We start from the raw sequence: 55,829 nt of genomic DNA on the forward strand, positions 1-55,829 counted from the left end.
TGAACTGGAAATCGTCATCGAGAGAAGATCCATCCTCGCCCCGGGAGGGCTACTTGCTCTGAACCGCTGGTCTCACCCAACCCTGACACCCAGGGCCCTCCCGGCCCGGCCCTCCGCGTCTGGCCCTGTTGCTGTCACCGTTGCTGTCGACAGCAACAGGGCCACTGGCATCCCGGGGCGGACTGTCAGCTTGGGAATCGCGTTGATCCGCGTCGGCAGTAACCATGGTTCGGGGTGAAGAGTCGCCGAGCGGCCGACTCTCAGCCATCGGCGTATCGCTGGTCGCCCGTGTTGACCGCTGTATCGGGCACGCAGCGGGCACGCTGTCTCTGTAGGACCGAAGAGGTTGCCTGGATCGATAAGCTGAGGTCATGTCAGGGGCAGAGGGCAAGAGGGACGAGACTGCGAGCCTTGAAGCCAGCGATGGCAAGATTCAGATATCCGGGAGCATCCACCAGTCGGGCCACGTCTACGGCGTTCAGAACGGCGGTCTTGGCGAAGTGGCCTTTTTGCTCGCAACGGTGGCAGCGTCTGGTGTTGTGGGGAACGCCGCCTACGACGCGGTCAAGCTGGGTCTCCGCTCTCTGCGACTGCGTCTGAGCTGGGGAAACGAGGGCGACCATCGGGCTTATGTGGCACACATCGCTCAGTTATCCGTGGCAGCGAAGCTCGACAAGCCCTGCTCTGTCGAAGTGGCGAGTTGCACCCGCGAACGTGAGCATTGGTCAGCAGTGGTCCTAGCCGGTGGACGGACATATCGCGTTCAAGTCCCGCTACAAGATCCTCGCCCGACCACCATCAGCGTGGACTTGGACTGAAGAATCGGACTCACCGCCGAACCTCGGCCATCCGGGATGCGCCGATACCTGCTCCCACACATTGTGCGCCGCTCCCAGCCATCCCGTCTGCCGTCGACCCGCACTCCTGTGGAGCGGGCCTCCGCCCGGCCCGCCACGTCAAGACGGCCTTGACGCCCGTACGGACGCTGGCGGGTCGGGCGGTGGTCTGCTCGGCTCGCCCGGGTCGACGGCGGGCGGGATGGCTCCCCACCGCAACCACCCACGGACCGCGACCCGCCGACGGACCCCGGCCATCCTGGAGCCGGAGCGCCCCCGCCGGAGGCGCAGTAACCGCCACCCCGCTACCGACCCGGCAGCCGCCGACGGACCCGGCGTGCGCTCTCCTACGCCGCGCGGTGCTCGCCGCGCGGCCCGGCCGGCTGCCGGCCCACCACCCCACCGGGAAACGGCCTGTCGTCATCCGGCGGCCCACCGGGCTACCCGCCCTCCGCGCCAGCCGCCGGGCGTCCTGCGTGGCCGGAGTCGGAGCGCCAGCGGAGCGACGGGCGCGCGCCCTGGCGGCGGCGCGTGCGGCCCGTCAAGGGCCGCCTTGAAGACGTACAGAAACTTTGAACCACTTCGCCGGCAGCCGGCCGGCCTCGGCTCCTCGGGCAACGGCCACGGGATGGCGCCGACCCGGTCTGCTTCGTACGCTGGCGGCATGGCCGCCCTCGTCGAGACCGCCCGGGACATCGCACGAACTCTGCTGGAGAGTCCGTTGCCTCGGCGGTGGAGTCACGTCCAGGCGGTCGCTGCCAGAGCTGACCGGATCAGTGCAGCGGTGCCGGCCGAAGACCGTGACGTGTTGGTGGCGTCGGCGTGGCTGCATGACGTCGGCTACAGCCCCGATCTGGTCGACACCGGCTTCCACTCTCTCGACGGTGGCCGCTGGCTCCGCCATGAGCGGTTCGATGAGCGGATTGCCGCCCTGGTCGCTCACCACTCGTGCGCCTGGTTGGAAGCCGAGGAACGCGGGCTGGGTGAGGTTCTAGCCGCCGAGTTCCCTCGGGAGCAGACTGCGGTAACCGATGCGCTCTGCTGTTCGGATATGACCACTGGCCCGGATGGGCAGGAGTTCGAAGTTCTCGACCGGCTGGCAGAGATCCGATCGCGGTACGGGCCGGAACACCTCGTCACCCGGTTCATCGATCGGGCCGAACCGGAGATCGTCGCCGCTGTTCAGCGGACCGAACGCCGGCTTGCCGGCGGCGTCGTTCAGCCGATGTAGGGCTTGCTTCGTCCCTCATAGCCGTGGTCGATCCGGAGCCGCATCGACCTATGGATCCGGAGGTTGTCAAGCTCGGACTGCGGCACCCATCGGACTTCTGCTGACTCGTCGCTCGTCCTGGGCGCTCCATCGACGTATCGGGCGCGGAAGCAGATCGAGAACTGTTGCCGTACCTCTCCGTCGCTGTACTCCACCAGGTGCTTCGGGTCGGTGTAGATACCCACCACGTCGATTACCTCGACGTCGATCCCGGTTTCCTCCCGGGTTTCCCGGACGGCGGTTTCGGCGATGTACTCGCCGAAGTCCTGAGCACCGCCCGGCAGCGCCCACAGGCCGTTGTCGGTCCGTCGGATCAGCAGCACCCTGCCGTGCTCGTCCTGAACGAAGACGGTCACCGCAGCAACGATGCTGTTCGGCTTCGGCGCGCTGGGGTTGTTGTAGTGCTCGGTCCTCGCCATGTCCCCTAGGCTGCCACAGCCGCAGGCCAGATCGGACGACCGCTCGACCACACCCGGTCGAAGCTGTCCGCGTACGTGTCGAACAGCTCACCGGCCGACAGCCGTCGAAGGTGCAGGACCGGGGCGTGCGCGGCTGGGAAGCCGTAGGCGTGCGTGTTGACCAAGAGTTCGTCGTCGAAGCGGTACATCGAGTTGTACAGCGTCGTCCCGTGGTAGCGGGCAAACACACCGGGCACCCCGCGAAGCTGGTTGTAGAACGCCAGCACGTTACGAACCTTGCCGGCCATCGCGTCCCCGATCCCCTCCTCAGCGCCCCGGGCCGCGACTGCCTCGGACTCTGGGTCGCCCAGCAGGATCCGTACGCTTGTCCCCGCCTGGGCCTTCGCTCTCAAGTCCTTAATCAGGGTCGGCACCTGTTCAGGCAGGAACAACCCGGCGTACACCAGGATTCCAATTTCCTCGGTGCTCTGTTGGATCAACCGGGTCCAGACATCGAACGGGATCGCGGCGCGTCGCGGATAGACGTGGACAAGCTCCGACTCGGCGACCCGGACAGCTCGTTCGGGGGTGACGGCGTTCGGCCACAGGTACGCCTCTCGTTCTTGCAGAACGGCAGCGAGCGCGTGTCGGTGGCGGGGGTAGGGAACCCGGTCCAAGGTGATCCACCGCTCGACCGTCTTCGCGTTCACGTCGAGCTTGTCGGCCAGCTCGTACGTGGACAGGCCGACCTTCAGCATCGCTTCGCGTAGCCGCTCATTCGCCATCGTCTTCTCCTCGGACGCGGGGGACGACTTGAGTATAGCGAAGACGTCCCAAGACGTACAGAGTGCGTGGTGATGGCGTTACGGCTGGTCAGGCCAGAGTGGACACATCGAACGAGCACTCGTCCACAAGGGACGCGCTCAAGACACAGGAGGCTTGAAAGTGAAGCTGTACGTGGACACCAAGGCGAAGCAGGTGACGGTGTCGAGGGACCCCGAGCCGAAGAACGACCAGAACGGCAACCAGCGGTCCGAGAAGGGAACGGGCCGGCTCATGTGGTCCACCCAGGTCTTCGTTCTCGACGAGACCGGCGGTGAGGTCATCTCCATCACCACGGCGGGTGAGAAGCCGAGCGTGATGGTGGGACAGCTCATCGACGTCGAGCAGCTGGAGGCCATCCCGTGGGCGACCAACGGGCGTAACGGCGTCGCGTTCCGTGCGATCTCGCTGAAGCCGAAGGCTGGTTCGGCGGCAAAGTAGTCCTTCGCACATCGTGCTGTGTGAAGCCTGCGGTGTCTCCTGAAGCGGTCTACGGTCCGCTCTCCTGATCCACCTTGAGTCCGGGAGCGTTACTGGCTCCTACTCTCCCGGCCTCGGCAATCCATCGGGTTGCCGCCAACCATTGCACGGGGCCGGTCTGGCCTTTCGTGCCCGCCGGCCCCCTGCCGGTTCTTCCCTCTATCCCATGCAGCCGCCGGCTGCACTCACGAGGAGGAACACATGTTCCGTTACTACGTCACCTTTTTCCACACCACGGCTGATGGTGTGCAGGTTGAGTACTTCGAGTACCAGCCGGCCAGCCCGATTCGGGGCTATGACGACATCGTCAAACTGACTGACCTCATTCGCGGCTGGGGCCGCAAGCAGGTCACCGTGCTGGGCTTCTCGCCCATGGCGGACGAGGAGTAAATCACCCTCGAACGCTGACTGATCTGAAATTCGAGCTCGGGGCCGGTACTGGCTCCTACACCTGCCGGCCCCGGGCTCTCCAACCCATCCAGCCCAATCGCTTGGGAGGACGTGTCATGTCCAAGTCTAGCCCTCGCCGCTCGTTCGGGCGGAAGTCAACCGGAACCGTGACAGTCATCGAGGCCAAGGTCCACCGGTCCTCGGCCCGGAACGCCCGGATGGCGTTCATCCTCGCTGCGGTCATCATCGGCATCTTGACGGCCGTGGTGGCCGCTTCCTACGTACACCCGATCATCGGGCTGTTCATCGGCGTGGCCGTCGGCGTCCCGTGCGGCTTCCTGGCCTGGCTCCTGGTTCGCGTCTGGCCGGTGCTGCGGCTGCTGTGGTGGTGGACTCCCGAAATCGTCCTGACCACTCTGCTGCTCGCGGGCTGGGTGCAGCTCGCCACCCACACCTCGACCCTGGTCACCTTGGCCGTCGTCGCCGTCGTCCTCGGCGTTCCGGCCGCTGTCCCCGTTACCCGCCGCCAGGTCGTCGCCTGGGTGTGGTGCCTGATCGTGCGCCACCGGCTGCGGGTGTGCTTCGCACAGTTCATTGTCGCCAACCAGTCCGGTTCCCTCCCGCTGATCTTGTGGGCTCGTCCGACGCCGGTCGGTGAGCGGGTCTGGGTCTACCTGCGGCCCGGTCTGTCCCTGGCGGACCTGGAAGGCCGCCTCGACAAGATCGCCGTCACCTGCCACGCCTCGTCCGTCCTGGTCGAGCGGGCCGCCGACGGCAACGCCGCCTATCTGCGGTTCGACATCAAGCGCCGTGAGGTGCTCACGGCAACCGTCACGTCCCCGCTGGCCGACGTCATCACCTCCGACGCCCCGGCCACCGACCGGCCGACGCCGGTCGTCCCCACCGCCCTGGACCTGTCCGACGTCCAGGCCCCCACCATCGCGCTGCCCGTTCAGCAGCCCAGGAAGCCGGCCGCCACGTCGGCCAACGGCAGCAAGCCGGCCGCCACGCCGTCGCCCGAGGGCGGCGACGACCTCTCCGACTGGATCTGACCCCACCCAACCCCGGCCGCGGGGAGCCCGACGGGCTCCTTCGTGTGGCTTCCCGCGCCCACCAACGCCCAAGGAGGGCACCAATGACCACGGCAACCGCCCCGACCGCCGGCATTCCGGTGGGGCCCGGCCTGTCGATGTTCGACCCGATCTTTCTCGGCATCGACGAGTTCGGCCAGCCCGTCTACGTCACCCTCGCCTACCGCAACCTCCTCGCCGGTGGCGAGCCCGGCGGAGGCAAGTCCGGCCTGCTCAACGCCATCGCCGCCCACGCGGCGCTGTCGGCGGACTCCCGGCTCGTGCTGCTGGACGGCAAGCTCGTCGAGCTGGGCCAGTGGGAAGACTGCGCCGACGCCTTCATCGGCCCCGACATCACCGCCGCTCTCGACGTCCTGCGACGCCTTCAGCAGGTGATGAACAACCGGTACGCCTGGCTGCGTGCCCACGGGCGGCGCAAGGTCACCGCCGCCGACGGCCTGTCCGTCATCACCGTCCTGGTCGACGAGATCGCCTTCTACTCCGCCACGATCGGCGGCAAGCAGGAACAGGAAGAGTTCGTCGCCCTGCTGCGGGACCTGGTCGCCCGGGGTCGGGCCGCCGGCATTCCCGTCGTCGCCGCCACCCAGCGGCCGTCCTTCGACATCATCCCCACCAGCCTGCGGGACCTGTTCGGCTACCGCGCCGCGTTCCGCTGCACCACCCCGAACAGCTCCAACATCGTCCTCGGCCACGGCTGGGCCGAGCAGGGCTACTCCGCCACCGACATCGCCCCGACCAACCAGGGTGCGGCCTACCTCATCGCCGAGGGCGGCGTTCCCCGCCGCATCAAGGTCGCGTACCTGTCCGACGCCCAGATCGCCGGCATTGCCGACTACGCGGCCTGGGTCCGGCGTCCCAGCGGCATCAGCACCCCGACCGGCTCTTCTTCTGACTGGGGGATCGCGGCATGACCACCCGGGAGCGCGCCGTCATTCGCATCAACAACCAGCGGGCCGCCCAGTACACCGAACTGTGGGTCATCGGCACCCCGCAGGACCTGGCCCTCATGTTCGAGGCCGCCAACCGCACCGGGCGGCTCGTCTTCGTCTCCGCGCCCATCCCGATGGGCGGCGACGACATCCGTTTCCGCCGCTACGTGCGGCTCCGCAACCAGTAGCAGTCGACAGGACCGGACCACGCCTGGCAGCAACGCCGGTCCTGCCGACCTCCACCAACGCCCTCGAAAGGACGTGGTTGCCATGAAGGCTACCCAAATCCCACCCCACGCCGGAACGGTCACTCCCGCTGACCTGCTCCGGATGGCTGCCCTCTACCTGCGCCGGCACGGCTGGCACCAGGGCGCCTACTACGCCGACCCCGACCACCTGACCCCGCCGGCCTGCGCCGCCGGGGCGATCGGCATGGCCAGCACCGGGCACCAGGTCGACAACTTCTTGCAGCTCGACCAGCTCGACGACGACCAGCACGCCGACACCCTGGCCACCCTCGCCGCTTTCGTCGACTACCTCGACACGCACGAGCCGGTCTTCTACGTCGATGAAGACGGCTTCCTCGTCGACGAGCACGGCTGGCCCTTCTCGTGGAACGACGACCCGGCTCGCACCGCCGAGCAGGTCGTCACCGCCCTTGAGGCCGCCGCCGACGAGTGGGACTCCCTCCACACCACCGGAGGCGAGAACCGATGAGCACCGTCAAGAAGTCCTTGACGCCCCACCTGCCCCGGCCCAAGCGCCGGGAGGTCGTCGAGAACGACGAGTTCGCCGCCTTCGCCCGGCGCATCATCCGCGCCCACGGCCGCCGCGTCGCCACCGGAGACGTCGAAGCCCTCCGCGACCTGCTCGCCCTGTCCGACGCCATCGATCAGGCCGTCGCCGAAGCCGTCATCGGCCTGCGGGCCTTCGGCTACTCCTGGGCCGAGATCGGCTCCCGCCTCGGCATCTCCCGCCAGGCCGCCCAGCAGCGCTGGGGAGACCGGTGATGACCACCTACTACGACCCGACCGGCACCCGCTTCGGGTTCCCCACCTTCCCGTACCGGATGGCACCCGACGGCCTGGCCACCCTGCGGCAGCTCCGCGCCGCCGGCCTGCGCCCCGGCGGACACGACCCCGTCGCCCAGATCCTCTGGCGTCGCGGTAAGCGCGTCGCCTACCTCTACCGCCTCGACCACGCCAAGCCCAAGCGGACCGCCACCCCCGCCCAGCGGGAGGCCATCGGCAAGGCGCTGCGTGCCCGGCGTACCTGCGCCGTCTGCGGGCTGCTCCAGCCCTACTACATCCCCCGCCGCTACGGCTGCTGCCTCGACTGCCACGGAGGCCACTGACCATGACTATCAAGACTCCGGCCAGCGCCGGCCCTCGCCTGGAGGGCGTCGTCCTGGTCCTCATCCTCATCGCCGTCGCCGGCTTCGCCGGGGCCGCCTCGTTCACCCACGTCAAAGACTGGACCCTCGCCAACTCCCCCACCGGCACGGGGCAGTGGTTCGGCTGGGCCAACGCCGTCATCTCCGAACTCGTCCCCATCGCCTGCCTACTCACCATCCGCCGACGTCGCCGGGTCGGCGCTCCCATCGGCTACCCGCTGTTCCTGCTCATCGCCGCCGCCGGCCTCTCCCTCGCCGCGCAGCTCGCGGTCGCCAAGCCCGGCATCTCCGGGTGGCTCCTGTCCGCCGTGCCCGCGCTGGCGTTCATGGCCCTGGTGAAACTCGTCCTCGCCCCCGCCGGAGGCGACAACCACACCCCGCCGGCCGCCAAGCCGGCCGAACCCATTCACGCCCAGGTGGCCGAGCCGGTCACCACCGAACCGGCCCCGCCGGCCGCCATCACCCCGACTCCCGCCCCGGTTCCCGAGCCGACCCCGGCCGCCACCCCGGAACCCGTCACCGCACCGGCACCGGAGCCGGTCGACGTCCCCACCCACCTGCTGCCCATGGCCCGCTTCGCCGCCGTGCAGCACGAGCAGAACACCGGGTCACCGATCACCCCGGCCGAACTCGCCGACCGGCTCGACGTCACCCCGGCCGTCGCCGGGCAGCTCCTCACCACCCTGACCGGTGGTGGTGCCCGATGACCTTCGTCATCGTCGACGTCGAACACGTCATCCACACCTGCCCCGTCCACCCCGACGGACACCCGTACGACATCCGGCGCACCGTCGTCGACGTCATCCCCGGCGGTCCCTGCCGGGCACCGGTCACCGTCCGCTGCGGCGGGCAGACCGTCCAGATCCCCTGTCACCGGCACGAGCCGGCCAAGCGCCAGTGTGGTGCCTGCCGGGTCATCGTCACCGAACGCTCCATCACCACCCGCACCCCGAACGGGGCTGCGGCCTGATGGCCTCGACGCTGGACCTCACCCCCCGCGCTTCGGCCCGGGGGGTGGGCTCGAACGCCGACACCATCCCGCCCGTCCACGACTACACCGCCGCCGGGGCCGCGTTCAACCGCGCCACCCGCCCCGACTACTTCGGCTGGATCGAACACGTCCGCGCCGCCGCCGGCTGCACCCGCCCCATCCGCCTCGCCGGGCAGCTCCTCACCGTCGACACCGCCACCGGCCGCGTCGTCGACCAGCGGCACACCGACGGCATGCCCGACGCGGTCATCTACACCCCCTGCGGCAACCGCCGGGCCACCGTCTGCCCCGCCTGCGCCCACACCTACCAACGCGACGCGTACCAGCTCCTGCGCGCCGGCCTCGTCGGCGGCAAGGGCGTCCCCGACACGGTCGCCCGGCACCCCGCCGTGTTCCCCACCTTCACCGCACCCTCCTTCGGGCCGGTCCACGTCCGGGCCGTCCGGAAGCACACCTGCGCCGACCGCAAGCGCTGCGACTGTCGACCCGACCCCTGCCACGCCCGACGCGCCACCGACCCGGCCGCCGGCCGCTGCCCCCACGGCCGCCCCGCCGCCTGCTGGGCCCGCCACGAACCCGCAGACGCCGTCCTCGGCCAACCGCTGTGCCTCGACTGCTACGACCACGATCACCAGGTCGTCTGGAACCTCTACTCCGGCGAACTGTGGCACCGCACCAAGCAGGCCGCGGAACGGCACCTCGCCAAGCTCGCCCGCCGCCGCGGCATCCCCCGCGTCCAGATCGTCACCGCCTCCGGCAACACCCGCACCGTCCCACCGGTCCGGCTCTCTCATGGCAAGGCCGCCGAGTTCCAGGCACGCGGCGCGGTCCACTTCCACGCCCTCGTACGCCTCGACGGCGTCGACCCCGACGACCCCGCCGCCGTCGTCCCACCACCGGCCGCGTTCACCGTCGCCGACCTCGTTGACGCGCTCCGGCACGCCGCCGCACAGGTCGCGTTCGCCACCCCCGGCCACCCCGACCGGCCCGACGGCTGGCCGATCGCCTGGGGCGAGCAGCTCGATATCCGACCCATCACGCTGACCGGGCGCGGCGAGATCACCGACAGCATGGTTGCCGGCTACCTTGCCAAGTACGCCACCAAGAGCACCGAGGTAACCGGGCACCGCTCCGTCAGGCTCACCGCCGACACCATCGGCGAACACGCCGACCCCGACGGCGACCACGCCGCCCGCCTCATCGACGCCTGCTGGCGACTCGGCCGACCCACCGGCACCCCGGCCCTCCTCTCCCAGCGACCCCGCGACACCCGACCCCGACCCGGCTTCGTCGACCGCTGGGAGTGCCCCGACTGCGGCACCCACACCCGGTACGCCGCCTGCCCCGTCTGCGTCGCCCACCGTCAAGCCGCCCTTGACACCGAACCGACGCAACCGGCCAACCCCAACCCGTACGCCCGACTGCGCCGCTGGGCGCACATGCTCGGCTTCGGCGGCCACTTCCTCACCAAGGCCCGCCGCTACTCGGTCACCTTCCAACTCCTGCGCGACGCCCGCCGCGACCACCGCCAACGCGAGGACCAGGACCACGCGCACCCGGCCACCGGCAGCCCGCTCGTCGACGAGCACGACGACACCACCCTGATCGTCGGCACCCTCACCTTCGCCGGGGTCGGCTGGCACACCACCGGAGACGCCCTCCTCGCCAACACCGCCGCCGCCATGGCCCGGGAGCGACACGCCGCCGGCCGCGAGGAACTGGCCCACGAACTCGGCACCACCCCGGCCGGCACGACACCTGCCGCCGCATGAGCCCCTCTCAGACGCACGAGAAAGGCAGACGTTGGACACCCCCACCCCGATCACTCCCCGCGTGCTGCGCGTCGAGGAAGCTGCTCGGGCGCTCGGTATCGGGCGCTCGCTGGTCTACGAACTGATCCGCTCCGGCCGGCTCCGCTCGTTCAAGGTCGGAAGTCGCCGGCTCATCCCCGCCTCGGCGATCGACGAGGCGATCACGACTCTCCTGGAGGAAGCAGCCTGATGCCCCGGCAACCCAAGAAGCGCCAAGCCACCGGCGGTCGCAACCCGAACGGCGAGGGTTCGATCTACCAGCGATCCAGTGACGGCCGCTGGGTCGGGCAGGCTTACGTCCTCACCACGGAGGGCACCCGGAAGCGGAAGTTCGTCTACGGGGCCACCTGGGATGAGGCACACACCAAGCTCGTCGAGCTGAAGTCGCGCTCCCAGCGGGGCATTCCCACCCCCGACCGGGCCTGGAAGATCGCCGACTATCTGCCGTACTGGCTGTCCGCGTACGTGACCGATCTCAAGCCCACCACGGCCCGTGGGTACGAGAGCGCTGTCCGGCTGCACCTGGTGCCCGCCCTCGGCACCAAGCGGCTCGACACCATGCAGGTTCAGCACGTGAAGACGTTCATGAACGACTTCCGCGTCAAGTGCCTCTGCTGCACCGCCGGACTCGACAGGACCCGTCGGCCGGCCCGGCAGTGCTGCTCGGCCGGTCGTTGCTGCAAGCGTTACCCGAGTTCCCGACAGATCCAGTTCGTTCACGCGGTGCTGCGCAACGCCCTGCAACACGCCATGCGGGAGGAACTGGTGGCGCGCAACGTCGCCAAGCTGGTCCGTGTCCCCGCACCGCGATACCGGGTCGGCAAGGGCCTGACCGTCGAGCAGGTCCGCAAGCTGCTCGCCGCGACCGAGGGCCACCGGTTGCACCCGCTCTACGTCGTGGCGGCCACGCTCGGGCTTCGGCGCGGGGAACTGCTCGGGCTGCGCTGGTCGGACCTGGACCTCGACGCCGGCACCGCCGCGATCGGTCAGACCGTCCAGCGGACTGCCACCGGGCTGCACCTGCAAGACACCAAGACCGAGGAGTCGGAGAGCATCCTTCCCCTGCCCGAATGGACCTGGCTGGTGCTGCTCGACCACCAGGAGCGTCAGCGCCGGGAACGCGCCCGGCTGGCCGAGGTGTGGCAGGAACACGGCCTCGTCTTCCCCTCCGAGGTCGGCACCCCGATGGAGCCCCGCAACCTGAACCGCCACTTCGCGGCGCTGCGGGAGCGGGCCGGTTGTCCGGACGTCCGGCTACACGACCTACGGCACACCGTCGTGTCCCTGCTGATGGAGCTGGGCGTCCCGCCGCACGTCGTCCAGGCCATCGCCCGGCACGCCGATGTGAAGCTGACCCTCAAGGTGTACTCACACGCCAACCTCGACGCCATGCGCCAGGCGCTCGGCAAGCTCGACGGGCGGCTGTCGTGACCGGCGTTGCTGTCACCGTTGCTGTCAGCGGCCGAATTATCGATCTTCGGAAGCGCTCCCGCGCTGGTGGTGATGGGTGGGCGCGGCAGGTTTCGAACCTGCGACCCCTCGCTTGTAAGGCGAGTGCTCTCCCACTGAGCTACGCGCCCCGAACGCCCGCACGGCGGGCCGGAGTCCGGCAAGCTTACCCTGCCGACTCCGGCCCGACGCGCCGGTGTGCCCGTGGTGGGCTCAGGCGGCGACGGCGTCCGCCAGCGCCTTGCGCCAGCCCTGCTGGTCGCGCGCCTCGCCCGGCATGTTCATCTCGGCGAACCGGACGACGCCGGCCTTGTCGATCACGAACGTGCCCCGGTTGGCGATGCCCGCGACGTCGTTGAAGACGCCGTACGCCTGGGCGACCGCGCCGTGCGGCCAGAAGTCGGCCAGCAGCGGGAACTGGTAGCCCTCCTTCTCGGCCCAGATCTTGTGGGCGTAGACCGAGTCCACGCTCGTGGTGAGCACCTGCACGTCGTCGTTGACGTACTCGTTGAGGTTGTCCCGCACCTCGCAGAGCTCGCCCTGGCAGATGCCGGTGAAGGCGAGCGGGTAGAAGACCAGCAGCACGGTGCGCTTGCCACGGAAGTCCGACAACCGGACCTCCTGGTTGTTCTGGTCCTTGAGCACGAAGTCCGGCGCCTCGGCGCCAACCTCGATCGGCATGCGAGCTCCTTGGGTCGATTCTGGAGGTGGCATCAGCCTGCCACACCGGGAGGCGCGGGCCACCGGGTGTGGCCGGCCCCACGCGGGGGACCGGACGGCCTACTTCTCGGCCTGGCTGGCCTACTTCTTGGCCTTGGCACCCCGGCGCAGCACGAGGCGGGCGCCGCTCCAGTCCCGGCCTGCGTTGACCGTGGACGTCTGTTGCAGGCCAGCGGTGGGCGCGGACTCCGCGACCTCGCTCGGCTCGACGTGGCCCTCCCGCCCGGCCTTGGGGGTCAGCAGCCACACGACGCCGTTGTCGGCCAGCGGGCCGAGGGCGTCGACGAGCAGCTCGAAGAGGTCACCGTCGCCGTCTCGGTACCAGACCAGCACCGCGTCGACCACCTCGTCGGTGTCCTCGTCGACCAGCTCTCCACAGCGGTCGGTCAGGGCGTCCCGGAGATCCTGGTCGACGTCCTCGTCGTACCCCATCTCCATGACGACCATCCCCGGCTCGATACCGAACCGGTCCGCCAGGAGACGTACCCCGTCGGCGGCCTGACCAGCGGTCGCGCTCACTGTCGCGTGCCTCCTCATCTCGTCCCTGCTCGCGGCGTCGCGGTGACGCCGTCAGGCAAAGTCCACACACTCGCGGCCCCCCGCGCAAGTGGCGCACCGGGTGGAACGGAATTTACCGTGCCAGCAGCGTACGGGCACCCTGGGTGATGGCATCTTCGGTGACCAGCACCTGACGTGCTGCCGGACCTAATGGTACAAAAGAGTCAACTGCGGCCACCCGCCGCGCCGCACCGACGTACCCGCCGTCGACCAGCGCCGCGAGCACCCCCTCGCCGACCCCTCCGGAGCGGCGGGTCTCGTCCACGACCAGCACCCGGCCGGTCGCCGAGGCCTCCCGGACGATGTCCGCGACCGGCAGCGGCGCGATCCAGCGCAGGTCGACCACGCGACTGCCGACCCCCTCGTCGGCCAGGGTGGCGGCGGCGCGCAGCGACATCGACACCCCGTTACCGAAAGTGACGATCGTGACGTCCTCGGCGGAGCCGACGCCGTACACCCGGGCCCGGCCGATCGGCGCGTGGCCGGCGGCCCACGCGCCCGGCTCGGCATAGTCGGCCAGCCACTCGCCGTCGCCCTCGGCGTACAGGCCGCGGGTGTGGTAGAGCGCGATCGGCTCCACCAGGACGCAGACGCTGCCGTCGACCGCCGAGCTCGCCAGGCAGGTACGCACCATCGCGGCGGCGTCGTCCGGCCGCGCCGGCACCGCGATCACCAGCCCGGGCACGTCCCGCAGCACGGCCAGCGAGTTGTCGTTGTGGAAGTGCCCGCCGAAACCCTCCTGGTACGCCAGCCCCGGCACCCGCACCACCATCGGGTTGCGGAACGCCCCCGAGGAGAGGAACCGCATCGTCGCCGCCTCGCCACGCAGCTGGTCCTCGGCGTTGTGCAGGTACGCCAGATACTGGATCTCCGGCACCGGCAGCAACCCGGCCAGCCCGGCGCCCAGCCCGAGCCCGAGGATCGACGTCTCGTCGAGCAGCGTGTCGAAGACCCGCGCCGCGCCGTACCGGTCGCGCAGCCCCTTCGTCACCCCGTACACCCCGCCCCTGGCGGCGACGTCCTCGCCGAAGACGACCATCCCCGGGTGATCGAGCATGCCGTCGGCGAGGGCGGCGTTGATGCTCTGCGCCAGGGTGAGCGGGCCGGCCGCCTCGGGCAGCCGGCCGCCGAACACGTCCGCGCGGGCCGCCGCGCCGGGCCCGCCGGCCCGGGCCGCCGCGTCGGCGACCGCGCGGGCCACCCGGGCCGGGCGGCGGGGCGCGATCTCGGCGACCACCTCGGCCGCGGAGGCGAGTTTCGGTTCGCCGAGCACCTCCTCGGCGATCCGGCGTACCTGCCAGCCGCGCTCGTCGTAGCGGGCCAGCAACTCCCCGGCCGTGGCGACGCCCGCCTCCACCAGAAGCCGGGCGGTGGCCAGCACCGGATCCCGGTCCAGGTCCGCGGCGATCTCGCCGGAGCTGCGGTACGCGGTCTCGGCGTCCGCCCCGGCGTGCCCCATCAGCCGCACGGTGGTCAGATGCAGCACGGCTGGCCGCCGGTGCCGGCGCACCCAGCCGGCCGCCTCCACCGCCGCCTCGTACGCCCGCACCGGGTCCGTGCCGTCGGCGGAGAAGTAGCGGATGCCCGGCTTGGCCCGCAGGGTCGCCTCCACCCAGCCCTTCGGGGACCGGACGCTGCTGCCGAGCCCGTTGTCCTCGCAGACGAAGAGCACCGGGATGCGCAGGCCGGTGTGGTCGTACCAGCCGGCGGTGTTGAACGCGGCGGCGGCGCTGGCATGGTTGACCGAGGCCTCGCCGAACGAGCAGACCACGATCGCGTCCGGCGGCCACGGCGAGCGGGGCGGCTGCCCGACGTCGCCGAGCGGGTCCGCCCCGGCGCGCCGCCCGACCGCGTCGCGGCGGCGCAGCCGCTCCAGGGCCAGCCCCGCGCCGACCGCCCGGGGCAGGTGCGAGGCGATGGTGGAAGTGGTCGGGACGATCGCGAGGTCGGCCCGGCCGAAGACCTTGTGCCGGCCCCCGGCGATCGGCTCCCGGGCCGAGGCGACCATCCCGCGCAGCACGTCCCGGGCCGCCCCGGCGTACGCGTCCTCCCGGCCGGCCGCACCGTCGCGGCCCACCGCCGCACCGTCGGCCGCACCGTCCGCGGCCTGCGCCTCGGTCGCGGTCGCGGCCTCGGCCGGAGGCTCCGCCCCGGAGACGGTGGCCTCCCCATCGGGTGCCGGGACGGCGGTCTCCCCCTCCGGCCCCGGGAAGGCGACCTCCCCGGCGGCCTGAGCGGCGCGCAGGCAGTAGAACGCGCCCGAGCGGTAGTGCAACAGGGCCGGGTCGCCGGGGCGCAGCGCGGCGGCGACCGCGGCGTTGCCCTCGTGGCCGGCGGAACCGATGGTGTAGAAGCCCTCGCCGAAGCTGCGTAGCCACCGCCCGGCGAGGTCCAACTGCCGGCTGGTGGCCTGGGCGTCGAAGAGGTCCAGCAGTTGCGCCCCGGTCAGCGGTGCGTCGTCGCGGACCCGCTCGGCCGGGTCACGTCGCCCGGGCGCGGCGGCGAGCCCGGCGAGGGCCTCCCGGAACCGGTCGTCGAGATCTTGCGGGGTGGTCACGTCCGACAGCATTACCGACGCGGCGGCCGGTCGCCCACTCAGACACGGCCCGCCCGGGACGGGTCGCGCTCGCCGCTGTCCCCGGGGCTGGTCACCGCGAGGCGCACTCCTCGGGGCAGCCCCCGTCGAAGCCCGGTCCGGGCAAGGAGGGGCCCCTTGTTAACGCCTGCGGTAGAGAAGGGTCCCCTTCTCACCCTCGCTCCCCCGCCGGCACCCCTCCCACCGGTCCCGCCCGCTCCCGCCCAGCGGGTGTTAACAGGGGCCCCTGTTCGACAAAAAGCGATAACAAGGGGCCCTTCACTTCCACCTCACGGCCATCGGCGGATGCGCGGCCTGCTCTCCGGCGCGGCCGGCGCGGTGGCCGGGCTGCCCGTGGCGGCCGGCGCGGCGCCGGCCCCGTGGAGCCTGCCGTCGGCGCTGGCCATGTCGCCTCGTCTCCTGCTCGCAGTAACGAGTACGAGAAGGGCACGTACACCCCTGAGGAGTCGGCACGCGGGGTGTCTGTCAGCCGGGCAGGAACGAGAAGCGGACCTTGCGGGTGGGGTTGTCGCTGTTGGTGTCGACCAGGCAGATCGACTGCCAGGTGCCGAGCGCGAGCCGCCCGTCGATCACCGGCAGGGTCGCGTACGGGGGGACGAGGGCGGGCAGCACGTGGTCGCGCCCGTGCCCGGGCGAGCCGTGCCGGTGCCGCCAGCGGCCGTCGGTGGGCAGCAGGTCGTCAAGTGCCCGGAGCAGGTCGTCGTCGGAGCCGGACCCGGTCTCGATGACGGCGAGGCCGGCGGTGGCGTGCGGCACGAAGACGTGCAGCAGGCCGTCGCCGGCGCCGGAGACGAACCGTTCCGCCTCGGCGGTGAGGTCCCGGACGGTCGGTCGGGAGCCGGTCTGGACGGTGATCACCTCGGTGCGCATAGGGCGCATTCTGCCGCCGTGGCCCTGGGCTGTCAGCCGGGACCGGTCTGCTCGGCCGGGGCCCGCGCCGGTCCAGCGTCGGTCAGCCGGGGCCCGGGTCGCCGGCCCCGCGCCGGCCGCCGGCGCGGCTGAGCAGCACCAGGCCTGCGGCGAGCAGGGCCAGGCCGAGCAGCCCGACCGGGGCGGCGTCGAGTTGGCCGCCGGCGAGACCGAGCACCGACAGCAGGAGGGTGAGCGCTCCGGCCAGCACGAGTGCGCTCGCCACGGCTCGCAGCATCGTCATGGGTCGACGGTAGGAGACGCCCGCAAGTCGCTCGAAAGTTACCGGCGGGTACCTGTGTTGAGCGTCGCGTCTGGGGGAGCCAGACGTGACGAAAAGCGTCGACAGAAGGCAGGATGAACGTCTAGAGACCTATCCCACACACAACCGAGGGAACGCCTGTGGCCACGGAACGCAAGCGCCCGGTGATCACCGCCGGTCTGCCGAGCCAGCTTCCGGACATCGACCCCGAAGAGACCGGCGAATGGGTCGAGTCACTCGACGGTGTCATCGACGAGCGTGGAACCAAACGCGCCCGGTACGTGATGCTGCGCCTGCTGGAGCGCGCGCGGGAGCGCCAGGTCGGGGTGCCGTCGCTGACCACCACCGACTACATCAACACCATTCCGCCGGAGCGCGAACCGTGGTTCCCGGGTGACGAGCACATCGAGCGGCGGCTCCGGGCGTACGTCCGGTGGAACGCGGCGATGCTGGTGCACCGCGCGCAGCGCCCGGAGATCGGCGTCGGTGGGCACATCTCGACGTTCGCCAGCTCCGCATCGCTCTACGAGGTGGGCTTCAACCACTTCTTCCGGGGCAAGGACCACCCGGGCGGCGGCGACCACATCTTCTACCAGGGCCACGCCTCGCCGGGCATGTACGCGCGGGCGTTCCTGGAGGGGCGGCTGAGCGAGAACCAGCTCGACGGGTTCCGCCAGGAGCTGTCCCACCCGGGCGGCGGGCTGCCGTCGTACCCGCACCCGCGGCTGATGCCGGACTTCTGGGAGTTCCCGACCGTCTCGATGGGCCTCGGCCCGCTGAACGCGATCTACCAGGCCCGGTTCAACCGCTACCTGCACCACCGGGGCATCAGGGACACCTCGCAGCAGCACGTGTGGGCGTTCCTCGGCGACGGCGAGATGGACGAGGTCGAGTCGCTCGGCGCGATCGGCGTGGCCGCCCGCGAGGAGCTGGACAACCTCACCTTCGTGATCAACTGCAACCTCCAGCGGCTCGACGGCCCGGTCCGGGGCAACGGCAAGATCATGCAGGAGCTGGAGGCGTTCTTCCGGGGCGCCGGCTGGAACGTCATCAAGGTGGTCTGGGGCCGCGAGTGGGACCCGCTGCTCGCCGCCGACACCGACGGCGCGCTGGTCAACCTGATGAACACCACGCCCGACGGCGACTACCAGACCTACAAGGCGGAGTCCGGGGCGTACGTGCGGGAGCACTTCTTCGGCCGGGACGCGCGGACCCGCAAGATGGTCGAGGGGCTCACCGACGACGAGATCTGGAACCTCAAGCGGGGCGGCCACGACTACCGCAAGCTCTACGCGGCGTACAAGGCGGCGATGGAGCACACCGGCCAGCCGACGGTGATCCTGGCCAAGACGATCAAGGGCTGGACGCTCGGCTCGCACTTCGAGGGCCGCAACGCCACGCACCAGATGAAGAAGCTGACGCTGGACGACCTGAAGCTGTTCCGCGACCGGCTCTACCTGGACATCTCGGACAAGACGCTGGAGGAGAACCCCTACCTCCCGCCATACTTCACCCCGGGCGAGAAGTCCGACGAGATCGCGTACCTGCGGGAGCGGCGGGAGCAGCTCGGCGGTTACCTCCCCTCGCGGCGGACCGCCGGCAGGAAGCTGGCGATCCCGGGCAGCGAACGGTTCGCCGACGTCAAGCGCGGCTCGGGCAAGCAGAAGGTGGCCACCACGATGGCCTTCGTCCGCCTGCTCAAGGACGTGATGAAGGACAAGGAGTTCGGCAGGCGCTGGGTGCCGATCATCCCGGACGAGGCCCGCACGTTCGGCATGGACTCGCTGTTCCCGACGCAGAAGATCTACTCGCCGCACGGCCAGCGCTACACCTCGGTCGACCGGGAGCTGTTCCTGTCGTACAAGGAGTCGACGACCGGGCAGATCCTGCACGAGGGGATCAACGAGGCGGGCTCGGTGGCCTCGTTCACCGCGGCCGGCACCGCGTACGCCACGCACGGCGAGCCGATGATCCCGCTGTACATCTTCTACTCGATGTTCGGCTTCCAGCGCACCGGCGACGGGTTCTGGGCGGCGGCCGACCAGATGGCGCGGGGCTTCGTGCTCGGCGCGACCGCCGGGCGGACCACGCTGAACGGTGAGGGCCTCCAGCACGAGGACGGCCACTCGCTGCTGCTCGCCGCCACCAACCCGGCGGTGGTCGCCTACGACGCGGCGTTCGCGTTCGAGCTGGCGCACATCATGGAGAACGGCCTGCACCGGATGTACGGCGAGCGGCCGGAGAACATCTTCTACTACCTGACGGTCTACAACGAGCCGATCCACCAGCCGGCCGAGCCGGCCGACGTGGACGTCGAGGGGCTGCTCAGGGGAATCTACCGCTACTCCCCCGCGCCGAAGGTGGAGGGCGGCGGCCCGAGGGCCAACATCCTGGCCTCCGGCACCGGCATGCAGTGGGCGCTCAAGGCGCAGCAGCTGCTCGCCCAGGACTGGGGGGTGGCCGCCGACGTGTGGTCGGTGACCTCCTGGTCGGAGCTGCGCCGCGACGCGGTGGAGTGCGAGGAGCACAACCTGCTCAACCCGGGCGCGGAGCAGCGGGTGCCGTACATCCAGCAGAAGCTGGCCGACGCCGACGGGCCGAAGGTCGCGGTCAGCGACTGGATGCGCGCCGTACCGGACCTGATCGCCCGCTGGGTACCGGGCGACTACACCTCGCTCGGCACCGACGGGTTCGGCATGTCCGACACCCGGCACGCGCTGCGCCGGCACTTCCACGTCGACGCCGAGTCGGTGACGGTCGCGACACTGCGGCAGCTCGCCCTGCGCGGCGCGGTGCCGGCCCGGGTGCCGGCCGAGGCGGCGAAGAAGTACGCCATCGACGACGTCAACGCGGCGCCGGTCGGCGAGACGGGCGGCGACAGCTAGCTCGCGGACGCGACCCGAGGGGCCCGGCGCGATGTGCCGGGCCCCTCGGCGTGCCGGGCCCCTCGGCGTGCCGGCGGTGGTATGACCCGACCGGTATCCCCCACCATCTTGCCCCGACCACCAGGCGAACCCATTCTTCTCGATAGATGCCGCCGACGGTGGGGAGACGCCATGCGAGTCGTCCGAATCGGAGTCGCCCTGGCGGTCGGCGTCCTCGCGGCGTCGCTGCTCGGGTCGGGCCAACCCCTGGTCGCGCACTCGCCGGACACGCCCGCCGGGCGCGCCTCGGCACAGGAGTTCATGGCGCAGCGGGAGCCGACCCAGCGGTTGGCGGCCACGGCGGCGGCCACCTGCACCGGCGGTCAGGCCGCCGGCTACCCGTGCCGCAACGTCGACCTGTTGTCGTTCCTGCCGCTGGCCGACATCGGCGGCAGCCAGGCCAACGACATCTGGGGCTGGACCGACAGCCTGACCGGCCGGGAGTACGCGCTGGTGGGACGGCGCAACGGCACCTCGTTCGTCGACGTGTCCAACCCGACGGCCCCGGTCTACCTGGGCAGCCTCCCCGCGTACCAGAACCGCACCGCGATCTGGCGCGACATCAAGGTCTACCGCGACCACGCGTACGTGGTGGCCGACGTGTCGAGACACGGGATGCAGGTGTTCGACCTGACCCGGCTGCGCGGTGTCACCACCCCGCAGACCTGGACGGCGGACGCGCGGTACGGCCAGTTCGGCAACTCGCACAACATCGCCATCAACGAGGAGACCGGGTACGCGTACGCGGTCGGCACGAACACGTGCAGCGGCGGGCTGCACATGATCGACATCCGGACCCCGAAGTCGCCGGTCTCGGCCGGCTGCGTCAGCACCGACGGGTACACCCACGACACCCAGTGCGTGGTCTACCGGGGCCCCGACACCGCCTACACCGGGCGGGAGATCTGCGTGAACTCCAACGAGGACACCGTCACGGTGGTGGACGTGACCACCAAGTCGGCACCCCGGCAGCTGTCCCGCATCGGCTACACCGGGCAGGCGTACACCCACCAGGGGTGGTTCACCGATGACCAGCGGTACTTCCTGCTCGACGACGAGCTGGACGAGTCCCGGCGCGGGGTGAACACCCAGACGTACCTGTGGGACCTGGCCGACCTCGACGCGCCCCGGCACATCGGCACCTACAGCGCGCCCGCCGGGGTGGCGGCCACCGACCACAACCAGTACGTCAAGGGCAGGTACAGCTACCAGGCCAACTACCGGGCGGGGCTGCGCATCCTGGACCTGACCGAGGCGGCCAGCGGCCGGGCGACCGAGGCCGGTTACTTCGACATCTACCCGTCGAGCAACAGCAGCTCGATGAACGGGGCGTGGAGCACGTACCCGTACTTCCCCAGCGGGATCGTCGTGGTCAGCGGCATCGAGCAGGGGCTCTTCGTCCTCGCGCCCCGGCTGCCGTGACGACGACGCAACGCCGGTTGACCCTGGTGGAGACGCCCCTGGCGGGCCACCCCCACCAGGGGGACGCGCAGGCCCCGCCCCCGGCCGGTCGGATCGCCCGGGCCGTGGCGGCGGGGCTGGTCCTCGCCCTCACCCTCGCGCTCGGCTTCGCGGCGGGCCGGTTCGGCGGCCCGCCCGCCCCGGCGCGGACGGTGACGCCCGGTCCGGCCGGGCACGCCGACCACGAGCCGGCCGGGTTGCAGCTGTCCCGGGACGGCTACACCCTCGCCCTGGACACCACCGCCCTGACCGCCGGCCGGGCCGGGGAGCTGGCGTTCCGGATCACCGACGCGGCGGGCCTGCCGGTGACCGCCTTCCAGCCGATCCACGAACGGCTGATGCACCTGGTGCTGGTGTCGCGGGACCTGACCGGCTACCAGCACGTGCACCCGGAGCTGGGCGCGGACGGCACCTGGCGGGCGGCGGCCGGCCCGGCGGCGGCCGGCCCGCTGCGGGCGATCGCCGACTTCTGGCCCGTCGGCGCGGCACGCCAGGTGACGCTCGGGGCGGACGTCGCGGTGCCCGGCCGGTACGCGCCGAGGCCACCGGAGCAGCCGCAGGAGACCGTCGTCGTCGACGGGTACACGGTCACTCTCGACGGCGGCCTGCGCCCGGGCGAGGCGAACCAGGTCCTGGTGTGGCTGGGCCGCGACGGCCGGCCGGTGAACGACCTGCAACCGCACCTGGGTGCGTACGGGCACCTGGTCGCGTTGCGCCACGGCGACCTGGCCTACCTGCACGTGCACCCGGCGGCGGCGAGCCGGCCGAGTTCCGTGGTGGCGTTCGGGATGCAGGTGCCCTCGGCGGGCACGTACCGCCTCTTCTTCGAGTTCCGGCACCTCGACGTGGTGCACGTGGCCGCCTTCACGGTGACGGCCTGACGGCCTGACGGCCCCGGCACCGGCACCGGCACCGGCACCGGCACCGGCACCGGCACGATGTGACGGCGGTGGTCCGCCACGCCCCTGGGCGGGACGCGCCGGCCACCGCCGTCGCGGATGGCGCCGTGAGACGTGCCCCGCTCAGCCGACGGCGGCCAGGTCGGTCAGCCGGGCCAGCGAGTCCTCCAGGTCGGCGCCGACCCGCCGCAGCCCGAGCCGGAGGAGGGCGGCCTTGACCGGGCCGGCGGGCCAGCGTACGACGATGAGCCGCACGATGGTCCCGCCCTCCTCCTCGTCCGCGGTGAGCTGGACGTAGATCTCGGTGCGGGCCTCGGCCCGGGCACCGGCGCCCTTGGCGCGTTCCCGCCAGCCGATCAGGGTCGGCTCCTGGTAGGCGATCACCTCGGCCTCGTGCGCCGACCCGCGCCCGGCCTGGACCAGTTGTCGCCGGCCGAAGCCCTCCCCCGAGAGGACCTCCGCCGCACGAACTCCCGCCAGCCAGGCCGGCAACTGCTCGGCCCGCTGCACGACTTCCCAGACCGCTTCCACCGGCGCCATCACGTGCGCACTACGTTCGACGAGGATCATTTTCGTTCTTTCCCCCACTGAGGACATCCGCGATATTCGGCACTCTATGCGCTAAATCGGACTTAAGCGGACGACTTCGGAAAAGACACGCCGAAAACCCTTGCGCCCCGATCACCGCCGGACTATGGCGCAAACCCCGTCCGCGGCCTAGAGTCCGAACACGTTTCACGTTCTCCGGCCGGCCGGCCGGCGGCCGTGGGACGTCGCGCGTCCCGCGCCCGCGGACGCCGCCGGCCCCTGTTCGCCTGGAGTGCGCATGACCACCGAGCCGCTGCCCGAGTTCCCGGCCGGATTCCGCTGGGGAGTCTCCACCTCCGCGTACCAGATCGAGGGCGGGGCGACCGCCGCCGGCCGGGGGCCCTCCATCTGGGACACGTTCGCGCACACCCCCGGGCTGATCGCCGACGGCAGCACCGGCGACGTCGCCTGCGACCACTGGCACCGGCACGCCGAGGACGTCGCGCTGATGGCCGGGCTCGGCGTGTCGGCGTACCGGTTCTCGGTGGCCTGGCCCCGCGTCCAACCCGGCGGCACCGGGCCGGCCAACGCCGACGGCCTGGACTTCTACGACCGGCTCGTCGACGACCTGGCCGCCGCCGGGATCGACCCGGTCGCCACCCTCTACCACTGGGACCTGCCGCAGCCCCTCCAGGACGCCGGCGGCTGGCTGCACCGCGACACCGCCGCCCGGTTCGCCGAGTACGCCGACCTGGTCGCCGCCCGCCTCGGCGACCGGGTGCAGCTGTGGATCACCCTCAACGAGCCGTTCATCCACATGAGCCTCGGCTACGGCACCGGCGAGCACGCCCCCGGCTCCACACTGCTGTTCGACGCGTTCCCGGCGGCCCACCACCAGCTCCTCGGGCACGGGCTGGCCGTCGCCGCGCTGCGCGCCCGCACCAGCGGCCCGATCGCCATCGCCAACAACTACTCGCCGGTGCGGCCGGCCGGCGGCACCGACGCCGACCGGGCCGCCGCCTCCGCGTACGACGCGCTGCACAACCGGCTCTTCACCGACCCGCTGCTCGGCCTCGGCTACCCCGACCTGCTCGACCTCGACCCGGGGCTCGTCCGCGGCGACGACCTCGCGGTCATCGCCGCGCCGATCGACGTGCTCGGCGTCAACTACTACAACCCCACCGGGGTACGCGCGCCCGAGGCCGACTCGCCGCTGCCGTTCGAGCTGGTGGAACTCGCCGAGTACCCGCGCACGGCGTTCGGCTGGCCGGTCGCCCCCGACGGGCTGCGCGAACTGCTCACCGGCCTGCGCGACCGGTACGGCGACCGGCTGCCCCCGATCCAGGTCACCGAGAACGGCTGCGCGTACGACGACGTACCCGATGCCGAAGGCCGGGTCCACGACCCGGACCGGATCGCCTACCTCGACGCCCACCTGCGCGCCCTGCGGGCCGCGATCGACGACGGCGTGGACGTCACCGGCTACTTCGTCTGGTCGCTGCTGGACAACTGGGAGTGGGCGGAGGGCTTCACCAAGCGCTTCGGCCTCGTGCACGTCGACTTCGGCACGGGGGCGCGCACGCCCAAGTCGTCGTACGCCTGGTTGCGCGACGCCGTGCTCCGGCCCGGCGCGGTCGCGGCGACGCCCGGCACCGCGTCCGCCCGCCGCGTCACATCCGACGCCGACGCGGAGTAGCGCCGTGACCACCGTCGACCCGACGCCGGCGTCGCTGCCCGCCGCGCTCGCCGAGCCGACCGTCCCGGTCCGGCGGAGCTGGATCGCGCTGATCTTCGCGGCGAACCTCGGGGTCTGGATGGCCTTCTTCACCCCGATCCAGGTGCTGCTGCCCCAGCAGATCGAACGGATCGCCCCCGGCGACAAGGAGGCCATGTTCGCCGTGGTCACCGGCCTCGGCGCGCTCGCCGCGGTGCTGGCCAACCCGCTCGCCGGGGCGCTGTCGGACCGCACCTGCCTGCGGCTGGGCGGCCGGGAGCTGGGCCGCCGGCACGTCTGGACGGCTGGCGGCGCGGTGCTCGGCGCGCTCGCCCTGGTGCTGCTCGCCCGGCAGGACACCATCGCCGGGGTGGCGGTCGGCTGGGTGGCCGCCCAGGTCTGCTTCAACGCGATGCTGGCCAGCCTCACCGCCGGCATCCCCGACCGGGTGCCGGTGCTCCAGCGCGGCGGCGTCTCCGGCTGGGTGGGCATCCCGCAGTCGCTCGGCCTGGTGCTCGGCGCGGTGCTGGTGACCGCCGTGGTGACCGGCAACGCCGCCGGGTACGCCACGATCGCGCTGGCCGTGCTGCTGCTGGCGCTGCCGTTCGCGCTGCTCACCGGCGACGACCCGCTGCCCCGCGAGCACCGGCCGCCGCTGCGGGCGCGCGCGCTGCTCGCCTCGATGTGGATCAGCCCGCGCCGGCACCCGGACTTCGCCTGGGCCTGGCTCACCCGGTTCCTGGTGCAGCTCGGCAACGCGCTGGGCACCCTGTACCTGCTGTACTTCCTCGCCGACGGGGTGCGCTACCCCGACCCCGAGGGCGGGCTGCTGGTGCTGATCCTGCTCTACACGCTCGGGATGATCCTCACCGCCGTGGTCTCCGGCCGGCTCTCCGACCGCTCCGGCCGGCGGAAGGTCTTCGTGATCACCTCCGGGCTGGTGATGGCCGTGGCCGCGCTGCTGCTGGCCGCCGCGCCGGTCTGGCCGATGGCGATGGTCGCGGCGGTGCTGCTCGGCGCGGGCTACGGCGTCTACCTGTCGGTGGACGCGGCGCTGATCACCGAGGTTCTCCCGGCGGCCACGAACCGGGCCAAGGACCTCGGGGTGATCAACATCGCGAACTCCGCGCCGCAGGTGCTCGGCCCGGCGCTGTCCGCCCCGATCGTGGTGCACCTGGGCGGCTACCCGACCCTGTACGCGGCCACCGCGGTGGTCACCGTCGTCGGCAGCGCGCTGGTGGTCAAGATCCGTGGCGTGGCGTGACGGTGGAGATCAAGGGGCCCCTCCTTTGACCGCTGGCCGGCGGCCGTAGGCTGGGGGACGTGACGGTACGTGTACGCTTCGCCCCCTCCCCGACCGGAATGTTCCACGTCGGCGGCGCCCGCTCGGCCCTGCAAAACTGGATCTTCGCCAGGCAGCAGGGCGGGGTGTTCGTGCTCCGCGTCGAGGACACCGACGCGGCCCGCAACAGGCCGGAGTGGACCGAGGGCATCCTGTCGGCGCTGGACTGGATCGGCATCGCCCGGGGCAGCTACGAGGGCCCCCACTTCCAGTCGTCGTACGCCGCCGAGCACCGGGCCGCAGCGCAGCGGCTGCACGAGGGCGGCCGGGCGTACTACTGCGACTGCACCCGCGACGCCGTGCAGGCGCGCACCGGCTCGCAGTACCAGGGCTACGACGGCTTCTGCCGTGACCGGGGCCTGGCGGCGGGCGAGGGGCGGGCGCTGCGCTTCCGCACGCCGGACACCGGCGAGACGGTGGTGGTCGACCTGATCCGGGGCGAGCCGACGTTCGAGAACAGGCTGATCGAGGACTTCGTGATCGCCCGGGGCGACGGGTCGCCGGTGTTCCTGCTGGCCAACGTGGTCGACGACATGACCATGGGGATCACCCACGTGATCCGGGCCGAGGAGCACCTGCCCAACACGCCGAAGCAGCAGCTGCTCTGGGACGCGCTGGGCGTCAAGCCGCCGATCTGGGCGCACGTGCCCGTGGTGGTCAACGAGAAGCGGCAGAAGCTGTCCAAGCGGCGCGACAAGGTAGCCCTGGAGGCGTACCGGGACGAGGGTTACCTCGCCGCCGCGATGCGCAACTACCTCATGCTGCTGGGCTGGGCACCGTCGGGCGACCGGGAGATCGTGCCCTGGTCGGTGATCGAGGACGAGTTCCGGCTGGAGGAGGTCAATCCCTCCCCCGCGTTCTTCGACGAGAAGAAGCTGCGCGCGTTCAACGGCGAATACATCCGGGCGCTGCCGGTCGACGAGTTCGTGGCCGCCTGCCGGCCGTGGCTGACCGGCACCGGCACCATCGCGCCGCCGCCGTGGCAGCCGGAGGAGTTCGACGCCGCCGCGTTCGCCGCCGTGGCCCCGCTGGCCCAGACCCGCATCGCGGTGCTCAGCGAGATCGTGCCGAACGTCGACTTCCTCTTCCTGGCCTCGCCGAGCATCGAGGAGGCCGCGTGGGCGAAGGCGATGAAGGAGGGCGCGGCCGAGCTGCTCGACGCGGCGGTCGCGGCGTACGAGGGGCTCGCGTCGTGGGACGCGGACTCGCTGAAGGCCACGCTGGAGGCGGTCGGCGCGGAGCGCGGCCTCAAGCTCGGCAAGGCCCAGGCGCCGGTCCGGGTGGCGGTCACCGGCCGCACCGTCGGCCTGCCGCTGTTCGAGTCGCTGGAGGTCCTGGGGCGCGAGCGCACCCTCGCCCGGTTGCGCGCCGCCCGCCTGCGCCTGCCCTGATCGGGCACGCGACGCCCGCCTTGATCGGGTACGCGACCGCGGGGGCCGCCGGTGACCGGTGAGCCCCCGCGCGTCTCGGGTCGGGACCGGTCAGGTGCCGGCGCGGCGGCGGCGCACGACGAACCCGACGGCAGCGGCGGCGAGCAGCAGCACGCCACCGCCCAGCGCCCAGAGCCAGCCGGGCGGGCCTTGGTCGCTCGACTCGCTGGCGACCGGTGCGGCGCTGCCGGGGCTGTCCGTGGCCGCGCCGGCCGACGACGGCGCGGCCGACGGCGGCACGGACTCCGGCGCGGTGGCCGACGGCGACGGGGGCTCCGCCGGGGTGCCGGTGGTGAGGGTGAACCGCACCTCGCCCTTGATCGGGTGACCGTCGGCGGACGCGAGCTGATACCCGACGATGTAGAGGCCGGCCGCCCCGGGCGCGAACGGGATCCGCACCCGCGAGCCGGAGAAGGTCGGCTCCCCGCCGAGGGCGGCCACGTTGTCCGGCCCGGTGACTGTGATCTTCGTCGTACCCGGGTTCGGCTTCGCCAGGAAGCGGAGCTCAATCCGCTCGGGCGCGGTGGCGATCCGCGCGCCATTCGCCGGGTTGCTGCCGCTCAGCGAATTGTGCGCGGCGGCCGGCGACGCCGGGAGCACGAGCGACACACCGAGCGCCACGCCGAGAACGGCCACCAAGGTACGCGCCGCGCGTGGGAACTTGCCCCCCATGAACACCTCCGTAAAGGTACTATCCGCCCGCTGATCTACGGCTGACTGATTAGTCGAGCTGAGATCGCAGATAGTTCCAATTCCCGATCCAACAGCTGCAACCGATCGACGTTCTGCGCAGTCTTTCAGGTGGGCGCCCCGCCCTGCGGGCATGGTCACCGCCATCGACCGGCCAAAACGTGACCTGCAGCGAAGCCATCCAAATCGAACGGGGCGAGGAGGCGGCGATGGTCCGACAGGTACGGCGATTGTGCAGGGTGGCGGCGGGAGCGCTGCTGGCCACGGCGCTGGCGACGACGCTGGCGGGGCCGGTCCGGGCGGCCCCGGCGACGGGCGCGGCGACGACGGGCGCGGCGCTGGCCGACGCGGCCGCCGCCGCCAGCGCGGCGCTGGCCGGCAGAGTGCCGAAGCAGACCCTCCCGGCCGGTGTGGACATCACCGGCGAGGGGCTGACCGAGCCGCTGCGGCTGCGGGCCACCGCCCACCCCGTCGAGGTGGTCGCGGTCGTCGACCAGGTGAGCTGGCTGGGCCGCACCGGGGCGGCCAGCGGGCCGAAGCCCGCCGACCTGGGTCCGAAGTACACGGTGGTGGTGCTGGTCGGGGAGATCGCCACCCAGACGTACGACCTCTACCCGCTGGCCAAGGGCGGCCCCCGGGTCTACCGGCCGGCGAAGCAGCCGGACCCGGCCCGCAAGGAGAAGGCCGGCTGGTTCCTCGGCCGACTCAGCATGTCCGAGACGCTGCGGACGGTCGGGGTGCCGCTGGAACGGCAGCTCGACACGGTCAGCGGCGGCGTCGGGGGCGGCGAGCGGGTGCTGCCCGACGAGTCGCTGAACCCGGCCGGCGACATCGACGAGGCGCTCGACGAGTTGCAGCGACTGCTGCTGCTCAACGTCGGGGTGATGCTGGTGATCACCCTCGGGCTGGCCGGGATCGCGCTGCTGATCCGCCGCCGTACCCGCTGACGGGCGCGGCCCCGGTCCCGTGCCGGTCGGCGCGGGGCCGGCGCGGTCTCAGCCCCAGAGGGTCTGTCTCAGCACCAGCGGCGCGGCGGGCGCTCCCGACGGACGGCCCGGTGCCGGGGGCGGACCGGGCCGTGCCGGTGCGCGCCGGCCCAGCCGGGCTGGTCGCTGCGGCAGGCCGCGACACGGCCCGGCTCCTCGTCGGCGGGCGGCTCGGCGGCGCGCTGGCGGGGCACCTGGGCGTCCTCGTCGGCCGGCGATCCGCCCCGGCCGCAGGTCGGCTCCGCGGCCCGGCCACAGGTGGGCTCGGCGGGATGGGCCGCCCCGGTGAGCCGGCGGGCATGCTTCGCCGCCGCGGGATCGTGGTGACCCGGCCGGCAGGACTCCCCCTGGGCGCAGCCCGGCTCGGCCTCCCCGTGCGCCATCCCGGTCTCCTCACGCTCTTCCTCGCCCGCCGGCCGGTCCCTGGCCCACGTGCCCTGTCACCGTACTGGGGTGGGCGGACACGCCGTGCGGCGCGTACCCCACCTCAGGGGCGGGACGGCGCGGGGTGAGAGGGGTCCCCTTCTCTACCGGGGGCGTTAACAGGGGGCCCCTCCTTTCTGCAAGGCTGGTGGGGTGAGCGAGCCGGGCGGGATCGAGCTGTCGGCCACGCTGCGCCGCATCGAGCGGGCGGCGGGGGCGCTGGCCACCGCCAGCGTGGCCCGGATGGACGAGACGCTGCCCTGGTTCCGGACGCTGCCGGCCGACCAGCGGTCCTGGGTGATGCTGGTGGCCCAGGCCGGCGCCCGGTCGCTGGTGCAGTGGCTGCGCGAGGGCGGAGGCACGGCGGACAGCACCCAAGAGGTCTCCGACGAGGTCTTCGCCACCGCCCCGCTGGCCCTGGCCCGCTCGATCAGCCTCCAGCAGACCGTGGCGTTGATCAAGGTGACCATCGACGTGGTCGAGGAGCAGGTGGGCACCCTCGCCGCCGAGGGCGAGGAGCAGCAGCTGAGGGAGGCGGTGCTGCGCTTCTCCCGGGAGATCGCCTTCGCCGCCGCCCGGGTCTACGCGCGGGCCGCCGAGTCGCGCGGCTCCTGGGACGCCCGGTTGCAGGCCCTGCTGGTCGACGCGCTGCTGCGCGGGGACTCCCCGGACGTGCTGGCCAGCCGGGGCGCGGCGCTGGGCTGGTCGGACGCGCCGCCGGTGGCGGTGGTGGTGGGCCGGTCCCCCGGCGGCGAGGTGGCCGCCGTGCTGCACACCGTCCACCGGCTGGCCCGGCGCGTCGGCGTCGAGGTGATCGGCGGGGTGCACGGCGACCGGCTGGTGATCGTGCTCGGCGGCGCGGCCGACCCGATGACGGCGACGGGGAAGCTGCTGCCCGCGTTCGGGGAGGGGCCGGTGGTGGTCGGGCCGGCGGTGCCGAGCCTCGACGAGGCGACCGACTCGGCCCGCGCCGCGCTGGCCGGGTTCCGCGCGGCCCCCGCCTGGCCGACCGCGCCGCGCCCGGTGCCGGCCGGTGACCTGCTGCCCGAGCGGGCCCTCGCCGGGGACGCCGAGGCGCGTCGCCGGCTGCGCCACGACGTGTACGCGACGCTGGCCCGGGCGGGCGGCGAGCTGCTGGAGACCCTGGACGCCTTCTTCGCGGCCGGTGGCACGCTGGAGAGCGCGGCCCGGGCCCTGTTCGTGCACCCCAACACGGTGCGCTACCGGCTGCGGCGGGTCGCCGACGTGACCGGCCTGTCGCCGCTGACCCCCCGGGACGCGTTCGCGCTCCAGGTGGCGCTGACCGTCGGGCGGCTTGATCCGGTGGTGCCCGTCGTGACACCTCAGCCAATAACGGCAACAAACAGACAAACCTCCTCAAAGAGATGATCACGGTCACCTATTTCTGTAGGGTTCCTCCAAAGGTTCTAGTGCGGTTTGGTTGCGGCCGGTAACACCGTGACTGGCGAGTATCCGGAAGAGTCATAGGCGTGCTCGCCGTACTCTCACCGGGACAGGGTTCCCAGAAACCCGGCTTCCTGACACCGTGGCTCGACCTGACCGGCGCCGAGGCACGGCTGCGGTGGTGGTCGGCGCTGGCCGGCGTCGACCTGGTCCACCTGGGCACCACGGCCGGCGCCGAGGAGATCCAGGACACCGCCCGGACCCAGCCGCTGCTGGTCGCCGCGGCCCTGCTCGCCGCCGAGCACCTGCCGATGCACGACGTCACCCTCACCGCCGGGCACAGCGTCGGCGAGCTGGGCGCGGCAGCGCTGGCCGGGGTCCTGCCGGCCGAGACCGCGATCACCCTCGCCGGGGTGCGCGGCCGGGAGATGGCCGCCGCCTGCGCGATCGAGCCGACCGGCATGGCCGCCGTGCTGGGCGGCGACACCGACGAGGTGCTCGCGGCCCTCGACAAGCACGGGCTGCACGCGGCCAACCGCAACGGCGCCGGCCAGATCGTCGCCGCCGGATCGGGCACCGGCCTGGACGCGCTCGTCGCCGAGCCGCCCACGAAGGCCCGGGTCGTCCGGCTGAAGGTGGCCGGCGCGTTCCACACTCCATACATGGCCCCCGCCGAAGCCGCCCTGGCCGGGGTGGCCGCCGGGATCACCCCGGCCCGCCCGGCCCGCATCCTGCTGTCCAACCTCGACGGCACGGCCGTCGAGCACGGCCGGGAGCTGGTGCAACGGCTGGTCCGCCAGGTCACCTCGCCGGTGCGGTGGGACCTGTGCATGCGTACCCTGGCCGACCTCGGCGTCACCGGCGTGGTCGAGCTGCCGCCGGCCGGCACCCTGGCCGGCCTGATCAAGCGGGAGCTCAGCGACTCGCTGCCCGAGATCGTCACCCTGAAGACGCCGGACGACCTGCCCGCCGCCCGCGCCCTGATCGCCCGGCACGGGTCGGCCACCCGCCCCGCGCCGGCCACCCGGTTCCGGGTCGTGACGGCCCCCGCACCGGGCGCCTTCCAGCCGGCCGAGGGGCTGGCCGAGGGCCAGTCACTGAAGGTCGGTCAGGTCATCGGCCACGTCGTCACCGGGCGCGGCCCGGTCGAGGTGACCGCACACGACGGCGGCCCACTCACCGAGTGGCTCGCCCACCACGACGCCCCGGTCGCGCCGGGTCAGCCGCTCGCCCGGATCGGGGGTCACTCATGACAGGTAGCCGAATTCTCTCGCTGGGGCACTACCAGCCCTCCCGGATCGTCACCAACGACGACATCGCCCAGTTCGTCGAGACCAACGACGAGTGGATCAGGGACCGCGTCGGCATCGCCAGCCGCCGCATCGCCGGCGACGAGACCGTGTCCGACATGGCGGCGGCCGCCGCCGGCAAGGCGCTGGCCAACTCCGGCCTCACCGCCGCCGACATCGATCTCGTCGTGGTCGCCACCTGCACCTCGATCGACCGCAGCCCGAACGTCGCCTGCCGCGTCGCCGCCAAGCTCGGCATCACGGCGCCCGGCGCGTACGACATCAACACCGCGTGCTCGGGCTTCGCATACGCCCTGGGGACCGTGGACCACGCGATCCGGGCCGGGGCGTCGCGCAACGCGATCGTCATCGGCGCGGAGAAGCTCTCCGACTTCACCGACTGGACCGACCGCTCCACCTGCATCATCTTCGGCGACGGCGCCGGCGCCGCGGTGGTCACCGCCACGGCCGAGGGCGAGCCGGCCGGGGTCGGCCCGGTGGTCTGGGGCTCGGTGCCGGACAAGAGCGACGCCGTACGCATCGAGGGCTGGCGGCCGTACGTCAAGCAGGAGGGCCAGACGGTCTTCCGCTGGGCCACCACGGCACTGGCCCCGCTGGCCCTGCAGGCCTGCGAGCGGGCCGGGGTCGCGCCGTCCGAGCTGGCCGCGTTCGTGCCGCACCAGGCCAACGGCCGGATCATCGACGGCATCGCCAAGCGGCTCGGCATCCCCGACGCGATCATCGCGAAGGACATCGTCGAGTCCGGCAACACCTCGGCGGCGAGCGTGCCGCTGGCCCTGTCCAAGCTCATCGAGCGGCGGGAGGTGCCCTCGGGCGCCCCGGTGCTGCTCTTCGGCTTCGGCGGTGGCCTGACCTACGCCGGTCAGGTCGTCCGCTGCCCCTGATGTCCGGCCCCCACCGGGGCCGTTCGCCCGCCGGCGGCACGCGCCGCGCGGCGAGTCCCACCTTATGAGAGGAACGCACCAACCATGACCCGTGACGAGATCACCGCCGGCCTCGCCGAGATCCTCGAAGAGGTTGCCGGGGTGAACCCGGACGACGTGGCCGAGGGCAAGTCCTTCACCGACGACCTCGACGTCGACTCGCTCTCGATGGTGGAGGTCGTGGTCGCCGCCGAGGAGAAGTTCGGCGTCAAGATCCCCGACAACGAGGTCCAGAACCTGAAGACCGTGGGCGACGCCGTCAGCTACATCGAGGCGCAGTCCTGACATGAGTCGTCCCGACGTCGTCGTCACCGGGATCGGCGCGACCACCCCGCTGGGCGGGGACGTCGCGTCGACCTGGGACGCCATGCTCGCCGGCCGCTCCGGGGTGGGTCCGCTCACCCAGGAGTGGGCGGCGCAGCTGCCGGTCCGCATCGCCGCGCAGCTCGCCGTCGACCCGTCCGAGGTGCTGGACCGGGTCAAGCTGCGCCGGCTCGACCGCTCCGAGGCCATCGCGATCATCGCGGCCTGGCAGGCGTGGGCGGACGCGGGCCTCGCCGACTCCGGGGTGGACCCGGAGCGGCTGGCCGTCAGCGTCGGCTCCGGCATCGGCGGGGCCACCACCCTGCTCGCCCAGGACGACATCCTGGAGACGTCCGGCGCCCGCCGGGTGTCCCCGCACACCATCCCGATGCTGATGCCGAACGGCCCCGCCGCCTGGGTGGGGCTGGAGCTGGGCGCGAAGGCCGGCGTGCACACGGTCGCCAGCGCCTGCGCCACCGGCGCGGAGGCCATCGCCCTCGGGCTGGACATCATCCGCTCCGGCCGGGCCGACGTGGTGGTGGCCGGCGGCACCGAGGCGGTCATCCACCCGCTGCCGATCGCCGGGTTCGCCTCCATGCGGGCCATGTCCACCCGCAACGACGAGCCCGAGCGGGCCTCCCGCCCGTGGGACACCGGCCGCGACGGCTTCGTCCTCGGCGAGGGCGCGGGCGTGCTGGTGCTGGAACGCGCCGAGCACGCCGCCGCCCGGGGCGCCCGGGTGTACGCGCGGCTGGCCGGCGCGGGGATCACCTCCGACGCGTACGACATCGTGCAGCCGCACGCGGAGGGCGAGGGCGCGATCCGGGCCATCAAGAAGGCCATCGCGGACGCCGACATCGCCCGTGAGGACATCGTGCACGTCAACGCGCACGCCACCTCGACGCCGGTCGGCGACATGCTGGAGATCGGCGCGCTGCGCGCCGCGCTCGGCGACCACCCGGTGATCACCGCCACCAAGTCGATGACCGGGCACCTGCTCGGCGCGGCCGGCGCGCTGGAGTCCATCGCCACCATCCTGGCGATCCGCGACGGTGTGGTCCCACCGACGATCAACCTGGACGACCCGGACCCGGGGCTGGACATGGACGTGGCCGCGCACAAGGCGCGGCACCTGGAGGTCCCCGCCGCGCTGAACAACGCGTTCGGCTTCGGCGGCCACAACGTGGCCCTGGTCTTCACCCGCCCCTGAAGTGCAAGGAAGGGCCCCCTGTTGACGCTTTCTGCATAGCAGGGGGCCCTTCTTAACGCCGTGCCTCGGCTGCACCCCGGGCGCGCTCGGGAGTTCTAGGGGCGGTTGCGGGGGTGCTGGCGCGCCTGACGTTCGTTGCCCCGACGGTAGTTGCCGGTCCACCTGGCCATCACCGGTTGCGGGTCGTCGTCGACCTCGGCGAGGAACTGCGCCGCCCGTCCGCCCCGCAACGTCCCGGCGACCCGCCCATGGTGCGTGATCACCACCGACCCGTCCGCCCGTTCGGCGTACGCGAATCCCTGCGCCTCTGCCACGCCCGGCACCCTCCCATCCCCGCCCCCACCGCGCATCCGATTTCGGCTGCGGCGCAGGCGTTGCGCTCTGGCGAGGGCGGTGCGGGCGTACGCCTCGGTCTGGAGCAGCCCCGGCACGATCGTCGCCTGGAAGCAGCGCAGCGAGCTGGCCTCCCCGCTCCACCTCCGCCCACTGTGGCTGTGCCGGACGTGCCTGGCCCCGTGGCCCTGCCCGCAGGCCCGCGACGACCTGCGGGCCGCCTACGCCGGTGACCGCATCGACCTGTTCCTGTCCTGGCGGACGTTCGACGCCGACGACCTACGGGCGCTGCACCCGGAGAACCCGCCACCGCCCAGCGACCTGTTCCGCCGCTTCCTACACTGGACCCACCGCCCCGCCACCCACCCCAGCCCGCGCTGATCTTGCAGTTCCGGCCCCAGCAATGGGGTGAAACGCCCAGCGGAAGGGTCCAAAGTGCAAGATCGACGCACCGGGGAGGGCGAGGGGCGGGGACTTGCCGCTCAGGCGTTGCCTCCTGGCGTCGGGACTCCTCGTCTATGGTGAGGACCGTCGAGATCGCTAGGAGCACGCCGTGGAAGCGACCGAGATCCGCAAGCTCGCCGCCCTGGAGGACACCCACTGGTGGTACCGGGAGCGGCGGGTCCTGCTGGCCCGGGCGCTGCGCCGGCTGGCCGCCGCCGGTCACGCCCCCGGGCGGGCGCTCGACGTCGGCGCGGCCGGCGGCGGCAACACCCGGGTGCTGCGGGCGCACGGCTGGCAGCCGGTGGCGTTGGAATACAGCGCGGAGGGCGCCGGGGTGGCCCGGGAGCGTGGGCTCGACGTGATCCGGGCCGACGCCCGGTGCCTGCCGCTGCCGTCGGCGAGCCTGGGCCTGGTCACCGCGTTCGACATCCTGGAGCACTTCGACGAGGACCACCTGGCCGCCGCCGAGATCCGCCGCACCCTGCGCCCCGGCGGCGTCGCGCTGATCGCCGTGCCGGCCGACATGGCACTGTGGTCGGCGCACGACGTGGCGGTCGGCCACGTCCGCCGCTACGACCGGGCGTCGCTGCGCGCCGTGGTGGAGAAGGCCGGGCTGGTGGTCGACGAGCTGTGGAGCTGGAACGTGCTGCTGCGCCCGGTTGCGGCCTGGCGGCGGCGCAGGTCCACCGGCAGCGACCTGGACGAGCTGAACCCGCTGGTCAACCTGGGGCTGCGCGCCGTCGTCACCGCCGAGCGGCACCTGCCGGTGCGGGCCCTGCCGGGGGTGTCGCTGATGCTGCGCGCCCACCGCCGGGCCGACGACTGACCGGGCCACCCACCCGCTCCCGGAGTGCGTGCCCCCCCGTGTGGTTTTCAACGACGGGCTGCGTCTGCGTCAGCAGGCCCGCGAGCACGACACCGCATGGCCCTCGTTCACCACGATGTTAAAGTACAAAGCCGCCCGGTACGGGCACACCTTCGCCCGGGTGAACCGGCCCTTCCCATCCACCCGCATGTCCCCGCAGTGTCGCCGCATCGGCGCGCGGCGAAGCGGTAACCCACCCGGACGCCGCGCAGTCCACACGCAGCGTGAAGGAAATCTCCGCCCTCGACAGCGGAGAGGATGTCAACATCCATCGGCCGTCCGGGGTGGACCGGGCGGCGCGGGACGACCACAGGGGAAGTGCAAACGGTGTTACGACGGATCGGGGTGGCCCTGCTGGCCGTCCTCTGCACGGTGCCGGCGGCGGGCTGCGCCGACGACGGGACGCGGGCGGCGGCGGGTGCCGGCCCGTCCCCGGTGGTGTCGGGCCCGCCCTGGTACGACGAGGTGGGCCCGGCCGAGGCCGGCGTCACCGTCGGCGGGAAGGGCAGCCCCTGCGAACTGCCGGTCACGTTCTCGTTGCCGGCCGGGTGGGCCCCCGAGGCGGTGGCGGAGGAGGCCACGATCACGCTGGGCAGGGCCCGGCTGCGCTGCGAGGTCGACGCGAAGCCGGCCGGCAGCGTGGGTTTCCTGCGGGTCTGGGCGGTCGACGGGGCCGCCGGGGACCTGCGCGCCACGCTGGAGGAGTTCCTCGCCGAGTACGGCCGGGTCAGCGAGATCGAGTACCGGCGGGTGCGGCACGACCCGCTCGACCTGGTGGAGGCGACGTTCCTGCAACGCAGCGAACTCAGCGGCCCGAACCGGCAGCGGGCGCTGGTGGCGGACATCCCGGCCGGCGGACCGGTGCTGCTGACCCTCGGCGGAATGGACACCGACGAGTTCGAGGCCATGTTCCCGGCGTACCAGCTGGCGACGCGGACGTTCCAGGTCACCCGCTGAGCCGACGCGCCTGTTAGGAGGGGCCCCTGTACAACAGAATGCGTTGACAGGGGTCCCCTCCTTGCACATCAGCGGAGGCGGTAGACGGCCATGCCGGCGGTCACGTAGCGCAGGTCGGCGAGGGTGGCCAGCGCCGGGGACTCCGGGGCGACCTTGCGGTCCACGACCAGCCAGCGCACGCCGTACGTGTCGCGCAGGTCGGCCAGGCCCTCGGCGGTGGGGGCGGTGAACGCGGCGTCGTTGGCGCGCAGCCGCCCGGCGTCCCAGAACGGGGCGTACGGGCCGCCGGGCAGGCCGACCATCCGGGGCGCGAACGCCCACCCCTCCACCAGCACCGAGCGCTCCGTGTAGGCGCTGAGCCAGAACGACCGGGCGTCGCACCAGCCGCTCACCACCGCCCGGCAGTGCACGTTGGTGGCCACCACGTCGCCGGGTTCGCTGTGCTCGTGCACGTAGCGGGCCGCCGCCACCCGGGAGGCCGGCATCCGCTCCACCGGGTACGCGCCGCCGTTGGGGAACCGGTGCGCGGCGGCGGCATCCAGCACCAGCCCCGGCGCGCCCGCGACCAGGGCGGCGGTGAGCAGCACCACGCCGCCCCGACCGGCGAGCCCCGGCCAGCGCCCGACCAGCGCCGGCCAGCAGAGCCCGACCAGCAGCGCCACCGCCGCCAGCGCCGCCGCCCAGGTCAGCAGCGGCAGCACCGGCGCGTACGACGGGGTCGTCGGCGACGCCGCCGGGTGACGCAACTGGATCGCGGTGAGCAGCACGGCGAGCCCGGCCGCCCCCGCGCCGAGCAGCGCCCGACCCCGCGCGCCCAGCGCGGCGGAGTCGACCAGCTCGGCCCAGCCCCACGCCGACAGGATCACCCCGAACGCGAACCCGGCCCGGGTGAAGTACTGGTTGCTGCTGCCCGGATGCCCCACCAGCAGGTAGACCGCCGGGCCGGCGAGCGCCCCGCCGAGCAGGAACACCTGCACCGGCTCCAGCCGCCACCGGCGCAGCCGCAGCAGCGCCACCACCCCGGCCAGCCGGAGCTGGAGGTTCAGCAGGAACGCGACGAACACGGCCGCCCACAGCAGCGCGGCCGTCCCCGCCGGGCGGTCCGTCGGAACGTACGGGCGCAGCCCCGAGAACGGGTCGACGGTCACCCCGTGGCTCTCGAACGCGAACAGCACGGCGGTGGCGAACAGCTGCGCGGCCAGCGCCAGCCCGGCCGCCGCCAGCACCGCCCGGGGCAGGGTGCGGCGGAACACCAGCGACACCGCCGCGGTGAACGCCAGCGCGGCCAGCACCACCGGCACCGAGCTGGCCTTCGCCCCGGTCGAGGCGGCCAGGAACAGCGCCGCGAGCACCCACGCGCCGCGCCCCAGCGCCGGCACCGCCGAGCCCCGGGCCCGGCCGACCAGCTCACCGAGCGCCGCCACCAGCGGCAGGAGCAACACCCAGCTGTACGTCATCGACGGGCTGCCCCAGACGATGAACGTGGCCTGGGTGCCGAAGAGCTGGCGTATCCCGTTCTCGTAGCCGAACTCGCCGACGGTGAACATCAGCGCGGCGGCGGCCACCCCCGCGTACGGCCGGCCGGTGACCCGCCAGCCGACCACCGCCGCCAGCACGGCCGCGAGGGTGCAGAGCGTCGGCACGCCCAGCCGGAAGAAGACAGTCGGCAGGTCCACGCCGCTGACCAGGCTGCCCGCCGCGAAGTGGGCGAAGCCGAACCAGTGGTAGTGCAGGGGCTCCCCGGCGACCTGCGGCACGTCCAGTGGCACCTGGTGGGTGGCCGCCCCGGCGAGGGAGAGCTGGAACGCGAGGTCGATGTATTGGGCCTGCCCCTCGTCGGTGGGCAGCACCGGGTTGACCCGCAGGAAGGACTCGTAGAGATAGAGGGTGAAGCCGGCGACGACGCCCGCGAGGGCCCAGGCCCAGCCGGTCGGCACCCGGACGTGGCCGGTGGCCCGCCAGTGCCGGCGCAGCCGGGGCACGGCGGCGAACGGCACGAGCACCGCCAGCGGCCACAGCCACAGCAGGTGGGGCAGGCCGGCGGCGGTGAACGCCGCCCACCCGGCCAGCTCCAGCACCAGGCCGACTGCCGCGCCGAACGCCAGGTCCTCGACGAAGGTGTGCGGGCGACGGCGCAGCGCGCGGAACACCAGCGTGCCGGGGAGCAGGACGGCCAGCAGGGCGTACCCGGTCCAGCGGGCCAGGTCGGGCGCGGGGGTGCCGGTGGCCAGCAGCGCGGCGGCGACGACAGCGTAGCCGGCGACGGCCGGGGCGTACCGCAGGGCGGCGGAACGGCCCCCGCGCCCCTCGCCGCGGGTGGCGGCGGCGGTGACGGTGCCGGCGGTCACCGGAGGCTGTCGGCCAGCTCGGCCGCGCCGCCGGCCGCCGGCCCGTCGGCGTCGGGCGCTCCCCGCCCGTCGGCGTCGGCCGCGCCGGGCTCGGCGGTGTCGCTGGCCACGAAGTACGCCGGGCGGCCCTGCACGGCCGTGTAGATCCGGGCCACGTACTCGCCGAGCAGGCCGAGGCAGAGCAGCTGCACCGCGCCGAGGAAGAGGATCGCCACGTACAGCGAGGGCCAGCCGGTGACCGTGGAGCCGCCCAGCCAGGCGGCGATGGCGACGACCACCAGCACCCCGCACACCGCCACCCCGACCAGCCCGAGCCAGGTGGCCACGCGCAGGGGTGCGGCGGAGAAGCTGGTGACGCTCTCGGCGGCCAGCCCGGCCATCCGGGACAGCGGGTACTTCGTCCGGCCGGCGGCCCGCTCCTCGCGCTGGTAGGTGACCTCCCCGCTGGGGAAGCCGAGCCAGGGCACCACCAGCCGCAGCACGGGGCTGCGTTCGGGCAGCTCGCGCAGGGCCTCCACGGCCGCCCGGCTGAGCAGCCGGAAGTCGCCGGCCTGGGCGGGCACCTGCTTGCCGACCAGCCGACGCATCAGCCGGTAGTAGCCGGCGGCGGTCCACCGCTTGAAGCGGGTGTCGCGGCTGCGGTCGGCGCGCACCCCGTAGACGATGTCGAGGCCGTCGGCGCGGGCCCGGCGCAGCATCTCGGCGACGGTCTCGGGTGGATCCTGGAGGTCGGCGTCGAGGCTGACCACCCACCGGCCCCGGGCCCGCAGCACCCCGGCGACCAGGGCCGCCTGGTGACCGCTGTTGCGGCGCAGCCGCAGCACCCGCAGCTGCGGCCAGCGGGCGCGCAGCCCGGCCAGGCCGGCGGCGGTGCCGTCGGTGCTGCCGTCGTCGACCACCAGCACCTCGTACAGCTCGCCGAGGGCGTCGAGGACCGCCCGCAGCCGCCGGGCGAACAGCGGCAGCACGCTCTCCTCGTTGAACATCGGGACCACGACGGACAGTGCCGGCTCCGGTCGCGTCACGGGGCTGGCCTCCGTCTCGTCTGCGGCGCTGGGACAGCCGAACGCTACCAGCCGGTCCGGGGCCGGCAGGCCCCCCGCGCGCCGGCCGCCTCCCGCCGTCCGCCGCCGGCCGCAGGTCAGTTCGACCGCCGACCGGCGGTCAGTTCCCGCAGGTCGTCGCGGGTAGGCCGGGGACGGGCACCGGGGACCGGCCGGTCGGGCGGGCCCGGCCCGCGAGGACGTTCGCCAGGGCGGTCATCGACGCGGCGCTGGAGGAGTACGTGGCCAGCAGCGTCGGCGACTTCGCCTTCGCCAGCACGTACGGGGTGTCCATCGCGACGGTCACCGCCGCGTCGGCGGCGAGGTCGCCGGTGCCGTCGCCGTACCCGACGAGGTGCACCCGGGTGCCGCCGCTGGGAACCACCTTCACCCCGACGGCGGTGAGCGCCTCCGTCAGCAGGTTGCGGGTCTTGTCCCGGCCGCCGGAGGAGGTGATCGTGACGGGGGCGCGGACGCCCTTCGTGCAGGAGCCGCGCAGCACGGTGACCGCGCCGGCGGCGAGCGCCTCGGCGGCGCGGCGGTGCTCCGGGTCGTTCAGGGTGGACATCGCCGGGGCGGGCGTGCCGGCCAGGGTGAACTTCATGGTCAGCACCCGGGTCACCGCCTCGACCAGCCGGGCCCGGGGCAGCGAGCCGTCGCGCAAAGCGGCGAGCAGCCCGTCGTACGCCTGGGTGACGTTGGGGGGCATCAGGATCAGGTCGTTGCCGGCCTTGAGCGCCCGTACCGCCGCCTCCCCCGGCGACCAGCGCTTGGCGGGGGCCATGTTCATGCCGTCGGTGATCACCACGCCCTGGAAGCCGAGTTGGCCGCGCAGCACGCCGGTGAGGATCTTGTGGGAGAAGGTCGCCGGGGTGCCCGGGTCGATGGCGGTGACGTCGAGGTGGGCCGACATCACGGCGAGGGCCCCGGCGTCGACGCCGGCGGAGAACGGCGGGAACGCCGTGGAGTCGAGCACCTTGCGGCTCTGGCCGATCACCGGCAGATCCTGGTGCGAGTCGGCGGCGCTGAGGCCGTGCCCCGGGAAGTGCTTGACGCTGGCCGCCACCCCGGTGCCCTGCAAGCCGCGCACCGCGCCGGCCACCTGGGCCGAGGCCCGCTTCGGGTCCGCGCCGAACGACCGGGAGCCGATCACCGTGCTGCGGGTGACGAGCACGTCGGCGACGGGGGCGAAGTCCAGGTTGATCCCCATCGCGGCCAGCTCCTGGCCGGCGGCCCGCCAGGCGGCCTCGGTCAGCGCCGGGTCGCCGGCCGCCCCGGCGGCCAGCGGGCTGGGCAGCAGGGTGACCCCGTCGGTGATCCGGGTGACCACCCCGTACTCCTGGTCGGTGCCGATCAGGAACGGCGCCGCGCCGGCGGGCAGCTTCCCGGCGGCGTCGCGCAGGCCGGTGGTCAGCTCGCGGACCTGCTTCGGGTTGTCGACGTTGGTGGTCTCCTGGTTGCCGGCGGTCGGGTCGTCGGCGCTGAAGCCGACCAGGATGAGCCCGCCCAGCCGATACCTCGCCACCATCTCGGCCGGGGTGTCGACCCCGGCGAGGGCCCGGTTGCCGGTGGCGGAGCCGGCGGAGACCGTCGTCGCGTTGTCGCCGTAGGCGTAGGGCATCAGGACCTGGCCGACCAGGTCCTCGTCGGCGAGGGTGCCGACCAGGGCGGCGGCGCGGGCGGCCGGGTCGGCGGTCGCGGTCGGCGCGCCCGACGGGGTCGGGCCCGACGGGGTGGGCCCGGCCGCGGCGGGGCTGGCCGACGGGGCGGGGCGGGGCCGGTCCGGCTCCCCCGTGCACCCGGTGAGCAGCACGGCGGTCAGGGCGGCGAGCGCGACGCCGGCACGTCGCGGGAAGTTCGACACGCGGTCCATCCCACCAGTTCACCCCTTATCGGGGCAACTCGGCCCGGTCAAGCTGCCGCGCCAGCACGCCTGAAGTGTGACCGACCGCCGGGTGAGGGCCGGGGCGGCTCAGCCGACCCGGGTGAGCAGCGTCACCGGGGCGCCGTCGCCCGCGTACCGGTAGGGCTCCAGCTCGGCGTCCCAGGCGGTGCCGAGTGCCTTGTCGAGCGCGTGGGCCAGTGCCTCGGGGGCCCGGGCGGCGGCCATGATGCCGCGCAGCCGGTCCTCGCCGAGCTGGATGTCGCCGGCCGCGCCGACGGTGGCCCGGAACAGGCCCCGCCCCGGGACGTACATGAAGCGTTCGCCGTCGACGCCCGCGCTCGGTTCCTCGGTCACCTCGAAACGGATCATGGGCCACTGCCGGAGGGCAGCAGCCAGCTCGGCGCCCGTCCCCGGGCGACCGGTCCACCCGCACTCGGCCCGGCGGGCGCCGGGGTCGACGGGCTGGGCCGTCCACTGCAGGTTGACCGGCGCGGCAAGGACGCGCGCGATTGCCCACTCGACGTGTGAGCACACGGCGAGCGGGGTCGAGTGGACGTATACGACGCCACGTGTTGGCACGGTGACCTCCCGGAGAGCGAGGTGCGTCTTCCCCTACGACCTCGACACCCGAGTGGCTGTTGGAACACATGATGACTGGTGGGACGGATGGTGCGCCAGGGAATCGGAAAATTCGCCGCCCGGGAACGGGGTGGAATGCGGCGCCGGTGGCCACCGTTGTGCCCTCCGTCAGGCGCGGTGACCAGCCAGGCACCGTGGTCGTGTACAGTTCTCTCGGCGGCTTGTGCCGCGCACATCTTCGGCGGGTCGAGGCTCTTCCCGGGCGTCACCCGTCACAGCCCCCGGACGTTCCCCGTCCTCCCGTACGTCTCCAAGGAGTACCTCCGTGGCGAGCAACACCTCTAAGACCGCGCGCGCGTCAGTCCGGGCCGGCCAGGCTGGCCAGGGTGGGGCCCTCAGCGTGCTGGGCGAGTTCAAGTACCTGATCCCGCTCAACGGCGGCAGGCACGCCTACGTGCGGAACCTCACCAACGGCAAGACCGCGCACCTGCGCACCGACTCCGACGCCTTCGTCGAGGAGATCCGGGTGCTGGCCGCCGCCGGCCACGCCGCCAAGATCCGGGCCGAGCTGAACAGCCTCGCGGCCGCCCACCCCGACCACGGCTGGGACGCCACCGAAAAGCGCCTCGCCGAGGCTGGTGTCTTCGGCGGCTGAACCCGCCCGCGACACCCGCACCACCTGCGACACCCGCTCTACCTGCGACACCCCGAACCGCCCGCCGGGCCCACCCGGCGGGCGGTTCGCCGTCTGCGCCCCGTCCCTGCGCCGGGCGGCCCGCGCCGCCTCCGCCCGGCCCGCCGCCGGGCATGGGGAGGTGAGAAGGGGAGCCTTCTCTACCGCAGGCGTCAACAAGGGGCCCTTCCTTGCACAGGGTTGGCGTGGTGTCATGGCGGGTAGCCCGTGTTACCGCTGGGTCACCCGGCGATGACGTTTCTGTGGCGGCCCGAGGGGAGGCGGCGATGCCGGAACACGTCGAGGTGCGGCTCGCAGACGACGTGCGCCTGCACGTGGAGGCGTCCGGGCCGGCCGAGGCCGAGGTCACCGCCGTCCTGCTGCACGGCTGGACGCTGGACGGGCGCAGCTGGCACCGGCAGCTCGCCGAGCTGCGCGAGCGGTTCGGCGACCGGGTCCGGGTGGTCACGTACGACGCCCGGGGGCACGGCCGGTCCGGCTGCATGGCGCTGCGTACCGCCACCCTGGCCCAGCTCGGCGACGACCTGGCCGCCGTGCTCGACGCCGTCGCCCCGGCCGGGCCGGTGGTGCTGGTCGGGCACTCCATGGGCGGCATGACGATCATGGAGTACGCGCACCGGCACCCCGGGCACTTCGCCGCCCGCACGGCGGGGCTGGTGTTCGTCTCGACCACCGCCGAGGGGCACACCCACACCGCGTACGGCCTCTCCCCCCGCATCGCCCGGCTGATCCGGCTGGCCGAGACCACCGGCGCCGGGGTGCTGGCCCGCTGCGGCGCGTGGCGTCCGCCCCGGGCGCTGCTGCGCGCCCTGCGACCCAGCATCCGCTGGATGCTCTTCGGCGACCGCTGCGATCCGACCGACATCCGGCTGGTCACCTCGGCGGTGGCCCGGGCCACGCTGCGCTCGATCGGCGGGTTCCGCGCGTCGATCGGGGCCCAGCACCGGCTGGACACCCTCGCCGCGCTGGCCCACCTGCCGGCGGCGGCGCTGGTCGGGGACCGGGACCGGCTCACCCCGCCGCCGTGCGCCGAGTCGATCGCGGTGGCCCTGCCGGCGACGGAGCTGACGGTCTGCCCGGGCGCCGGGCACATGCTGATGATGGAGCGGCCCGAGCAGGTGAACGCCGCCCTGGCCGGGGTGTTGGGCCGGGTGCTGGCGGGCGCGCCGAGCGCGTCCGCACCGCACTGACCGGGGCCGCACCGGCGCTGACCGGGGTCCCGGGCCGGGGTCCCGGGACGTGGGGTGGATCGCGGCGGCGGCATGGCCCCGCGAAGCCGTCGGCTGCTGGCCGTACCCTCACCCGGTCACCCCGGCGCGCCGCCCGCGCCCCTGGCGCGGCCGCCGCCGCCGTCTGCGAGGAGCCCGTACGTTGACCGACCGCACGACCCTGGAGCAGGAGATGGCCGCCGAGCAGCGGCACCTCGACCGGGTGTACGCCCGCCTCGCCGAACTGCGCCGCTTCGCCGCGCAGGCCGAGAAGGACGGCTACCGCCTGGCCCGGGTGGGCAACTTCGGGGCGCTCGTCGAGCGGGACGCGATGGTCTTCCACGCCGCCCAGCGCCGGCACGTGCTCGACGCCGAGCACGAGGGGCTGGTCTTCGGCCGGCTGGACCTACGGGAGGGGCAGGTGCTGCACGTCGGGCGGCTCGGGGTGCGCGGCGAGAACGCCGAGACGCTGGTGGTGGACTGGCGGGCCCCGGCCGCCGCCGCCTTCTACCAGGCGACGCCGACGCAGCCGCTGGGCGTGGTCCGGCGGCGCACGATCTCCTCGTCGGCGGAGCGGGTGACCCGGATCGAGGACGACCTGCTGGACCCGGCGGCGGCACCGCCGGACATGGCGGTGGTGGGCGACGGCGGGCTGCTGGCCACCCTGTCCCGGGCCACGGGCCGGGGGATGCGGGACATCGTGGCCACGATCCAGCGGGAGCAGGACGAGGCGATCCGCTCCCCCGCCTCCGGGGTCACGATCGTCTCCGGCGGCCCGGGCACGGGCAAGACGGCGGTGGCGCTGCACCGGGCGGCGTTCCTGCTCTATTCCGACCGCAGCCGCTACGCCGGGGGCGGCATCCTGGTGGTCGGCCCGTCGGCGGTGTTCGTGGAATACATCGCCTCGGTGCTGCCGTCGCTGGGCGAGGAGGCGGCGACGCTGCACTCGCTCGGGTCGCTGTTCCCGGGGATGGGCGCGACGCGCACCGACCCGCCGGAGGTGGCGGCGGTGAAGGGGTCGCTGCGGATGCGCCGGGTGCTGGAGCGCGCGGTGCGGGACGCGGTGCCGGGCGGGCCGGGCGAGCTGCGGCTGCTCTACCGGGGTGAGCTGCTGCGGCTGGACCGCCGGGAGCTCGACGGCATCCGGGACCGGGCGCTGGGCCGGGGGGCCCGCCGCAACGAGTCACGCCGGGCGGGCTTCGACGGGGTGTTCGCGGCGCTGTGGGCGCAGGCCCGCCGGCTGGGCATCGGCCGGCTGCCGGAGCAGCGCGCGTTCGAGGACGAGATCGCCGAGCGGCCCGAGTTCCGCGAGTTCCTCAAGGCGTGGTGGCCGCGGCTGCACCCCCGGCACGTGCTGGGCTGGCTGGCCCGCCCGGATCGGCTGCGCCGGTACGCCGCCGGGGTCCTGTCCCGGGCGGAGGTCGGCCTGCTCGTCGAGGCGTACCGGACGCTGGACGCCGAGGGGCTGACGATCGCCGACGTCGCCCTGCTCGACGAGTTGGACGCGCTGCTGGGCAAGCCGGTGCAGCCGAAGCGTGCGAAGCGGGACCCGTTCCGGCTCGCCGGAGGCGTACGTGAGCTGAGCACGCACGCCGACCGGCAGCGGGCGGCGCGGGAGGCGGCCCGGGAGCGGCCGGAGGACTACCGCGACTTCGCGCACGTGGTGGTCGACGAGGCGCAGGACGTCTCGCCGATGCAGTGGCGGATGGTCGGCCGGCGCGGCCGGCTGGCGTCCTGGACGGTGGTGGGCGACCCGGCGCAGACCGCGTGGACGGGGGATCCGCAGGAGCTGACCCGGGCCCGGGACGCGGCGCTGGGCCGGCGGCGGCGGCACCAGTTCGAGCTGACCACCAACTACCGCAACTCGGCGGAGATCTTCGCGGTGGCGGCGGCGGAGATCCGCCGGCTCTACCCGGACCTGACGCTGCCCCGCGCGGTGCGGTCCACCGGCGTGGCCCCGGTCGAGCTGACCGTTCCGGCGGCCGGGCTGGAGGCGGCGACCGTCGCGGCGGTCGGCGACCTGCTCGGCGAGGTGGAGGGCACGGTCGGGGTGATCACGCCGGTGCCGCGCCGCGACGAGGTGGCTGGCTGGCTGGCCGGCCGGGCCGCGCCGCGCCTGCAGGTGGTGACCAGCCTCCAGGCCAAGGGCATGGAGTACGACGGGGTGGTGCTGGTCGCCCCGGGCGAGATCCGGGCGGACCCGGGCTCGGGCGTGCGGACGCTGTACGTGGCGCTGTCGCGGGCGACCCAGCGCCTCGTCACGCTCGACCCGACGGGCTGATCACGCTCGACCCGACGGCTGATCCGGCCCCGGCCGTTCACCGGCCGGACCGCCGCCGATCACTTGCATACATTGCGATGTGAACATAGATTTGGCCGGGGGGTTGGGATCACGGACGGAGGGTGTGGGCGTGGGCGCAGGTCATGACCACCACCACGGGGTGGCGGCAAACGCCTCCGACCGCCATTCGGGGCGGCTCTGGGCGGCGTTCGCGCTGCTCGCCGTGCTGATGATCGTCGAGGCGGTGACCGCGCTCGGCACCGGCTCGCTGGCGCTGCTCTCCGACGCCGGGCACATGTTCACCGACGTGCTCGGCATCGGCATGGCGCTCGCCGCGATCACCGCCACCCGCCGGGCCACCGCCGACCCGCAGCGCACGTTCGGGCTCTACCGGTTGGAGGTGCTCGCCGCGCTCGGCAACGCCCTGCTGCTCAGCGGCGTCGCCGTCTACGTCCTCGTCGAGGCCGTCCGCCGCTTCGGCGACCCGCCCGAGGTGACCACCGGCCCGATGCTCGCGGTGGCGGTGCTGGGCCTGCTCGCCAACGTCGCCGCGTTCGCCCTGCTGCGCAGCGGGGCGAAGGAGAGCCTCAACCTGCGCGGGGCGTACCTGGAGGTGCTGGGCGACCTGCTCGGGTCGGTCGGGGTGATCGGGGCGGCGGCGCTGATCATGGTCACCGGCTGGTGGTGGGCGGACCCGGCGGTGGCCGTCGCGATCGGCGTGTTCATCCTGCCCCGCACCTGGCGGCTCGGTCGGGCCGCGGTGCGCATCCTGGTCCAGGCCGCGCCGGAGCACCTCCAGGTGACCGCCGTGCACGACCGGCTGGCCGCCGTGCCCGGCGTGGTCGAGGTGCACGACCTGCACGTCTGGACGCTGACCTCCGGCATGGAGGTCGCCTCGGCCCACCTGACCATGGCGCCCGGCGCGGAGGTCGGCGCGGTGCTGACCGCCGCCCGCACCGCCCTGCACGAGGACTTCCACATCGAGCACGCCACGTTGCAGGTCGAGCCGGGGGCGGCCCGCGACGGCTGCGGGCCGGCCGGCTGGTGAGACCGACGCCCATCAATTTTCGTGACTTATACGGTCGAATGCCGGACTTGACGGGATTTATCCGCGTACCCTCCGTCACGGAAGCAGCGCTGGTCCCACAGGCACCGGTAGGCTCGGTCCCGGCCTCCGCCGGGCGGCGCCCTCCGGCGCCTGTGGTGGCCGCCGCCTAATCGCCTACGGGCGAGCCGGGGAACCATGTTCGTGGGGTGCATCCGCTCCAGCGGTAGGGATCGTCCGTCCCGAACCCGTCAGCTAACCCGGTCGGCGGCTGATGGAAGGACATGCATATGCCAGTAGTGGCACCTGTAGGAAGGATCGCCGCCCGGGTCGCGGCGGCGCTGGTGCTGACGCTCGCCGTCGGCCTCGGGGCCGCGCCCGTGACGCCGGCCGGGGCCGCGCCGCCCGTCGGCCTGCTCGCCGCGCCGGGCGACGACGAGGAGGGCGGCACCCCCGCCCTGCGCGCCCAGCTCGAAGCGGCCAGCAAGGGCTACCTGGAGGCCAAGACCGCCCTCGACCGCTCGGTGAAGCGGCAGCAGAAGCTCGGCGGCCAGCTCAAGACGGTCGAGGCCGAGCTGGTCACGCGGGGCGCGAAGGTCGGCGAGATCGCCGGTGTGGCGTACAAGAAGGGTCGGCTCACCGCCGCCTCACTGCTGCTCGACAGCAGCTCCCCCGAGGGATTCCTGGACCGGGCCGCCGCGCTCGACGCGGTCGCCGCCAACGAGGACCGGGCGCTGCGCGCGCTGCTGACCACCCGGGACGAGGCGACGAAGACCCGACAGGGGATCGACGGCGAGATCCGCGAGCAGCGCAAGCAGGTCACGCTGATGGGCAAGCGCAAGGAACAGGCCGAACGGGCGCTCACCGTGGCCAACAACAAGGCCAGCAGCAACAGCGGCGGCGGGTCCAGCCCGGGCGGCAGCTCCAGCGCCAACGCCACCCCCGCGAAGCGCAACTCCGACGGCTCCTGGCCGGCGGAGTCGTGCAGCGTCAACGACCCCACCCCGGCCAACGGCTGCATCACCCCGCGCACCCTGCACGCGCTCAACCAGGCCAAGGCCGCCGGCTTCACCCGGTACGTCTCCTGCTACCGCCCCGGTGGCTCCGGCGAGCACCCGAAGGGCCGGGCCTGCGACTTCGCCGCGCAGAAGGGCGGCTTCGGCGGCGTGGCCACCGGCGGGGACCGCACCTACGGCAACAACCTGGCGGCGTACTACGTGCGCAACGCCGACCGGCTCGCCGTGCTGTACGTGATCTGGTTCAAGCAGATCTGGCTGCCCAGCAGCGGCTGGAAGGCGTACAGCGGCGGAAACGGGGACCCGTCCAGCGACCACACCAACCACGTGCACCTGTCGGTGATCTGACCGCGCCCGCCTCGGCGGCCCTCCCCCGTGGGCCGGGTCGCCGGGGCGCTACGCCGCCCGGCCCAGCACCTCGCCCAGCCGGCGGGCCAGCCCGAGGTGCGCCGAGCGGGCCTGCCGGAAGGCGTACGCGAACAGCAGCGTCGGGGCGGCCAGGGTGATCTCCACGTCGACGCGGACGAGGCCGCCCGGCTCGTCGCGCAGCCGGGTGTGGTTACGCACCGTCGTGGCCGGCCGCTGCCGGGCCAGCGTGACGATCTCGTCGTCGGTCACCACCAGCACGTCCGCCTGATACGTCACGCCGAAGCGCAGCGGCCCGGCGGCGAGCTGATCGGTTATCGCATAACTGGCCAGGGCACCCGGCCGGGGCGGCAACCGGCGCACCCGCGTGATCAACGGATGCAGCTCGGTCTGCCGGGCGGGGTCACTGAGCAGCGCCACTGCCTCGGCCCGCGGGCAGCAGGCCTGGACCGAGTATTGGAAGCTGTCGCGCCGGGGCATCCGTCGATCGTCCCCCACCCGAGGGCGTGGAGGAAGAGCCGGGCCCCGGCGCGTGAACCACCGCCGGCGACCCCGGTCAGGCGCCCGGCAGCACCTCGGGGGTGGCCGTGCCGGCGTAGTAGGGCTCGGGGGCACCGAAGAGGCCGAGCAGGCCGGTCACCCACAGTTGCCGGTGCACGAACCGGCTCGGCTCGGTGACGACCAGCTTCACGCCGCTGACCTCGGCGGTCTGGAAGCCGGCCACCATCGCGCTGATGCCGACCGAGTCGATGAAGGTGATGAGGCGCATGTTCAGCTCGATGCGGGCGGGACGCCCCTTGGTGAGCACCTCCGCGACGGCTTCGCGCACCTCGTACGCGGTGTCGACGTCGATCTCGCCACGCGGGGCGATCTCGATGACACCACCGGAAAGAACCGACTTCACGATCGACAGGCTCACGCGAGCACCTCCACTCGCCCATTCACGGGCGCCTCATCAGTACGCGGGCCGCGACCGAGAGTATTCCTCCGACGGCCTCGGTCGCCACCCCTCGGGATGAGCAATTCGTGGATCAGGGCAAAACACGTTGCCCTTATCCGGACTTTTCAGATCCTGTTAGCCACACGACCGGCCCGGGGCCGATGTCGCCGACCCAGGGTAGCGGTCCCCTCCGACCTTCGCGCGCACCCCGCGCCCCGGGCGTGTGGTCCACCCGGCCGTCACCGGCGGGACCCGCCGCCGTTGCCCGCCCCGCCTAACATCGGCGGCGTCCACACCCGCACCACGGAAGGAACCACCAAATGATCCGGAGACTGGCCGGCCTGGCCGGCGTCGGCGCGCTGCTCGCACTCATGTTGGCCTGCGGCTTCGGCGGCGGCGGGGACGACGACGATGACGACGACGGCGACGACTTCGCCCGGGGCGCGGCGGTGGTGTCCGTACGCTGAAGGCACAGCCGGCACGCCGGGGTTTGCGGCGGCGTCGGGTGGGGCACTGCCCCGGTGGGCGGACCACGCCGGCGGGGGCGACCCACCGGCGGGCGACCGCCCACCGGTCCCACGCCGCAGTCCGAAGTGGCCGCAAGCTTCGGCACCCGAGGAGGTAGCACGATGTTCGGAACCAACCTGCTGGAGCGCCGCAGCAAGCCCGAGCGGATCGCGGACCAGGCGTGGCAGCATCTGGCCTCCGCCGTAGGCTCCGCCGGGGACAGCGTTCGGGGCACCGCCCGCTCCGCCCGGCGCAGCGGCTCCGGCCTCGCCGACGACGCGGGCGACCTGGTCGGCTCCGCGGCCGACGAGGCGCGCCGCCGGGCGGTGCTGGCCTTCGACGCGCTCGCCGGCCGCCGGCCCGCCCTGCCCTGGACGCTGCTGATCGGGGCCGCCCTGGCCGGAGCGGCGATCGGCTGGGCCGCCGGTTCGGCCGCGCGGGCCGTCGGGCGCCGGGGCGAGCGCGACGTCGAGGAGATCGAGTTCGTCGACGTCGACCGGCCCGACTCCCCGGTCGGCCTGGACGGCTGAGCTCACCCGACACGCCGGGACGGCTGAGCCGCCCCGGCTGGTCGTCATCGCCGACCCACCAAGACGCGAGGCCCACCGAGACGCGAACCGGGCCGGCCTCCGTGCGGGGAGGCCGGCCCGGGGTTCGCGCCCGGGTGGACGGTCAGTTGGCCGTGCAGGTCAGGATCGCCGGAGTCGAGTTGGCTCCGGTCCCGCTGGCGACAAAGCCGAAGGTGGTGCTGCCACCGACGGGCAGGGCCCCGTTCCAGCCCGCGTCACGCACCACGACCTGGGCCCCGGTCTGGGTGTACGTGCCGCCCCAGAGCTGGGTGATCTGCTGGCCGTTGGGGAAGTTCCAGACCACGCCCCAGTAGCTCTTCGCCGAGCCGCTGTTGTTCTTCACGGTCACCTCGCCCTGGAAGCCACCGGACCAGGAGCCGATCACCTTGTACGTCGCCGAGCAGGCCCCTGCCGGCACCGGCGTGCCCGTCGGGGTCGCCGGGGGCGTGGTGGCCGGCGGCGTCGTCGCCGGCGGAGTGGTCGCCGGGGGCGTGGTGGCCGGGGGTGTCGTCGCCGGGGGCGTCGTCGCCGGCGGGGTGGTGGCACCGCCGAGCCGGTCGGCGACGATGATGCCCCGCCCGTTGGTGCCCAGGTAGGCGCGCCCGTAGACGCGCGGGTCACCGGTCAGCGCCTCGCCCGCGTTGCCGTACTGGTGCTTGTCGTCGTTGATCCGGACCCAGGCCGCGCCGGTGTCGTCCGACCGGAACAGGCCGGCCTGGCCGTCGACGGTGCCGAAGACGAACAGCGCCGGGTACGTCTGCCCGGGGGCCGCCTTGCCGAAGCCCACGTTCACCGCCGACGACACGCCGGACTGCTTGGTGAAGGTGGCCCCGGAGTCGGTCGAGCGCCACAGCCCGCCCTCGCCGGCCAGCCAGATCTCGCCCTCCGTGCCGGGCAGGGCCTTGAACTTCACGTTGCCGGTGCCCGGCAGGCCGGTGGCCGCCGACGCGGTGAAGCTCGCCCCGCCGTTGGTGCTGACGTAGAACGTGCCGCCGGAGAAGCCGTAGAACTTGTTCTTGTTGACCCGGTCGGACTCGACGACGGCGTTGGCCGGGATGCCGGTCGCGGCCGTCCACGAGTTGCCGAAGCCGACCGAGCGGACGACCTGCTGGCCGGCGTCGCCGGGCGACCAGACGAACTGGCTGCCGTCGGCGGACGCGGCGACGGTGCCACCGTTGTTGATCCCGCCCGGCTCGCTGCCCTGGAACCAGTTGGCCCCGCCGTCGGTGGAGAACGCGACGTGGCTGTCGTTGGGGCGGTCGGCGTCGGTGAAGTTGCCGGCCCGCACCATCGTCGCCGGGTTGGCCTCGGCGTAGTCGATGCTGGTGGTGCTGGCGAAGACCGGCTGGGCGAACATCTTCGCCGGCACCGCGTCGAGGTCGGTGTGCCGGAAGCCGCCGATGTCGCCGAGCGCGCTGACCAGCGGTGCCCCGGTGGGCGGGCTGACCAGGTCGAGCACGGCGGTCTCCTCCAGGCCCTTGACCATCGGCTTGATGGTGAGCTGGCCGCCGGTGTCCCACTTGGTCAGGTCGGTGCTGCCGTAGATGGTCGCGCCGGTGCCGTACATGAACCGGTCGGAGTCGTGCGGGTCGATCTCGACCGACTCGTTCATCCAGCCCAGCTTCGGCGTCTCCTCCGGCGGGGCCGGATTCACGCCGAAGGTCAGCCACGGCACCGAGGAGATGTCCATGGTGTACTTCTTGCTGCGGTCCGGGTAGCTGGTGAACTCCCAGATCCGGGACCAGGTCGCGCCCCCGTCGGTGCTGCGCCAGAAGATCGCGTCCGGCCACCAGGAGATCTGGGTGGCCACCATCAGGGTGTCCGGGTGCTGCCGGTCGATGGTCAGGCCGGAGTAGCCGAAGTACGCGTCAGTGCTGGACGACGGGATCGGGCTGATCTGCGTCCACGCGCCGGTGGCCCGGTTGAACTTCCACACGTCGCCCTTGGCCCCGTCGTACGGGCCGCCGGTGTCGCTGGTGGCGATGTAGAGGTAGCCGCCCACCGGGTCCACCACGCCCTTGTGGGCGAGGTAGCCGGTCGGCTGGCCGGGGATCCGCTCCCAGCTGGTGCCGCCGTTGGTGCTGCGGTAGACCGGGTTGGCCTTGTCGGCCACTCCGACGTAGATCGTCTGGGTGGTGTTGCCGGCCGTGCCCGTGCTCTTGTCGAACGACACCCAGGTGAGGCCCTGGTTCTGGCTCTGGTAACCGCTGCTGTCGTTCGGGTCGGCCCGGTAGTTGCCGACGTTGGGGAAGTTGGTGACCTTCGCCCAGGTCGCGCCGTAGTCGGTGCTGCGCCACAGGCCGTTGCCGCCCTCGGCGCCGTAGTAGATCGTGCTGTTCCTGTTCGGGTCGACGGCCAACCGCTCGCCCATGCCCCGGCCGGGCATGTTGCCGCCGTTCTTGAACGGCAGCTCGGTGGCCTGCCAGGTCGCGCCCTTGTCCGCCGAGCGCAGGATCGCGCCGTTGTTCGGGTCCCAGTCGTTGGTGTACATGCCTACCGCGGCGTACACCCGGTTGGTCTGCACCGGGTCGGTGGCGACGCTGACCACGCCGTTGTAGCCCCACTTGTCCGCCCCGACCCAGTCCAGCAGTGGCGTCCAGGACTGGGTGGCCTGTTCCCAGCGGTACATTCCGCCGATGTCGGTGCGGGCGTAGATCAGGTTCTTCTCGGTGGGGTTGAAGACGATGCCGGGAACGAAGCCGCCGCCGTCGATCCGGACGTTGCGCCAGGAGTACGGCTCGGAGGCCGCCGCGGCGGCCTCGGTGGACGGGGCGACGGTGAACTGAACGGCCACGACTGCCGTGGCGGCAGCCAGCACGGTGGTGACCGCGCCGACGAGACCTCTCCGCATCTGCGGTTTCCTCTCGGGGATGCCCGTGGTGGTGGGACGAGCACGACGTCGGCGGTCGACTGGCGACCGTGCCCAGGCCCGACGTCGGGGCGTGGGAAGCCTGCCCGGGCTCCCCACCGGCACGCGCGGCTCCCGCTGCCGAGGAAGGCATTCACGGTAACCTTTACCCGGTCGAATTTGGAAGCGCTCCCAACAAAGTCGCCCGGCCGGCGGACCGGCGGCGGCCGATCAGTCGAGGTGGTAGACGAACCCGTCCCCCACGGCCTCGCGCCGCACGCCCAGCCCGTCCACCGGCCGGGTCTCCGCACCCTGCCACGGCGTGCCCACCGCGTACGCCGGCAGCACCACCACCGTGCGCACCCCGATCCCCCGCAGGTACGCCACCGACGCGGCGTCCGGGAAGGCCGTGCTCGCCGCCCGGATCTCCTGCTGGCTGGCCGGCACGAACGAGGCCAGCCCGTTGACGATCTTCGGGAAGCCGTCGGTGGACCAGAGCATCACGTGGAACTCCCGGATGCCGTCGCTGGGCAGCACCAGCGCCGGGCCGCGCAGCCCGTGCAGCGCGGCCGGCGCGACCGGAGCCGGCACGTGCGGGGTCCGGTTGACCCCCTCGGCGAGCACCAGCAGCACCGGCAGCACCAGCACCAGCCGCCCCCAGCGCCGCCACCGCCCACCCGGCTTCCCCACCGCCGGCTCCGCGCCCCGGCCGGTGTCCTGAGCCGGCTCCGCGCCCCGGCCGGTGTCCTGAGCCGGCTCCGCGCCGCCCGTCGTCAGCGCGCCGGCGGCCAGCACGCCCAGCAGCAGCGTCGTCCACAGCACCAGCCGCCCCGGGGTGCGGACGCCGTCCCAGCCCGGCACGTGCTCCACCAGCGTGACGTACCCCGGGTCGCCGTCCCCGCCCAGCGTGCTGCCGGCGGCCAGCGCCACGCTCACCAGCACCCCGACGGCCAGCGCCACCCGGTGCCGCACCCGCCACGCCGACACGAACAGCCCGGCGGCGGCGAGCCCGACCAGCACCATCCCGGGCAGCAGCGTCATCTCCCCGGCGAAGCTCAGCGTGGCCCGCGCCGCCTCGTGCCGCTCCCCCCACAGCCACGACTCCGGCGGCGCGGTGAGGAAGCCGCGCAGCGGCGGGGAGAACATCGCGATCTGCTCGACCGTGCGCCGGCCGTCCGGGTGCCGGGCCACCACCTCGAAGTAGGGCGCGGCCATCAGCAGGGTCACCCCGGCGAAGAACACGCCGCCGGCCAGGTCCGCCACCAGCAGCCGGCGCGGGAACACCGGCCGTCGCCGACGCCGCCACCACGACCAGCCGTACCCGCCGGCCGCGCCGAGGCAGAGCAGCGCCAGCGCGTACGCGAAGGGCAGGCCGATGCCGAAGCCGAGGCTGACCTGCCAGGCGGCGACCGCCCAGCCGGCCACCGCCCAGCCGGGGCGCACCCGGTC

Annotated in this window: 54 protein-coding genes, 1 tRNA gene, 2 pseudogenes and 1 riboswitch (1 of these 58 running past the window's edge); of the genes and pseudogenes, 36 read left to right on the forward strand and 21 right to left on the reverse strand. The window is 73.0% G+C overall.

Annotated elements, in window-relative coordinates:
* Positions 1-371 precede the first annotated feature (371 nt).
* Together ACFT41_RS10050 and ACFT41_RS10055 are read left to right on the forward strand one after the other, a co-directional pair.
* Complete coding sequence (locus tag ACFT41_RS10050) at positions 372-818, forward strand: hypothetical protein (protein ID WP_377589522.1); 447 nt, start codon at positions 372-374, stop codon at positions 816-818.
* A 682-nt stretch (positions 819-1,500) separates the two neighbouring features.
* The gene (locus tag ACFT41_RS10055) at positions 1,501-2,067 is read left to right on the forward strand and encodes an HD domain-containing protein (RefSeq protein WP_377589521.1); all 567 of its coding nucleotides are present in this window, start codon (positions 1,501-1,503) and stop codon (positions 2,065-2,067) included.
* Here ACFT41_RS10055 and ACFT41_RS10060 read toward each other — a convergent pair.
* Together ACFT41_RS10060 and ACFT41_RS10065 are read right to left on the reverse strand one after the other, a co-directional pair.
* Positions 2,055-2,525 (reverse strand): NUDIX hydrolase, encoded by a 471-nt coding sequence (locus ACFT41_RS10060; protein WP_377589520.1) that lies wholly within the window; start codon positions 2,523-2,525, stop codon positions 2,055-2,057. The genes ACFT41_RS10055 and ACFT41_RS10060 overlap by 13 nt on opposite strands.
* A 5-nt stretch (positions 2,526-2,530) precedes the next feature.
* A complete protein-coding gene (locus ACFT41_RS10065) occupies positions 2,531-3,289 on the reverse strand; it encodes a multiprotein-bridging factor 1 family protein (protein WP_377589519.1) in 759 nt (252 codons plus the stop codon).
* A 160-nt stretch (positions 3,290-3,449) separates the two neighbouring features.
* Between ACFT41_RS10065 and ACFT41_RS10070 the strand changes: the two genes are divergently transcribed.
* The 13 genes from ACFT41_RS10070 to ACFT41_RS10130 all read left to right on the forward strand — a co-directional run bounded on the left by ACFT41_RS10070 (position 3,450) and on the right by ACFT41_RS10130 (position 11,842).
* The gene (locus tag ACFT41_RS10070; protein WP_088998260.1) at positions 3,450-3,767 is read left to right on the forward strand and encodes a hypothetical protein; all 318 of its coding nucleotides are present in this window, start codon (positions 3,450-3,452) and stop codon (positions 3,765-3,767) included.
* 240 nt (positions 3,768-4,007) lie between these two features.
* Entirely contained in the window at positions 4,008-4,196 is a 189-nt protein-coding gene (locus ACFT41_RS10075) for a hypothetical protein (RefSeq protein ID WP_377589518.1), read from the forward strand.
* A gap of 116 nt (positions 4,197-4,312) precedes the next feature.
* Entirely contained in the window at positions 4,313-5,248 is a 936-nt protein-coding gene (locus ACFT41_RS10080) for a hypothetical protein (RefSeq protein ID WP_377589517.1), read from the forward strand.
* 83 nt (positions 5,249-5,331) lie between these two features.
* Positions 5,332-6,198, forward strand: a complete 867-nt coding sequence (locus ACFT41_RS10085; protein WP_377589516.1) for an FtsK/SpoIIIE domain-containing protein — start codon at positions 5,332-5,334, stop codon at positions 6,196-6,198.
* Positions 6,195-6,404, forward strand: a complete 210-nt coding sequence (locus tag ACFT41_RS10090; protein WP_353899842.1) for a hypothetical protein — start codon at positions 6,195-6,197, stop codon at positions 6,402-6,404. Before ACFT41_RS10085 ends, ACFT41_RS10090 begins: the two co-directional genes overlap by 4 nt.
* An 82-nt stretch (positions 6,405-6,486) precedes the next feature.
* The gene (locus tag ACFT41_RS10095) at positions 6,487-6,933 is read left to right on the forward strand and encodes a hypothetical protein (RefSeq protein WP_377589515.1); all 447 of its coding nucleotides are present in this window, start codon (positions 6,487-6,489) and stop codon (positions 6,931-6,933) included.
* Positions 6,930-7,226, forward strand: coding sequence for a hypothetical protein (locus tag ACFT41_RS10100; RefSeq protein ID WP_363631231.1), 297 nt, complete (start codon positions 6,930-6,932; stop codon positions 7,224-7,226). The genes ACFT41_RS10095 and ACFT41_RS10100 overlap by 4 nt, the downstream gene beginning before the upstream one ends.
* A complete protein-coding gene (locus ACFT41_RS10105) occupies positions 7,226-7,570 on the forward strand; it encodes an RRQRL motif-containing zinc-binding protein (protein WP_377589514.1) in 345 nt (114 codons plus the stop codon). The genes ACFT41_RS10100 and ACFT41_RS10105 overlap by 1 nt, the downstream gene beginning before the upstream one ends.
* A 2-nt stretch (positions 7,571-7,572) precedes the next feature.
* Positions 7,573-8,316: a hypothetical protein gene (locus ACFT41_RS10110; protein ID WP_377589513.1), complete on the forward strand. Its 744-nt coding sequence runs from the start codon at positions 7,573-7,575 to the stop codon at positions 8,314-8,316.
* Positions 8,313-8,579 carry a hypothetical protein gene (locus ACFT41_RS10115; RefSeq protein WP_377589512.1) on the forward strand — a complete coding sequence of 89 codons (267 nt, stop codon included), beginning with the start codon at positions 8,313-8,315 and terminating at the stop codon, positions 8,577-8,579. Before ACFT41_RS10110 ends, ACFT41_RS10115 begins: the two co-directional genes overlap by 4 nt.
* Positions 8,579-10,372 (forward strand): replication initiator, encoded by a 1,794-nt coding sequence (locus tag ACFT41_RS10120; protein ID WP_377589511.1) that lies wholly within the window; start codon positions 8,579-8,581, stop codon positions 10,370-10,372. The genes ACFT41_RS10115 and ACFT41_RS10120 overlap by 1 nt, the downstream gene beginning before the upstream one ends.
* Before the next feature lie 61 nt (positions 10,373-10,433).
* Positions 10,434-10,601 (forward strand): excisionase family DNA-binding protein, encoded by a 168-nt coding sequence (locus ACFT41_RS10125; RefSeq protein ID WP_377589510.1) that lies wholly within the window; start codon positions 10,434-10,436, stop codon positions 10,599-10,601.
* Positions 10,601-11,842: a tyrosine-type recombinase/integrase gene (locus ACFT41_RS10130; protein ID WP_377589509.1), complete on the forward strand. Its 1,242-nt coding sequence runs from the start codon at positions 10,601-10,603 to the stop codon at positions 11,840-11,842. Before ACFT41_RS10125 ends, ACFT41_RS10130 begins: the two co-directional genes overlap by 1 nt.
* A 77-nt stretch (positions 11,843-11,919) precedes the next feature.
* On the opposite strand, the gene ACFT41_RS10135 is transcribed toward ACFT41_RS10130, so the two are convergent.
* The 6 genes from ACFT41_RS10135 to ACFT41_RS10160 all read right to left on the reverse strand — a co-directional run bounded on the left by ACFT41_RS10135 (position 11,920) and on the right by ACFT41_RS10160 (position 16,887).
* A tRNA-Val gene (locus tag ACFT41_RS10135) sits at positions 11,920-11,991 on the reverse strand.
* A gap of 82 nt (positions 11,992-12,073) precedes the next feature.
* A complete protein-coding gene (locus ACFT41_RS10140) occupies positions 12,074-12,541 on the reverse strand; it encodes a peroxiredoxin (RefSeq protein WP_377589508.1) in 468 nt (155 codons plus the stop codon).
* Positions 12,542-12,661: 120 nt separating this feature from the next.
* Complete coding sequence (locus tag ACFT41_RS10145) at positions 12,662-13,099, reverse strand: DUF3052 domain-containing protein (protein ID WP_377589507.1); 438 nt, start codon at positions 13,097-13,099, stop codon at positions 12,662-12,664.
* 112 nt (positions 13,100-13,211) lie between these two features.
* On the reverse strand, positions 13,212-15,707 hold the full coding sequence (locus ACFT41_RS10150; RefSeq protein ID WP_377613792.1) for a transketolase C-terminal domain-containing protein: 2,496 nt from the start codon (positions 15,705-15,707) through the stop codon (positions 13,212-13,214).
* A 492-nt stretch (positions 15,708-16,199) separates the two neighbouring features.
* Positions 16,200-16,604 carry a secondary thiamine-phosphate synthase enzyme YjbQ gene (locus tag ACFT41_RS10155; RefSeq protein ID WP_377587857.1) on the reverse strand — a complete coding sequence of 135 codons (405 nt, stop codon included), beginning with the start codon at positions 16,602-16,604 and terminating at the stop codon, positions 16,200-16,202.
* 82 nt (positions 16,605-16,686) lie between these two features.
* The gene (locus tag ACFT41_RS10160) at positions 16,687-16,887 is read right to left on the reverse strand and encodes a hypothetical protein (RefSeq protein WP_377587858.1); all 201 of its coding nucleotides are present in this window, start codon (positions 16,885-16,887) and stop codon (positions 16,687-16,689) included.
* Between the two features lie 158 nt (positions 16,888-17,045).
* Between ACFT41_RS10160 and aceE the strand changes: the two genes are divergently transcribed.
* The 3 genes from aceE (at position 17,046) to ACFT41_RS10175 (ending at position 22,171) form a co-directional block, all read left to right on the forward strand.
* Entirely contained in the window at positions 17,046-19,790 is a 2,745-nt protein-coding gene (gene aceE / locus ACFT41_RS10165; protein ID WP_377587859.1) for a pyruvate dehydrogenase (acetyl-transferring), homodimeric type, read from the forward strand.
* 171 nt (positions 19,791-19,961) lie between these two features.
* A complete protein-coding gene (locus tag ACFT41_RS10170) occupies positions 19,962-21,251 on the forward strand; it encodes a choice-of-anchor B family protein (RefSeq protein WP_377587860.1) in 1,290 nt (429 codons plus the stop codon).
* Complete coding sequence (locus tag ACFT41_RS10175; protein ID WP_377587861.1) at positions 21,248-22,171, forward strand: hypothetical protein; 924 nt, start codon at positions 21,248-21,250, stop codon at positions 22,169-22,171. The genes ACFT41_RS10170 and ACFT41_RS10175 overlap by 4 nt, the downstream gene beginning before the upstream one ends.
* A 141-nt stretch (positions 22,172-22,312) precedes the next feature.
* Here the strand turns inward: ACFT41_RS10175 and ACFT41_RS10180 are convergent, their stop codons facing one another.
* Complete coding sequence (locus ACFT41_RS10180) at positions 22,313-22,759, reverse strand: SRPBCC family protein (RefSeq protein ID WP_007072337.1); 447 nt, start codon at positions 22,757-22,759, stop codon at positions 22,313-22,315.
* Positions 22,760-23,015: 256 nt separating this feature from the next.
* Here ACFT41_RS10180 and ACFT41_RS10185 point away from each other — a divergent pair, with 256 nt between their 5' ends.
* From ACFT41_RS10185 to gltX, 3 genes are read left to right on the forward strand one after another with little or no spacing between them, the layout of a single operon-like run.
* Positions 23,016-24,413, forward strand: a complete 1,398-nt coding sequence (locus ACFT41_RS10185; protein WP_377587862.1) for a GH1 family beta-glucosidase — start codon at positions 23,016-23,018, stop codon at positions 24,411-24,413.
* Positions 24,414-24,417: 4 nt separating this feature from the next.
* A complete protein-coding gene (locus ACFT41_RS10190) occupies positions 24,418-25,695 on the forward strand; it encodes an MFS transporter (protein ID WP_377587863.1) in 1,278 nt (425 codons plus the stop codon).
* A gap of 59 nt (positions 25,696-25,754) precedes the next feature.
* The gene (gene gltX / locus ACFT41_RS10195; RefSeq protein ID WP_377587864.1) at positions 25,755-27,164 is read left to right on the forward strand and encodes a glutamate--tRNA ligase; all 1,410 of its coding nucleotides are present in this window, start codon (positions 25,755-25,757) and stop codon (positions 27,162-27,164) included.
* A gap of 90 nt (positions 27,165-27,254) precedes the next feature.
* On the opposite strand, the gene ACFT41_RS10200 is transcribed toward gltX, so the two are convergent.
* Complete coding sequence (locus ACFT41_RS10200) at positions 27,255-27,875, reverse strand: copper resistance protein CopC (RefSeq protein WP_377587865.1); 621 nt, start codon at positions 27,873-27,875, stop codon at positions 27,255-27,257.
* Positions 27,876-28,102: 227 nt separating this feature from the next.
* On the opposite strand from ACFT41_RS10200, the gene ACFT41_RS10205 reads away from it, so the two are divergent.
* Positions 28,103-28,840, forward strand: a complete 738-nt coding sequence (locus ACFT41_RS10205) for a hypothetical protein (protein WP_377587866.1) — start codon at positions 28,103-28,105, stop codon at positions 28,838-28,840.
* Between the two features lie 68 nt (positions 28,841-28,908).
* On the opposite strand, the gene ACFT41_RS10210 is transcribed toward ACFT41_RS10205, so the two are convergent.
* On the reverse strand, positions 28,909-29,262 hold the full coding sequence (locus ACFT41_RS10210; protein WP_377587867.1) for a hypothetical protein: 354 nt from the start codon (positions 29,260-29,262) through the stop codon (positions 28,909-28,911).
* Between the two features lie 178 nt (positions 29,263-29,440).
* On the opposite strand from ACFT41_RS10210, the pseudogene ACFT41_RS10215 reads away from it, so the two are divergent.
* The 5 genes and pseudogenes from ACFT41_RS10215 to fabF all read left to right on the forward strand — a co-directional run.
* Positions 29,441-30,691: pseudogene (locus ACFT41_RS10215) on the forward strand (PucR family transcriptional regulator); the annotation flags it as partial.
* 101 nt (positions 30,692-30,792) lie between these two features.
* The gene (locus ACFT41_RS10220) at positions 30,793-31,959 is read left to right on the forward strand and encodes an acyltransferase domain-containing protein (protein ID WP_377587868.1); all 1,167 of its coding nucleotides are present in this window, start codon (positions 30,793-30,795) and stop codon (positions 31,957-31,959) included.
* A complete protein-coding gene (locus ACFT41_RS10225; protein WP_377587869.1) occupies positions 31,956-32,900 on the forward strand; it encodes a beta-ketoacyl-ACP synthase III in 945 nt (314 codons plus the stop codon). The genes ACFT41_RS10220 and ACFT41_RS10225 overlap by 4 nt, the downstream gene beginning before the upstream one ends.
* An 84-nt stretch (positions 32,901-32,984) precedes the next feature.
* Entirely contained in the window at positions 32,985-33,224 is a 240-nt protein-coding gene (locus tag ACFT41_RS10230) for an acyl carrier protein (protein WP_007072348.1), read from the forward strand.
* A gap of 1 nt (position 33,225) precedes the next feature.
* Positions 33,226-34,452, forward strand: a complete 1,227-nt coding sequence (fabF, locus tag ACFT41_RS10235; RefSeq protein WP_377587870.1) for a beta-ketoacyl-ACP synthase II — start codon at positions 33,226-33,228, stop codon at positions 34,450-34,452.
* A gap of 95 nt (positions 34,453-34,547) precedes the next feature.
* On the opposite strand, the gene ACFT41_RS10240 is transcribed toward fabF, so the two are convergent.
* Together ACFT41_RS10240 and ACFT41_RS10245 are read right to left on the reverse strand one after the other, a co-directional pair.
* The gene (locus tag ACFT41_RS10240) at positions 34,548-34,766 is read right to left on the reverse strand and encodes a hypothetical protein (protein WP_377587871.1); all 219 of its coding nucleotides are present in this window, start codon (positions 34,764-34,766) and stop codon (positions 34,548-34,550) included.
* Between the two features lie 69 nt (positions 34,767-34,835).
* Positions 34,836-34,938: pseudogene (locus ACFT41_RS10245) on the reverse strand (Scr1 family TA system antitoxin-like transcriptional regulator); the annotation flags it as partial.
* Positions 34,939-35,338: 400 nt separating this feature from the next.
* On the opposite strand from ACFT41_RS10245, the gene ACFT41_RS10250 reads away from it, so the two are divergent.
* Both ACFT41_RS10250 and ACFT41_RS10255 read left to right on the forward strand, forming a co-directional pair.
* Positions 35,339-36,055: a class I SAM-dependent methyltransferase gene (locus tag ACFT41_RS10250; protein WP_377587872.1), complete on the forward strand. Its 717-nt coding sequence runs from the start codon at positions 35,339-35,341 to the stop codon at positions 36,053-36,055.
* Between the two features lie 366 nt (positions 36,056-36,421).
* Positions 36,422-37,051 (forward strand): lipoprotein, encoded by a 630-nt coding sequence (locus ACFT41_RS10255; protein ID WP_377587873.1) that lies wholly within the window; start codon positions 36,422-36,424, stop codon positions 37,049-37,051.
* A gap of 68 nt (positions 37,052-37,119) precedes the next feature.
* Here ACFT41_RS10255 and ACFT41_RS10260 read toward each other — a convergent pair whose 3' ends face one another.
* The 4 genes from ACFT41_RS10260 to ACFT41_RS10275 form a co-directional block, all read right to left on the reverse strand.
* Positions 37,120-39,399 (reverse strand): hypothetical protein, encoded by a 2,280-nt coding sequence (locus ACFT41_RS10260; protein ID WP_377587874.1) that lies wholly within the window; start codon positions 39,397-39,399, stop codon positions 37,120-37,122.
* Positions 39,396-40,424, reverse strand: coding sequence for a glycosyltransferase family 2 protein (locus tag ACFT41_RS10265; RefSeq protein ID WP_377587875.1), 1,029 nt, complete (start codon positions 40,422-40,424; stop codon positions 39,396-39,398). Before ACFT41_RS10265 ends, ACFT41_RS10260 begins: the two co-directional genes overlap by 4 nt.
* Positions 40,425-40,563: 139 nt before the next feature.
* Positions 40,564-42,315 (reverse strand): glycoside hydrolase family 3 protein, encoded by a 1,752-nt coding sequence (locus tag ACFT41_RS10270; RefSeq protein WP_377587876.1) that lies wholly within the window; start codon positions 42,313-42,315, stop codon positions 40,564-40,566.
* Positions 42,316-42,414: 99 nt separating this feature from the next.
* Positions 42,415-42,906: a DUF3145 domain-containing protein gene (locus ACFT41_RS10275; RefSeq protein WP_043966937.1), complete on the reverse strand. Its 492-nt coding sequence runs from the start codon at positions 42,904-42,906 to the stop codon at positions 42,415-42,417.
* A 325-nt stretch (positions 42,907-43,231) separates the two neighbouring features.
* On the opposite strand from ACFT41_RS10275, the gene ACFT41_RS10280 reads away from it, so the two are divergent.
* The 5 genes from ACFT41_RS10280 (at position 43,232) to ACFT41_RS10300 (ending at position 49,498) form a co-directional block, all read left to right on the forward strand.
* Positions 43,232-43,561, forward strand: a complete 330-nt coding sequence (locus ACFT41_RS10280; protein WP_377587877.1) for a hypothetical protein — start codon at positions 43,232-43,234, stop codon at positions 43,559-43,561.
* A 305-nt stretch (positions 43,562-43,866) separates the two neighbouring features.
* Positions 43,867-44,790, forward strand: a complete 924-nt coding sequence (locus ACFT41_RS10285; RefSeq protein ID WP_377587878.1) for an alpha/beta fold hydrolase — start codon at positions 43,867-43,869, stop codon at positions 44,788-44,790.
* A 181-nt stretch (positions 44,791-44,971) separates the two neighbouring features.
* A complete protein-coding gene (locus tag ACFT41_RS10290) occupies positions 44,972-47,089 on the forward strand; it encodes a HelD family protein (protein ID WP_377587879.1) in 2,118 nt (705 codons plus the stop codon).
* Positions 47,090-47,219: 130 nt separating this feature from the next.
* Complete coding sequence (locus ACFT41_RS10295) at positions 47,220-48,137, forward strand: cation diffusion facilitator family transporter (protein ID WP_377587880.1); 918 nt, start codon at positions 47,220-47,222, stop codon at positions 48,135-48,137.
* A 153-nt stretch (positions 48,138-48,290) separates the two neighbouring features.
* Positions 48,291-48,420: riboswitch (cyclic di-AMP (ydaO/yuaA leader) on the forward strand.
* A gap of 4 nt (positions 48,421-48,424) precedes the next feature.
* On the forward strand, positions 48,425-49,498 hold the full coding sequence (locus ACFT41_RS10300; RefSeq protein WP_377587884.1) for a coiled-coil domain-containing protein: 1,074 nt from the start codon (positions 48,425-48,427) through the stop codon (positions 49,496-49,498).
* Between the two features lie 48 nt (positions 49,499-49,546).
* Here ACFT41_RS10300 and ACFT41_RS10305 read toward each other — a convergent pair whose 3' ends face one another.
* Positions 49,547-49,996: an SRPBCC family protein gene (locus ACFT41_RS10305; protein WP_377587881.1), complete on the reverse strand. Its 450-nt coding sequence runs from the start codon at positions 49,994-49,996 to the stop codon at positions 49,547-49,549.
* A 76-nt stretch (positions 49,997-50,072) separates the two neighbouring features.
* Positions 50,073-50,435: an STAS domain-containing protein gene (locus ACFT41_RS10310; protein ID WP_377587882.1), complete on the reverse strand. Its 363-nt coding sequence runs from the start codon at positions 50,433-50,435 to the stop codon at positions 50,073-50,075.
* Between the two features lie 341 nt (positions 50,436-50,776).
* Here ACFT41_RS10310 and ACFT41_RS10315 point away from each other — a divergent pair, with 341 nt between their 5' ends.
* Positions 50,777-50,923 (forward strand): hypothetical protein, encoded by a 147-nt coding sequence (locus ACFT41_RS10315; protein WP_357751463.1) that lies wholly within the window; start codon positions 50,777-50,779, stop codon positions 50,921-50,923.
* A 162-nt stretch (positions 50,924-51,085) separates the two neighbouring features.
* Positions 51,086-51,493 (forward strand): hypothetical protein, encoded by a 408-nt coding sequence (locus ACFT41_RS10320; protein ID WP_377587883.1) that lies wholly within the window; start codon positions 51,086-51,088, stop codon positions 51,491-51,493.
* Between the two features lie 142 nt (positions 51,494-51,635).
* Here ACFT41_RS10320 and ACFT41_RS10325 read toward each other — a convergent pair whose 3' ends face one another.
* On the reverse strand, positions 51,636-54,383 hold the full coding sequence (locus ACFT41_RS10325) for a cellulose binding domain-containing protein (RefSeq protein ID WP_377588822.1): 2,748 nt from the start codon (positions 54,381-54,383) through the stop codon (positions 51,636-51,638).
* Between the two features lie 228 nt (positions 54,384-54,611).
* Positions 54,612-55,829, reverse strand: partial view of a hypothetical protein gene (locus tag ACFT41_RS10330; RefSeq protein WP_377588823.1) — the 3' portion only. Its footprint extends 624 nt past the window's final position; 1,218 of the gene's 1,842 nt are visible here — the last part of the coding sequence; the start codon falls outside the window, past its right edge; its stop codon occupies positions 54,612-54,614.

Origin of the sequence: Micromonospora sp. NPDC057141, assembly GCF_042670805.1 — a bacterium.
GTDB lineage: Bacteria > Actinomycetota > Actinomycetes > Mycobacteriales > Micromonosporaceae > Micromonospora.

What these genes read in the sequence shown, in the direction of transcription:
- ACFT41_RS10060 (WP_377589520.1), bottom strand. Translation starts at nt 2,525, where the DNA reads ATGGCGAGGACCGAGCACTACAACAACCCCAGCGCGCCGAAGCCGAAC.
- ACFT41_RS10170 (WP_377587860.1), top strand. Translation starts at nt 19,962, where the DNA reads ATGCGAGTCGTCCGAATCGGAGTCGCCCTGGCGGTCGGCGTCCTCGCG.
- ACFT41_RS10200 (WP_377587865.1), bottom strand. Translation starts at nt 27,875, where the DNA reads ATGGGGGGCAAGTTCCCACGCGCGGCGCGTACCTTGGTGGCCGTTCTC.
- ACFT41_RS10080 (WP_377589517.1), top strand. Translation starts at nt 4,313, where the DNA reads ATGTCCAAGTCTAGCCCTCGCCGCTCGTTCGGGCGGAAGTCAACCGGA.
- ACFT41_RS10205 (WP_377587866.1), top strand. Translation starts at nt 28,103, where the DNA reads ATGGTCCGACAGGTACGGCGATTGTGCAGGGTGGCGGCGGGAGCGCTG.
- ACFT41_RS10065 (WP_377589519.1), bottom strand. Translation starts at nt 3,289, where the DNA reads ATGGCGAATGAGCGGCTACGCGAAGCGATGCTGAAGGTCGGCCTGTCC.
- ACFT41_RS10225 (WP_377587869.1), top strand. Translation starts at nt 31,956, where the DNA reads ATGACAGGTAGCCGAATTCTCTCGCTGGGGCACTACCAGCCCTCCCGG.
- ACFT41_RS10075 (WP_377589518.1), top strand. Translation starts at nt 4,008, where the DNA reads ATGTTCCGTTACTACGTCACCTTTTTCCACACCACGGCTGATGGTGTG.
- ACFT41_RS10100 (WP_363631231.1), top strand. Translation starts at nt 6,930, where the DNA reads ATGAGCACCGTCAAGAAGTCCTTGACGCCCCACCTGCCCCGGCCCAAG.
- ACFT41_RS10185 (WP_377587862.1), top strand. Translation starts at nt 23,016, where the DNA reads ATGACCACCGAGCCGCTGCCCGAGTTCCCGGCCGGATTCCGCTGGGGA.
- ACFT41_RS10270 (WP_377587876.1), bottom strand. Translation starts at nt 42,315, where the DNA reads ATGGACCGCGTGTCGAACTTCCCGCGACGTGCCGGCGTCGCGCTCGCC.
- ACFT41_RS10325 (WP_377588822.1), bottom strand. Translation starts at nt 54,383, where the DNA reads ATGCGGAGAGGTCTCGTCGGCGCGGTCACCACCGTGCTGGCTGCCGCC.
- ACFT41_RS10210 (WP_377587867.1), bottom strand. Translation starts at nt 29,262, where the DNA reads ATGGCGCACGGGGAGGCCGAGCCGGGCTGCGCCCAGGGGGAGTCCTGC.
- ACFT41_RS10305 (WP_377587881.1), bottom strand. Translation starts at nt 49,996, where the DNA reads ATGCCCCGGCGCGACAGCTTCCAATACTCGGTCCAGGCCTGCTGCCCG.
- ACFT41_RS10050 (WP_377589522.1), top strand. Translation starts at nt 372, where the DNA reads ATGTCAGGGGCAGAGGGCAAGAGGGACGAGACTGCGAGCCTTGAAGCC.
- ACFT41_RS10105 (WP_377589514.1), top strand. Translation starts at nt 7,226, where the DNA reads ATGACCACCTACTACGACCCGACCGGCACCCGCTTCGGGTTCCCCACC.
- ACFT41_RS10155 (WP_377587857.1), bottom strand. Translation starts at nt 16,604, where the DNA reads ATGCGCACCGAGGTGATCACCGTCCAGACCGGCTCCCGACCGACCGTC.
- fabF (WP_377587870.1), top strand. Translation starts at nt 33,226, where the DNA reads ATGAGTCGTCCCGACGTCGTCGTCACCGGGATCGGCGCGACCACCCCG.
- ACFT41_RS10120 (WP_377589511.1), top strand. Translation starts at nt 8,579, where the DNA reads ATGGCCTCGACGCTGGACCTCACCCCCCGCGCTTCGGCCCGGGGGGTG.
- ACFT41_RS10110 (WP_377589513.1), top strand. Translation starts at nt 7,573, where the DNA reads ATGACTATCAAGACTCCGGCCAGCGCCGGCCCTCGCCTGGAGGGCGTC.
- ACFT41_RS10140 (WP_377589508.1), bottom strand. Translation starts at nt 12,541, where the DNA reads ATGCCGATCGAGGTTGGCGCCGAGGCGCCGGACTTCGTGCTCAAGGAC.
- ACFT41_RS10115 (WP_377589512.1), top strand. Translation starts at nt 8,313, where the DNA reads ATGACCTTCGTCATCGTCGACGTCGAACACGTCATCCACACCTGCCCC.
- ACFT41_RS10315 (WP_357751463.1), top strand. Translation starts at nt 50,777, where the DNA reads ATGATCCGGAGACTGGCCGGCCTGGCCGGCGTCGGCGCGCTGCTCGCA.
- ACFT41_RS10230 (WP_007072348.1), top strand. Translation starts at nt 32,985, where the DNA reads ATGACCCGTGACGAGATCACCGCCGGCCTCGCCGAGATCCTCGAAGAG.
- ACFT41_RS10130 (WP_377589509.1), top strand. Translation starts at nt 10,601, where the DNA reads ATGCCCCGGCAACCCAAGAAGCGCCAAGCCACCGGCGGTCGCAACCCG.
- ACFT41_RS10320 (WP_377587883.1), top strand. Translation starts at nt 51,086, where the DNA reads ATGTTCGGAACCAACCTGCTGGAGCGCCGCAGCAAGCCCGAGCGGATC.
- ACFT41_RS10160 (WP_377587858.1), bottom strand. Translation starts at nt 16,887, where the DNA reads ATGACGATGCTGCGAGCCGTGGCGAGCGCACTCGTGCTGGCCGGAGCG.
- ACFT41_RS10285 (WP_377587878.1), top strand. Translation starts at nt 43,867, where the DNA reads ATGCCGGAACACGTCGAGGTGCGGCTCGCAGACGACGTGCGCCTGCAC.
- ACFT41_RS10090 (WP_353899842.1), top strand. Translation starts at nt 6,195, where the DNA reads ATGACCACCCGGGAGCGCGCCGTCATTCGCATCAACAACCAGCGGGCC.
- ACFT41_RS10085 (WP_377589516.1), top strand. Translation starts at nt 5,332, where the DNA reads ATGACCACGGCAACCGCCCCGACCGCCGGCATTCCGGTGGGGCCCGGC.
- ACFT41_RS10180 (WP_007072337.1), bottom strand. Translation starts at nt 22,759, where the DNA reads ATGATCCTCGTCGAACGTAGTGCGCACGTGATGGCGCCGGTGGAAGCG.
- ACFT41_RS10150 (WP_377613792.1), bottom strand. Translation starts at nt 15,707, where the DNA reads ATGCTGTCGGACGTGACCACCCCGCAAGATCTCGACGACCGGTTCCGG.
- ACFT41_RS10055 (WP_377589521.1), top strand. Translation starts at nt 1,501, where the DNA reads ATGGCCGCCCTCGTCGAGACCGCCCGGGACATCGCACGAACTCTGCTG.
- ACFT41_RS10095 (WP_377589515.1), top strand. Translation starts at nt 6,487, where the DNA reads ATGAAGGCTACCCAAATCCCACCCCACGCCGGAACGGTCACTCCCGCT.
- ACFT41_RS10300 (WP_377587884.1), top strand. Translation starts at nt 48,425, where the DNA reads ATGCCAGTAGTGGCACCTGTAGGAAGGATCGCCGCCCGGGTCGCGGCG.